General features: G+C 31.0%; 55 protein-coding genes (2 of these 55 cut by a window edge). All 55 read right to left on the bottom strand.

The window, feature by feature from the left end; translation table 11 throughout:
- Positions 1-685 carry the 5' portion of a glycosyltransferase gene (locus KKQ79_RS00555; protein ID WP_213188513.1) on the bottom strand. 455 nt of this gene lie to the left of the window's left edge, so 685 of the gene's 1,140 nt are visible here — the first part of the coding sequence; the start codon lies at positions 683-685; its stop codon lies beyond the left edge, outside the window.
- An 8-nt stretch (positions 686-693) separates the two neighbouring features.
- On the bottom strand, positions 694-1,824 hold the full coding sequence (locus KKQ79_RS00550; protein WP_213188512.1) for a glycosyltransferase family protein: 1,131 nt from the start codon (positions 1,822-1,824) through the stop codon (positions 694-696).
- A gap of 12 nt (positions 1,825-1,836) precedes the next feature.
- A complete protein-coding gene (locus KKQ79_RS00545) occupies positions 1,837-3,189 on the bottom strand; it encodes a hypothetical protein (protein WP_213188511.1) in 1,353 nt (450 codons plus the stop codon).
- A gap of 18 nt (positions 3,190-3,207) precedes the next feature.
- Positions 3,208-4,515, bottom strand: a complete 1,308-nt coding sequence (locus tag KKQ79_RS00540) for an oligosaccharide flippase family protein (protein ID WP_250131157.1) — start codon at positions 4,513-4,515, stop codon at positions 3,208-3,210.
- Between the two features lie 6 nt (positions 4,516-4,521).
- On the bottom strand, positions 4,522-5,637 hold the full coding sequence (gene wecB, locus KKQ79_RS00535; RefSeq protein ID WP_104794458.1) for a non-hydrolyzing UDP-N-acetylglucosamine 2-epimerase: 1,116 nt from the start codon (positions 5,635-5,637) through the stop codon (positions 4,522-4,524).
- Positions 5,638-5,643: 6 nt separating this feature from the next.
- Positions 5,644-7,992 (bottom strand): GumC family protein, encoded by a 2,349-nt coding sequence (locus KKQ79_RS00530; RefSeq protein WP_213188509.1) that lies wholly within the window; start codon positions 7,990-7,992, stop codon positions 5,644-5,646.
- A 3-nt stretch (positions 7,993-7,995) separates the two neighbouring features.
- A complete protein-coding gene (locus KKQ79_RS00525; RefSeq protein ID WP_213188508.1) occupies positions 7,996-8,799 on the bottom strand; it encodes a polysaccharide biosynthesis/export family protein in 804 nt (267 codons plus the stop codon).
- A 526-nt stretch (positions 8,800-9,325) separates the two neighbouring features.
- Positions 9,326-11,260 carry a polysaccharide biosynthesis protein gene (locus KKQ79_RS00520; RefSeq protein ID WP_213190648.1) on the bottom strand — a complete coding sequence of 645 codons (1,935 nt, stop codon included), beginning with the start codon at positions 11,258-11,260 and terminating at the stop codon, positions 9,326-9,328.
- A 402-nt stretch (positions 11,261-11,662) separates the two neighbouring features.
- A complete protein-coding gene (locus KKQ79_RS00515; protein WP_213188507.1) occupies positions 11,663-12,421 on the bottom strand; it encodes a YdcF family protein in 759 nt (252 codons plus the stop codon).
- A gap of 333 nt (positions 12,422-12,754) precedes the next feature.
- Entirely contained in the window at positions 12,755-13,018 is a 264-nt protein-coding gene (locus tag KKQ79_RS00510; RefSeq protein WP_213188506.1) for a hypothetical protein, read from the bottom strand.
- Positions 13,019-13,879, bottom strand: a complete 861-nt coding sequence (rfbA, locus tag KKQ79_RS00505) for a glucose-1-phosphate thymidylyltransferase RfbA (RefSeq protein WP_213188505.1) — start codon at positions 13,877-13,879, stop codon at positions 13,019-13,021.
- Between the two features lie 132 nt (positions 13,880-14,011).
- Positions 14,012-14,566: a dTDP-4-dehydrorhamnose 3,5-epimerase gene (gene rfbC / locus KKQ79_RS00500; protein ID WP_213188504.1), complete on the bottom strand. Its 555-nt coding sequence runs from the start codon at positions 14,564-14,566 to the stop codon at positions 14,012-14,014.
- 1 nt (position 14,567) lies between these two features.
- Entirely contained in the window at positions 14,568-15,617 is a 1,050-nt protein-coding gene (gene rfbB, locus KKQ79_RS00495) for a dTDP-glucose 4,6-dehydratase (RefSeq protein WP_213188503.1), read from the bottom strand.
- A gap of 121 nt (positions 15,618-15,738) precedes the next feature.
- The gene (locus KKQ79_RS00490; RefSeq protein ID WP_213188502.1) at positions 15,739-16,905 is read right to left on the bottom strand and encodes a nucleotide sugar dehydrogenase; all 1,167 of its coding nucleotides are present in this window, start codon (positions 16,903-16,905) and stop codon (positions 15,739-15,741) included.
- Positions 16,906-16,979: 74 nt separating this feature from the next.
- Positions 16,980-17,627: an acetyltransferase gene (locus KKQ79_RS00485; protein ID WP_213188501.1), complete on the bottom strand. Its 648-nt coding sequence runs from the start codon at positions 17,625-17,627 to the stop codon at positions 16,980-16,982.
- 6 nt (positions 17,628-17,633) lie between these two features.
- Positions 17,634-18,398: an SDR family NAD(P)-dependent oxidoreductase gene (locus KKQ79_RS00480; RefSeq protein ID WP_213188500.1), complete on the bottom strand. Its 765-nt coding sequence runs from the start codon at positions 18,396-18,398 to the stop codon at positions 17,634-17,636.
- Positions 18,395-19,456 (bottom strand): ketoacyl-ACP synthase III, encoded by a 1,062-nt coding sequence (locus tag KKQ79_RS00475; RefSeq protein ID WP_213188499.1) that lies wholly within the window; start codon positions 19,454-19,456, stop codon positions 18,395-18,397. The genes KKQ79_RS00480 and KKQ79_RS00475 overlap by 4 nt, the downstream gene beginning before the upstream one ends.
- Positions 19,457-19,465: 9 nt before the next feature.
- The gene (locus tag KKQ79_RS00470) at positions 19,466-19,696 is read right to left on the bottom strand and encodes an acyl carrier protein (RefSeq protein WP_213188498.1); all 231 of its coding nucleotides are present in this window, start codon (positions 19,694-19,696) and stop codon (positions 19,466-19,468) included.
- A gap of 16 nt (positions 19,697-19,712) precedes the next feature.
- Positions 19,713-20,315, bottom strand: coding sequence for a sugar transferase (locus KKQ79_RS00465; protein WP_213188497.1), 603 nt, complete (start codon positions 20,313-20,315; stop codon positions 19,713-19,715).
- Positions 20,315-21,448, bottom strand: a complete 1,134-nt coding sequence (locus KKQ79_RS00460; RefSeq protein ID WP_213188496.1) for a glycosyltransferase family 4 protein — start codon at positions 21,446-21,448, stop codon at positions 20,315-20,317. Before KKQ79_RS00460 ends, KKQ79_RS00465 begins: the two co-directional genes overlap by 1 nt.
- Positions 21,441-22,463: an NAD-dependent epimerase/dehydratase family protein gene (locus KKQ79_RS00455; protein WP_213188495.1), complete on the bottom strand. Its 1,023-nt coding sequence runs from the start codon at positions 22,461-22,463 to the stop codon at positions 21,441-21,443. The genes KKQ79_RS00460 and KKQ79_RS00455 overlap by 8 nt, the downstream gene beginning before the upstream one ends.
- Positions 22,464-22,789: 326 nt before the next feature.
- Positions 22,790-23,755 carry a GDP-L-fucose synthase family protein gene (locus KKQ79_RS00450; protein WP_284070065.1) on the bottom strand — a complete coding sequence of 322 codons (966 nt, stop codon included), beginning with the start codon at positions 23,753-23,755 and terminating at the stop codon, positions 22,790-22,792.
- Positions 23,752-24,897, bottom strand: coding sequence for a polysaccharide (de)acetylase (locus KKQ79_RS00445; protein WP_250131156.1), 1,146 nt, complete (start codon positions 24,895-24,897; stop codon positions 23,752-23,754). The genes KKQ79_RS00450 and KKQ79_RS00445 overlap by 4 nt, the downstream gene beginning before the upstream one ends.
- Before the next feature lie 11 nt (positions 24,898-24,908).
- Entirely contained in the window at positions 24,909-26,129 is a 1,221-nt protein-coding gene (locus KKQ79_RS00440) for a glycosyltransferase family 4 protein (RefSeq protein ID WP_250131155.1), read from the bottom strand.
- Complete coding sequence (locus KKQ79_RS00435) at positions 26,129-27,202, bottom strand: glycosyltransferase (protein WP_213188493.1); 1,074 nt, start codon at positions 27,200-27,202, stop codon at positions 26,129-26,131. The genes KKQ79_RS00440 and KKQ79_RS00435 overlap by 1 nt, the downstream gene beginning before the upstream one ends.
- A gap of 3 nt (positions 27,203-27,205) precedes the next feature.
- The gene (locus tag KKQ79_RS00430; RefSeq protein WP_213188492.1) at positions 27,206-28,222 is read right to left on the bottom strand and encodes an NAD-dependent epimerase/dehydratase family protein; all 1,017 of its coding nucleotides are present in this window, start codon (positions 28,220-28,222) and stop codon (positions 27,206-27,208) included.
- 77 nt (positions 28,223-28,299) lie between these two features.
- A complete protein-coding gene (locus KKQ79_RS00425) occupies positions 28,300-29,439 on the bottom strand; it encodes a polysaccharide (de)acetylase (protein WP_213188491.1) in 1,140 nt (379 codons plus the stop codon).
- A 149-nt stretch (positions 29,440-29,588) separates the two neighbouring features.
- On the bottom strand, positions 29,589-30,497 hold the full coding sequence (locus tag KKQ79_RS00420; protein ID WP_213188490.1) for a glycosyltransferase family 2 protein: 909 nt from the start codon (positions 30,495-30,497) through the stop codon (positions 29,589-29,591).
- The gene (locus KKQ79_RS00415; protein ID WP_213188489.1) at positions 30,484-31,599 is read right to left on the bottom strand and encodes a DegT/DnrJ/EryC1/StrS family aminotransferase; all 1,116 of its coding nucleotides are present in this window, start codon (positions 31,597-31,599) and stop codon (positions 30,484-30,486) included. Before KKQ79_RS00415 ends, KKQ79_RS00420 begins: the two co-directional genes overlap by 14 nt.
- Complete coding sequence (locus KKQ79_RS00410) at positions 31,596-32,147, bottom strand: acyltransferase (protein ID WP_213188488.1); 552 nt, start codon at positions 32,145-32,147, stop codon at positions 31,596-31,598. Before KKQ79_RS00410 ends, KKQ79_RS00415 begins: the two co-directional genes overlap by 4 nt.
- A complete protein-coding gene (locus KKQ79_RS00405) occupies positions 32,144-32,560 on the bottom strand; it encodes a sugar 3,4-ketoisomerase (protein WP_213188487.1) in 417 nt (138 codons plus the stop codon). The genes KKQ79_RS00410 and KKQ79_RS00405 overlap by 4 nt, the downstream gene beginning before the upstream one ends.
- A complete protein-coding gene (locus tag KKQ79_RS00400) occupies positions 32,550-32,954 on the bottom strand; it encodes a sugar 3,4-ketoisomerase (protein WP_213188486.1) in 405 nt (134 codons plus the stop codon). The genes KKQ79_RS00405 and KKQ79_RS00400 overlap by 11 nt, the downstream gene beginning before the upstream one ends.
- 169 nt (positions 32,955-33,123) lie before the next feature.
- Positions 33,124-34,281: a glycosyltransferase gene (locus tag KKQ79_RS00395; protein ID WP_213188485.1), complete on the bottom strand. Its 1,158-nt coding sequence runs from the start codon at positions 34,279-34,281 to the stop codon at positions 33,124-33,126.
- 12 nt (positions 34,282-34,293) lie between these two features.
- Positions 34,294-35,586 carry an EpsG family protein gene (locus KKQ79_RS00390; RefSeq protein ID WP_213188484.1) on the bottom strand — a complete coding sequence of 431 codons (1,293 nt, stop codon included), beginning with the start codon at positions 35,584-35,586 and terminating at the stop codon, positions 34,294-34,296.
- A 32-nt stretch (positions 35,587-35,618) separates the two neighbouring features.
- Entirely contained in the window at positions 35,619-36,680 is a 1,062-nt protein-coding gene (locus KKQ79_RS00385) for a polysialyltransferase family glycosyltransferase (RefSeq protein WP_213188483.1), read from the bottom strand.
- A 2-nt stretch (positions 36,681-36,682) separates the two neighbouring features.
- Complete coding sequence (locus KKQ79_RS00380; RefSeq protein ID WP_213188482.1) at positions 36,683-37,369, bottom strand: acylneuraminate cytidylyltransferase family protein; 687 nt, start codon at positions 37,367-37,369, stop codon at positions 36,683-36,685.
- The gene (locus KKQ79_RS00375) at positions 37,370-38,416 is read right to left on the bottom strand and encodes a nucleotidyltransferase family protein (RefSeq protein WP_213188481.1); all 1,047 of its coding nucleotides are present in this window, start codon (positions 38,414-38,416) and stop codon (positions 37,370-37,372) included. It abuts the gene before it with no gap.
- On the bottom strand, positions 38,400-39,539 hold the full coding sequence (gene neuC / locus KKQ79_RS00370) for a UDP-N-acetylglucosamine 2-epimerase (protein WP_250131154.1): 1,140 nt from the start codon (positions 39,537-39,539) through the stop codon (positions 38,400-38,402). Before neuC ends, KKQ79_RS00375 begins: the two co-directional genes overlap by 17 nt.
- Positions 39,521-40,549, bottom strand: a complete 1,029-nt coding sequence (gene neuB, locus KKQ79_RS00365; RefSeq protein ID WP_213188480.1) for an N-acetylneuraminate synthase — start codon at positions 40,547-40,549, stop codon at positions 39,521-39,523. Before neuB ends, neuC begins: the two co-directional genes overlap by 19 nt.
- Complete coding sequence (locus KKQ79_RS00360) at positions 40,536-41,171, bottom strand: acetyltransferase (protein ID WP_213188479.1); 636 nt, start codon at positions 41,169-41,171, stop codon at positions 40,536-40,538. Before KKQ79_RS00360 ends, neuB begins: the two co-directional genes overlap by 14 nt.
- A complete protein-coding gene (locus tag KKQ79_RS00355) occupies positions 41,158-42,303 on the bottom strand; it encodes a LegC family aminotransferase (RefSeq protein ID WP_213188478.1) in 1,146 nt (381 codons plus the stop codon). Before KKQ79_RS00355 ends, KKQ79_RS00360 begins: the two co-directional genes overlap by 14 nt.
- A 78-nt stretch (positions 42,304-42,381) precedes the next feature.
- The gene (locus tag KKQ79_RS00350) at positions 42,382-42,741 is read right to left on the bottom strand and encodes a four helix bundle protein (RefSeq protein ID WP_213188477.1); all 360 of its coding nucleotides are present in this window, start codon (positions 42,739-42,741) and stop codon (positions 42,382-42,384) included.
- A 57-nt stretch (positions 42,742-42,798) separates the two neighbouring features.
- Positions 42,799-43,986, bottom strand: coding sequence for a UDP-N-acetylglucosamine 4,6-dehydratase (locus KKQ79_RS00345; protein ID WP_213188476.1), 1,188 nt, complete (start codon positions 43,984-43,986; stop codon positions 42,799-42,801).
- Between the two features lie 10 nt (positions 43,987-43,996).
- Positions 43,997-45,223 carry a hypothetical protein gene (locus KKQ79_RS00340; RefSeq protein ID WP_213188475.1) on the bottom strand — a complete coding sequence of 409 codons (1,227 nt, stop codon included), beginning with the start codon at positions 45,221-45,223 and terminating at the stop codon, positions 43,997-43,999.
- 55 nt (positions 45,224-45,278) lie between these two features.
- Positions 45,279-47,075 carry an ABC transporter ATP-binding protein gene (locus KKQ79_RS00335; protein WP_250131153.1) on the bottom strand — a complete coding sequence of 599 codons (1,797 nt, stop codon included), beginning with the start codon at positions 47,073-47,075 and terminating at the stop codon, positions 45,279-45,281.
- 29 nt (positions 47,076-47,104) lie between these two features.
- A complete protein-coding gene (pseI, locus tag KKQ79_RS00330) occupies positions 47,105-48,145 on the bottom strand; it encodes a pseudaminic acid synthase (protein ID WP_213188474.1) in 1,041 nt (346 codons plus the stop codon).
- Entirely contained in the window at positions 48,132-49,148 is a 1,017-nt protein-coding gene (locus tag KKQ79_RS00325) for a GNAT family N-acetyltransferase (RefSeq protein WP_213188473.1), read from the bottom strand. The genes pseI and KKQ79_RS00325 overlap by 14 nt, the downstream gene beginning before the upstream one ends.
- A 1-nt stretch (position 49,149) precedes the next feature.
- On the bottom strand, positions 49,150-49,596 hold the full coding sequence (locus tag KKQ79_RS00320) for a YhcH/YjgK/YiaL family protein (protein WP_213188472.1): 447 nt from the start codon (positions 49,594-49,596) through the stop codon (positions 49,150-49,152).
- Positions 49,597-49,599: 3 nt separating this feature from the next.
- On the bottom strand, positions 49,600-51,372 hold the full coding sequence (locus KKQ79_RS00315) for a cytidylyltransferase domain-containing protein (RefSeq protein ID WP_213188471.1): 1,773 nt from the start codon (positions 51,370-51,372) through the stop codon (positions 49,600-49,602).
- A 1-nt stretch (position 51,373) separates the two neighbouring features.
- Positions 51,374-52,561, bottom strand: coding sequence for a UDP-4-amino-4,6-dideoxy-N-acetyl-beta-L-altrosamine transaminase (gene pseC, locus KKQ79_RS00310; RefSeq protein WP_250131152.1), 1,188 nt, complete (start codon positions 52,559-52,561; stop codon positions 51,374-51,376).
- Positions 52,558-53,568 carry a UDP-N-acetylglucosamine 4,6-dehydratase (inverting) gene (gene pseB, locus KKQ79_RS00305; RefSeq protein WP_213188470.1) on the bottom strand — a complete coding sequence of 337 codons (1,011 nt, stop codon included), beginning with the start codon at positions 53,566-53,568 and terminating at the stop codon, positions 52,558-52,560. The genes pseC and pseB overlap by 4 nt, the downstream gene beginning before the upstream one ends.
- Before the next feature lie 24 nt (positions 53,569-53,592).
- Positions 53,593-54,876, bottom strand: a complete 1,284-nt coding sequence (locus KKQ79_RS00300; protein WP_213188469.1) for a nucleotide sugar dehydrogenase — start codon at positions 54,874-54,876, stop codon at positions 53,593-53,595.
- Between the two features lie 168 nt (positions 54,877-55,044).
- Positions 55,045-55,551, bottom strand: coding sequence for an ArsR family transcriptional regulator (locus tag KKQ79_RS00295; RefSeq protein WP_213188468.1), 507 nt, complete (start codon positions 55,549-55,551; stop codon positions 55,045-55,047).
- A gap of 471 nt (positions 55,552-56,022) precedes the next feature.
- On the bottom strand, positions 56,023-56,835 hold the full coding sequence (locus KKQ79_RS00290) for a hypothetical protein (RefSeq protein WP_213188467.1): 813 nt from the start codon (positions 56,833-56,835) through the stop codon (positions 56,023-56,025).
- 105 nt (positions 56,836-56,940) lie between these two features.
- Positions 56,941-57,671: the 3' portion of an MBOAT family O-acyltransferase gene (locus KKQ79_RS00285; protein WP_213188466.1), read on the bottom strand. The gene runs 730 nt beyond the window's last position; the window shows 731 of its 1,461 coding nt (coding positions 731-1,461); the start codon falls outside the window, past its right edge — the gene reads right to left on this strand; the stop codon is at positions 56,941-56,943.

The raw sequence follows: 57,671 nt of genomic DNA, 5'->3' as shown, positions 1-57,671 counted from the left end.
TTTCTAGAATAGGAACCACATCATTAATCACAGTAAGATTCTTGTGAATATCAAGTGATGCTAAGGATACTATTCTAAATTCTCCTTCTCCTCTTTTTGGCAATAGAACTGGTAAATTTTCGGTATTAGGATTTTCAAAAAAATGATTAAATGTATTACTTACTGTAAAAACATTATTTCTATTTATTTTCAAAAATTTCACTAAGCGCTGCGACATATCTTGGGTCTCACAGATAAAATATTGTCCGTTTCTTTTTAAAAAAAATCTATGTGCCCATTTCATCAGTTGTATTCTCATTTTCTCCTTCCAAGGAATGACTTTATAGAATGGAGATTCTGGATATACATAATATGAATTCGCAAATCCAGTAATGTGAGGAGATCTCGGGGTCCAACAAGCTGGACCAAAAACAGTGAAAACAACATCTGGATTTATTTTTTTTTCTAAATTCTTAAGTTTTTTTCTAATAAAAAAACCTTTTAATCCATAAAGAGGATGCCCCTTAAAATCATAAAAATAAAAATTAGAGGGGAAGCTCGTTTTATCAATCTCTTTAGAAAGAGTAGGACTAAGAAATATATGATAAGTATTATGCAGATGTGATTTGCATTCTTGAATAAAAGAAAATGCAACTTGAGTAACTCCCGTCCCACTTAAAGTTGTAGTATTGATTATTAGTTTCATATATTAATTTAGGAATAGTCTAGCTCTTCTAAAACACTTTTTAAGAATGCTTTATTATCTACTGAATTATATAATCTGATTGCATTTTTAGAAAATTGTTCATGGTTTTCATTTATTTCTAAAATATTTTGACACAATTCATCAATATTACCATTATCAAAAATTCTACCACAATTATACTTTTCGAAAGGAATTTTGAGACCAGGAATATTATTTCCTATCATGGGGATACCATACCCTGAATACTCAAATATCTTATTGGGAGCGCAAAATATCTGATTAAGTGATATAGGGTCATACATTAATATCCCAATATTTGCTAAAGAGGTAATATAGAGATGCTGAGGAGAAGGAATAAAAGAAATATGTATAAGTGATGGACATTGTTTTTTATATTTTTCAATCATTCCATAATCTCGTCCCATAATTACTGGTACATACTCTTCTCCTAATTTATTTACTGCTTTTAAAATAAAAGACAAGTCTCTTTCTGGAGAAACTAATCCTTGATAAAGGATTACTTTTCTTTTGAGATTAACTATTTGGTGGTAAAGTTCTGGCTGGTGGTTTTTCAAAAAGTTCAAAGCCAGAGAATTCTCTTCTAAACTGTAGGGTTTATTAGGTAAAACTAATGGAATTTTTTTGGGTTGAAACCAAACATTAAAAATTGCTGCTCGGATTTCCTCACACACTATAAGTCTTTTCGCTTTTTTCACATATTTATTAATAACATATCTGTAAAACTTAGAATGATCATACATTTCTAAAATATGCATTACATATGATAATTTATTAGGCAATGAAGAAAATAATAATGGTGCTAGACTATCTGCATCTACAAACCATATTAGAGCATTAGTATTTTCTTTATTCCATAAATGAGCCAGAACTGCTTTTCTATATTTGTACCAAGTTTTTAGTTTTACAAAAAGAGATCTTTTTTCTAGATCTACGAAACTCCCTAAATTTAATTCAATATAGTTAACATTTATTTTTCTAAAACGGTCTTTCCAAAATTCGTTAAGTCCTAATGTAATTACGGTAACCTCTACTCCTAAATCTCTTAGATGCTGGATGACCATCTGAGTTGGAGGTTCTTTTTCAATTGTATTTTTATGAATAATAATTACTTTCCTCATAAATAAAAAAGTTTAATTAAAACTCCACTTATACCTTATAAATGGTTCAATAAAAAAAATAATAAGTAAAAAAAATATCATTGGGTAAAGACCTTGAGTTATTCCTGATAAAATATCACCTCTTACAGTGAGTAAGGTTGCCAAAAATGAAAGAAGACTAATAAGTAGTGTGAAGTAATTATCAGATAAAAGAAAAGCATCTACTAATCTTAATAAAATTCCGGCATAAAATCCCATAAGAAATGAGTATAGTATAACTCCATATATACCATTATTTGCCCATCCTTCTCCAGCTATACCAGCTGCATTAGACCATTTAAGATCAGCTAGATACTGAGGATTAAAGTTCTGCCCCCCCCATTTCACTTCGGTTAAAGCTACGCCAAATCCTACTGGCTTTTCTTTCCATACACTTCTGGGAATAGGATTAAGTAATACTGCTTTTAAAGTATAATTTAGAGGCAAATAAGGAACTGTATTTCCAAATTTATTTACTGATAGTTCATAATCTTTGAGTAAAAGGTCTCCTTCTGTAGAACTATAATCTTTTTGAGATTGTGAAAAATCCATTTCGGTTATCGTCTTCTGTAACATGTCCAAATTATCAATCTCTTTATTTCGAATAGATGAAAGAGCTAAAAACATTAATAACACAATTAAACCAGGATACAAAACTTTAGGAGAAAATAAAATTCCTTTCAATGGTGATAATCCACTTGAAAAATTAGAAATAATTTTGGCTAAAATAATAATAATCAATAGCACAATTATAGCTCCTCTGGTTCCTCTTGGAAAAGCGACAAGTGCTAGAGCAAGAAAAGATAGATTGGTATAAAAAGAAGAAGTGTTAAATTTCGAGTTATTATAGCTTAAAACAAATAAAATTAATGAAGAAACTGAATAAAGTGAAAACTGAATAATACTTAAATAAGTAGGAGCATCTTCTATTTCGGGCAACCTAAAATAAAATCTAGTGACCGCTTTTTCAAAAGAACCATACAACCATATATTCAATGACAAATCAAAAGTTATATAAGTAAGTACAATTAAAAAAAGGAAAAATTGTTGACTTCCGGTTAATGGTTTAATGTCCAAGGATTTAAGCACAGTGCTTTTTCTTTGAAAATAATTTACCAAAAATGTTAATTCTCTATTTCGGATAAAATATGTGGTTCCAAAGAAAATAAAAAAAGATAATGTTAAAATTAGTTCAGATTTTTCGGAGAGCACAATTTCTTTTGTCTGTCCAAAAAAAAGGATAAAAATCATTAACATGTAAAACATAGGATCAATAATGAAATTATATTTTTTTTTAATAATTATCATTATTGCAAAAAAGATAGCAAAAAATCCAGGAAACGTCATTACTCTTAAGATTACATGTTAATTTAAATATCTTCTAATATACAAAAACTGAATGATTGCATGACAAAAATAGCTTATAAGATAAGCTAATGATAATCCTATAGCACCTAGAGCTTCTTTTTCAACTAAAAAATGAGTACTTACAGTAAGTATAATTGCCCACATGAGATTAGCATAAAAACCTAACCACATTTTCCCTTGGCTTGCAATAGCCTGACCAATTACATTATTTATAGAAATTAATCCTGTTGTAATGAACATAATTATTATTGGCCATAATAAATCATTATATTTTGCTCCATAAAAATCTACAATTAATGGAGAAAGTATCACAAAAACGATTACTAAAAAAAAAGCTAGAACAATATTTATTTTAAGATTTTTATTATAAACCATTCTGTATTGCGCCTTGTCTTCTACTCTTGAAGATAAAAGAGGAAGTGCTATTTGCGATAAAGCGGCAGGAATGAATAAAATGGTATTTCTCCATTGGCTAGCAATATCAAAATTAGCCATTTGTAAATATCCACTGGGTTGATTTACTAAAACATAATTAGCATACCAAACCACTGGTGCAACCATTAATCCCGCTAAAAAAGCTGGAAAGCTAAAATCCCATAGTATTTTAATTTCTTTAAAATTCTCTTTGCTCCAAAATTCAATTTTAAATTCTGAATAGAATTTTTTTCTTAAAGTGATAAAATTGAAAATAAAAAATAAAACGTAATTAGTTCCAAATGCGATGATTACAATATCTAAAGTATAAAATCTTGCCGCTAATATCAAAAGAACAGAAGAAATAATTCCGCTCATCGCACTATTGATAGATAATTCTTTAAATTTTTCTATTCCTGCTAAAATTCCATTCTGTATACCATTCACCGAAGAAAAGAATAAAATAAAAGCACTTATTTTAATTTCTGTATTTAAATTCGGAGCATTTATTTGATGCGCTATAGGTATAGCAAACAGATAAATTAGAAAGGAAATGAGAATGCTAATTACTACTGCAAAAAAAGTAGACATCCCTACAATTCTCTCTAATTTTCTTTTTTGAGAAAAACGATATTGTGCAATAAACTTAGTTGCGGTCATTCCTAGCTCCATACCAGCAAACATGGCAAACATTAAAATTGTAGATTTTATGATTCCAAATTGCCCATACTCTTCTTTATCTAAATATTTAGCCATAAAGATAGTAGCAATTAACAATGTAAACTTAGAGATTACATTCCCTAAAACAATCCAAAAACTCTGACTAAAAATTTTTCTGTTTAAATCTGAAGATAGTGTTTTTACTATTTTTTCACGTATAATTCTTCGCATAAACCACTATAGATTTGCAATAAAATCTACTATTCTTTCACTTGCTTTTCCGTCTCCATAAGGATTATGTAATTCACTCATCAAAGAATATTTCTCAGTATTTTCTAATAAAATATTAGTTTCTTTTACAATTTTTTGTTTATCTGTACCTACAAGAATTACTGTTCCAGAATCTACTGCTTCAGGGCGTTCTGTAGTATCTCTCATTACTAATACTGGTTTCCCTAAACTAGGAGCTTCTTCTTGAATTCCTCCCGAATCTGTAATAATTAAATATGCATTTTTCATTAACCAAACAAATGCGGGATATGATAATGGGGAAACTAATTTTATATTTTCTATTCCAGAAAGTAATTCATAAACAGGACCTTTAATATTAGGATTTAAATGTACGGGATAAATAATCTGTACATTCTTATTATTTAAGGCTACCTCTTTTAGTGCTTCACAAATATTAATAAAGCCTAAACCATGATTCTCTCTTCTATGACCAGTTATTAAAATAATTTTCTTCTCCGTATCTATTATTTTTTTAAGCTCTAAAATTTCGGAATTTTCAAAATTTTGGACTCTCTTGGAACTAAAAAGTAATGCATCAATAACTGTATTTCCTGTAATTACAATACTATTCTCTTTAATATTTTCCTTCCTTAAGTTTTGTTCAGAGTTTTCCGTAGGCACGAAATGATAATCAGCTACGCGACCTGCTATTTGTCTATTCATTTCCTCTGGGAAAGGAGATTTTTTATTATTAGTTCTTAATCCTGCCTCTACATGACAAACTTTAGCACCTGCATAGAAAGAAGCTATACTTGCTGCCATAGTAGTAGTAGTATCTCCGTGAACATAGACATAATCGGGCTTATATTCTTCAAGTATGGGCTGAAGTCCTGTAATAATATCAGAAGTTAGGGAATATAAATTTTGATTAGGCTTCATAAGATTTAAATCATAATCAGGAGTAATTTCAAAAAAATCTAGTACTTGATCTAGCATTTCTCTATGCTGAGCGGTGACACATACTTTTGTTTGAAATTGGTCTCGTTTTTGAAACTCCTTAATTAAAGGAGCCATTTTTATTGCTTCTGGACGAGTTCCAAATATGATTAAATTTTTTTTCATAGATGATTAGTTATTTAGTTTTTCTTTTATTCTCTCAAAAAATGTTTTTTCTTTAGCGCCGTATCCATAGCCATATTTATTACCATACCCGAAATAATCACTATTTACATCATTTATGACAAAAGCTGTGTTTTTAATTTTATGAGATTCTATATTCTTGTTTGCAAACTCTACTAAAAGTTTTTCTGTGTATTGTGATCTTACCACATATAATGTTACATCTGCCCATTCTGAGATTAAGAATGAATCTGTAACCAACATCAATGGAGCTGTATCAAGAATTATGTAGTCATAACTTTGAGATAGAATATTGATTAGGGCTTCAAATTTTCCATTAGAAAGTAAATCAGTAGGATTTGGGGGGATACTTCCAGAATACATTACATCAAGATGAGGATTAAAAATACTTTTATGTATTAACGTTTCAATATCCATACTTTCATTATGTAAATACTCTGTAAGCCCGCTTAGACCTTTTCTTTCTGTATTATATCTCTGAAGTTGAGGATTTCTAATATCTGCTCCAATAATAATAGTCTTTTTGGTAGGGCTCGCTATGGTTAATGAAAGATTTACAGAAATAAATGTTTTTCCTTCTCCCTTTACACTTGAAGTAACCATTACCACCTTTCCTTTCTTTTTCTTTGTCATAAAATTCATATTGGTAATTAGAATTCTAAATGACTCTGCTAAAGGAGAGTTATCATTTACCTTCACTAGATCATGGTCTCCTTTTTCTAGACGAGGAATTTCGCCTATGATAGGTTTCCCATTAGAAATTTTTTCAATGTCATGTTTTGATTTTACTTTATTATTAAATCTTTCTAACAATGAAATAAAAATGTAAGGAATTAATAATCCTAAAAACAAACCTGCTAATAGAATAATTGAAGATTTAGGTGCTACCTGAGCATTTTTAAATGCTTTATCTACAATTCTTGCTTTGGGAGCTGTAACCGCTAGGGATATCTGAGTCTCTTCTCTTTTTTGTAATAACAATAAATAGAGCGACTCTTTAATTTGTTGCTCACGTTCTATGCTTCTAAACAATTTTTCTTGCGCAGGTATTTTTGCAATTTTACCAGACACTAAATTCTGCTCTTGTTCATAAGTACTTACAGCCAGCTGCAATCCGTTTTTGTTTTTTTGAAGATTTTGTAAAATAGTTGGTTTTAAATTATTAATTTGAGACGTAAGTTCTATCACTAATGGGTTTTGAGGTGTTGCGTTCTCTAGTAACCTATTTCTTTCTAGAATTAATTGATTATAAGCTGTAATATTAGCTACTGCTCCTGGATTATCTAATCCAATATTATTAGGAATTACTTGATAGTTTCCTTGTCTGGAAACAAAAGAGATTAAGCTATTAGTTAACTCTAATTGTGAGGCCAGCTCTAGTTCTTTGGCTCTAGCTTCTGCAGAGGTTTTAAGACCTAGTTCTCCTTCAACAGCTAAATCAGTAATTTGATTTTTTCTTTTAAATAGTTCTTTTTGACTTTCTACATTTCCTAAATCTTTACCTACGTTTGCTATTCTTTCTTCAATAAATTCTGCTGTTTTCTTGGACTCTTCATTTTTATCATTAATAGCATCTGCATTGTAGACTTCAACTAAGTGATTAATTATATCCTTTGCTTTATCAATATTGGGATAATTCATTGATAATTTAATCACGGTAACATCTTTATTTACTAATGAGGCATTAATTAGCTTTTGATAGTCTATGGTTTTGTTTTCAATATTAGAAACATTAATGATAAGTTCATCTAACTTTTCTTTACTAGGTTCATAAATTTTGTTTTTAAAAAAAATAACATTAGCATTCGGCAATGATACAACCTTATTATAAGTAGTCACTGTAGTAAAACCTTCTTTATTGGTTATGGTAATTTTTTCTCCTTTTAATGAAAGAAATAATGGTTCTGGTTTCTTTTCAGTACTTTTTTCATTTACTATTTTTACAATAATAGGAGAAGTTTTACCAAATACTTCAGCGTCTTTAAATAATCCTGGTTTATAAATATCTGTCTCTAAACCTAAATCTTTAATTACAGTTGTAATGAGTTTTTTAGACTTTAAAACTTCAATTTCATTATTTACTCCATCAGAACTCATTTTACCAAGTCCAGACAAATCTCTAAGCATTTCAAAGTCTTGACCACCCATTGATTTTTTAGAATCTCTAATCAATACCGTAGATACTACTTCATAAATTGGGTTTTGTATTTTTATAGAAAAATAAGCAATTAGTAATGTAAAAATTCCACTCAACGCAAACCATTTCCATCGTTTAATAAATGGTCTGATGAGTTCATTTATGTGAATTTCTTCTTTTTGGAAACTATTATTGTTCATTTTCTAATTTTTAAAAATCAAGGCTAAAATTGTTACAACGATTGAGGCTACTGAAATGTAAATACCTGTATTAGGGTCTAATCTAGACGTTTTTTGTTTTGTTTCATTAGGAGATACAATAATTACATCATTTTGTTTCAAATAGAAATATGGAGAATTTATAAAATCTGCCTTTGTAAGATCTAATCTTTGCTTCGTTATTACGCCATCTACATTTCTAATGACCAAAACATCATTTCTATTTCCGTAAATTGTTAAATCACCAGCTAAACCCATTACTTCTAACAAAGTAGTCTGTGCTTCGGGAATATTATATGTTCCAGGACGATTTACTTCTCCTAAGACTGTAATTTTATAATTGGTGTTTTTAACAGAAACTTGTGGATTTACCACATATTTTGAGATTTCTTTTTTCAATATATCTCTTAATTCTTCCGTGGTTTTATTTTCTGTATTGACCTTTCCAATAACGGGAAATTCTATATTTCCTTGAGAATCTACCATATATGTAGGTCCAGAGGTAGAGGTCTGATTTTGAGTAGGCATATTATTGCTAGCTGTAGAATATTGTAAGATCTGCCCAGAAGAAAAATTTTGGTTAAAAGGTCTCACTACGTCCATATCTTTTGCCGTTACCAAAATAACCAGTTGATCATTAGGCTGGATGGTAGATTTAGCATTTTTTATCGATGTTTCTAATGCTACATTTTCGATGTTTTGCAGGTAATCTAGTTTTTTTTGACTAGTACAAGAATTTAGAAAAATAAATACTAGATTTATTAATAAAATAAAAATATTTTTCTTCATTTATTAAATTTATAATTAAAAATATACAGTACTGCTGTAACAGTGTCTTTTTTAGGATGCAAATATAGGTTTTATTTTATAAAATAATAGATGTTTAATACTGTCAAAAACCTTTGATAATACAATTTTGCATGATAATTTTTATATTTTTTTTACAGCTTCGCTACGTGAGTCCCATATTTTAACACCCACTTTATTTTATTGTAATTTATTATCATTCTTTTCATTTATACCAACGTAAAAATAGTAAATTTTGTATGCCCCATCTCTATTTTTAATTGGTGAAATGTTATTTTCTATACTATAAAGACTTAAAGCCTTTATTTCATTATTTTTTATATTCTCTAACATGTAAAAAAATCTCATGATTTTGTCATGAAATTTATTACTGATTTAAAAAACATAGCTTTTATAATAGTTTGCAATAATATTCCTCAGCATTGTTATATTCATTCAAATGAAGGATTTTATAAGGTGTTTATTAATTTTAAAGAAGAACCTTATTTAAAGTAATCTTAGTGTTATTTTAACGATCTAATTTTTCGAAAATCGAATTATTGCTGATGAATTCTGGCACCATGTTTTTAAGGATTCTCACAATTTGATTATTATCGTGAGATAGTGCAGCGTTTTCTATTTGTTCTATTAAATCTTTTATTTCACTATATTCTTTATACGGGTCCATAGAAACCATAATTTTATGATGAGGTGTTGGAAGATTCTTTGCATCATCACTTAATAACTCCTCATATAATTTTTCTCCAGGTCTTAAACCTGTATATTTTAATAGAATATCTTTTTCAGGTTCTTTTCCTGAAAGCTTAATCATTTTTATTGCTAAATCTTTTATTTTCACCGGCTTACCCATATCAAAGACAAAAATTTCGCCTCCTTTTCCCATAGTAGAAGCTTGCAGCACTAATTCGCATGCTTCAGAAATGGTCATAAAATATCTAACAATATCTGGGTGGGTAATGGTAATGGGCCCTCCTGCTTCAATTTGTTTTTTGAAAAGTGGAATTACAGAACCGTTACTCCCTAAAACATTTCCGAATCTGGTGGTAATAAATTTGGTTTTATTTTCAGGTAAAAATTGTAAAGATTGTACTAATAATTCTGCAGATCTCTTAGAGGCTCCCATTACATTGGTAGGATTTACCGCTTTATCTGTAGAAACCATTACAAATGTTTTCACCTTATTTTGCACAGAGAGTTTAGCCAGATTTTTTGTTCCCAATATATTTACCCAAACTGCTTCGTGAGGGTTATTTTCGATCATGGGAACGTGTTTATAGGCCGCTGCATGATATACCAAATCAAAATTGAATTTTGTAAAGATGCTTTCGAGTCTTTTTTTATTGGTAATATCTGCTAAAATGAATTCAAAATCTATATCTGGAAATTTTTCGTTCATTTCCAACTGGATTTCGTGCAGCGGTGTTTCCGCTTGGTCTACTACTACTACTTTAGAGGGTTTATATGAAGCTACTTTTCTCACAATTTCGCTCCCAATAGAACCTGCACCTCCAGTTACTAGAACTGATTTATTTTCATGAATTAATCTTACTTCTTCGTTTTCAATACAAATAGGTTCTCTATTGAGTAAATCTTCTATTTGAAAGCTACGAATATTGGTATGAATTTTTTCAGGATTGAATTCTTCCACCAAAGGAGCTTGAAAAATTTCCATTTCTTTTTCTAAAAACAAATTCACCCATTCTGTTAATTCATTGGCAGATAAATTTTCTTTAAGAATTAAGATTCCATCTATTTCTAGCTCTTCTTTTGGGGTTTTAATAAATTTTTCTTGAGTCATGATATCTAGTCCAAAAATTTTGGCATTTCTAGAATCGTTTCTCTTGGTTAAAAAACCTTTTAATTTATATTGTAAATTATGACTTTCTATGATAGAATTTGCGATTGCTACTGAATAATCAGAAATTCCTAAAATTAAAATTCTTTTTTTAAGAGAATTGTCTTTGTACTCCTTTATCCAGCGAAACATTTCTTTTACAAAAAGACGAAACATAAATAACGTACTGAATGAAAAGAAGAAAAAAACGATAAAAAAAGATACATTTACAGGAACCGAATGGTCATACATCATATTATAAGCTCCAGAAAGCGCCCAAAGCGTAAATGAAGTGGCTACAATAGACCATAAAAGATTCAATAAATCATAAAAAGTAGAGTGTCTTATAATACCTGCGTATGTTTTAAAAACATACATATAGAAAAGACTTACTGCTATTATTAAAGCATAACCTGCAAAACTTTCTGCTATAAAATCTGATTGATTTAAAACTTTTTCTAGTATTTTGAATGAAAAAAAAGTAGAAATTCCAATTAAAAAAACATCTATTGCGATGATGATATATCTTGGTAAATATCTTATATTAGCTAAAGTAAGTAAAACATTTACCTCATTCATCTTGTTTTCTGGTTCATTTTTCTGAGTCATCATGGGTGCTTTTAATCTTTGTGTATTTGTCTACTGAAAAGTAGACATGCAAATTTACATAAATCTGAATGATTTTCAAATTTGTTTTGTAGTTATTTGTATTAACGAATTGTGAATTGAATGTTAAATAGAGAATATAGAACCGAGAGCCAAGAGCCAAGAATCAAGAATCAAGAACCAAGAATCAAGAACCAAGAACCAAGAACCAAGAATAGAGAATTAAGAATTAAGAATGGAAACTTGAGATTGTAGATATAAGGATATAAGGTAAAGTTGGAAAGTTATAAAACTGTAAAATTTTAAAAGTAAGAAAGGGGAAATTTTAGAACGGAGAATAGGGGAAGGATGTAAATGCTTGGAATTATAGGAATATCTTTTCAGATTGTGCAGTTAATAAGAAGTCTATTTCAGAAAATACACTTTTGCTTTATCTTTTGCGAATTTCAGTCTCTCTTTTATGATTTCGTTTACCATCTCTATGGAATTTACACTGGGAAAATCTACACCTACACTCCCATTTTGACCTTCTTTTATTTGATAATTAGTAGGAGCATAATACGTTTTCAGGTGAGGATATTGATGGTATAAAAAATGAATCCTTGGTAGATGTAAAGCATCCGAAACCGCAATTACAGAAACATCATTTCCTATTTTTTGAGTAAAAGACTGAATTTCTGTAAAGGTATTATCAGGAGTAGTCAATACTTTTATTCTATTGTAAGGAACTCCTAAAGAAATAGCCGCATCTCTAGCCACTTCTGCTTGAGATTTTACGCCATATCTCGAGTGTCCTGAAGTTACTAAAACAGCGTTGGGATAAGATTTCATTAATCTAACCGCTTCAACCAAACGAGTAAGAGATGTAGGAGATAACTGCTGTGATGGATTCAAACGTTTATCTAAAATATATCCTGCCCCAAAAACATGAATGTAGACCTGATCTTTATGATTGGCTGGCAAAATTCTCTTTTGACGGCTCTCTTCATATTTCATCCATTTTGCTGGTAAGTAATAGGTAGAAGTGGCTAGCCAAAGCACTCCAATAGCTAAGGTTAGTCCCCAATATATTTTACGAGTTCTGCTGTATTTATATATCAAAAAAGCTCCTGACAATAAAAATAAGTTATGAATGGTAAATATGGTTAAAAGCCAATCTTTCATTGTAATTATATTGCAATTCCCTATTTAAATGAATGAAATATTGAATCTAAATAAGATTTGAAAGTATCAAATAATTAAGAGCCTGTTTAAATTTTACCGAAAAATAATTTTTGATCTTTATAATTTGTCTTTGCTGAATTTTTATGTTCTTTTGAGCGCCTTTTTCACTTCCTTTTTTCGATTTAGCCCGCTAAATCTTCAAACATGATGCAAAAAATTCATCTCAAAATTCCTATAAAAATTTTCAGCAGTAAAATTTAAACAGGCTCTTAATTTCTATTAAAATTTTAACTGTCCAAAAAATGGCTCCCATTATTGTTCCTTCCCTTTAGTTTAAGCCGTTCTTATTTTTAAAATATTCATTAAAACATTTCCTAACCCAATATCGAAGGTGTTAATCCACATTAAAATAGAGCTAAGAGTAAGCCACACCCCATATTCGGCTGTATTTAAACATTTTAGAGTAACCGGCACTAATAACAAATAGATCAAAACACTAACCGCTTTGATTCCTAATGAATAAAAAATATTTATTTTTGCTTTTTGAGTTCTTTCGTGCTCAGAATGAAGGAATTTATCTAGTTTTTTTTTTATCATTTATTTAAATAAATTTAACAAATATTCTCCATATCCACTTTTACGTAAAGGTTCTGCTATTTGTTTTAGTTCTTCTTTTGAGATATAGCCCATACGATAAGCTACTTCTTCTATTGCCCCTATTTTAAGACCTTGTCTCTCCTCAATCACTTGTACAAACTGAGCTGCCTGCATAAGAGATTGAATGGTACCAGTATCCAGCCATGCCGTTCCTCTATCAAAAACACCAACTTTCAATTTTCCTTGTTTCAGATATTCTGCATTAATATCTGTAATTTCTAATTCTCCACGGGGAGAAGGTTTGATATTTTTTGCAATTTCTACTACAGAATTATCATAGAAATATAGCCCTGGAACAGCAAAATTAGATTTAGGGTTTTGTGGTTTTTCCTCAATTGAAATTGCATTATTCTGTTCATCAAACTCTACCACGCCATATCTTTCTGGGTCTGCCACTTGATAGGCAAATATTACGCCTCCTTCAGTCTGAGCCGCATTTTGTAACAACTGAGACATTCCAGAGCCATAAAAAATGTTATCTCCTAGGATTAGGGCAACTTTATCATCTCCAATAAATTCTTCTCCTAGAATAAATGCCTGTGCCAATCCATCTGGACTTGGCTGTTCTTTATAAGAAAACTTACATCCTATCTGAGCGCCATCTCCGAGTAATTTTTCGAAATGGGGCAGATCATGAGGAGTAGAAATGATTAAAATCTCATTAATTCCAGCCAACATTAGTGTTGATAAGGGATAATAAATCATCGGTTTATCATAAACTGGCATTAATTGTTTACTCACTGCTAAAGTTAATGGATGCAAACGTGTACCAGAACCTCCGGCTAAAATAATTCCTTTCATTTTTTTTAATTTTTCAATATGATTTTTAGTTCTCTTTCTATAAACTTTTTTCCCATATCCAATTTCGTAAAAGGCTTGTCCTAACTGTCCATTTTGCCTCTGTAAACTATATTTTTTTTATCTTTTGAATATTTATATCAGTTTGTTTTTAAAATTTTCAAAAGATTGCAATTCTTTATCTTTCTGTGAGAGTATCATTTTTTCTTCTGGAATTTGCCAATTTATTCCAATAGTTTTATCTAATGGATGAAGCCCCTCTTCTGATAATTTATGATAGTAATTATCACATTTATAAAAAAAAGTAGCTGATTCTGATATTACGGAGAAACCATGCAAAAATCCGCGAGGCACATACAATTGACGTTTATTTTCTGCAGATAATTCTACCATTACAAATTGTCCGAAAGTCTCAGACTCTGGACGAGCATCTACTGCTACATCAAGAACAGTGCCTTCTAAAACTCTCACTAATTTCGCCTGAGCAAATTCTCCTTTTTGTAGATGCAGACCACGAATAACTCCATAAGAAGATTTCGACTGATTGTCTTGAACAAATCCAGGGTCAAAGCCTAAAATCTCTTCAAGTTTTTTATCATTAAATGCTTCGAAAAAGTAACCTCTTTCATCTGTAATTATTATTGGTTCTAGAATAAAACATCCTTTCAGTTTTGTTTCTATAGCATTCATATTAGTGACTGTATTGATTATTGTAATAGTTTTGATAATCTCCAGAAGTTACGTTATCTAACCATTTCTGATTGGCTAAAAACCAGTCTATGGTTATAGATAAACCTTCTTCGAAAGTTACAGAAGGTTTCCAGCCTAATTCTTTATTCATTTTAGTGGCATCAATAGCATAACGCAAATCGTGACCTGGACGATCTTTTACAAATGTAACTAACTGTTCTGACGTACCTGTGGGTCTTCCCAATTTTTCATCCATTTGTTTACACAACTCTTTTACTAAATCTATGTTTTTCCATTCATTAAATCCTCCTACATTATACGAGTCTCCATTTTTACCTTCGTGGAAAACCAAATCAATAGCTTTGGCGTGGTCTATAACAAATAACCAATCTCGAGTATACTTACCATCTCCATATATAGGTAATGGTTTATTATTTAGAATGTTATGAATGCACAGTGGAATCAATTTTTCTGGAAAATGGTTGGGTCCATAATTGTTAGAGCAGTTGGTTAAGACTATGGGTAAGCCATATGTATCATGATAAGCTCTTACAAAATGGTCTGATGATGCTTTGGAAGCAGAGTAAGGAGAATGTGGATCATACTTAGTGGTCTCTGTAAAAAAACCTTCATCTCCTAGTGCTCCAAAGACTTCATCTGTAGACACATGATGGAAACGTTTTCCTTCGTAATTGTCTTTCCAGATGTGTTTTGCTGCATTTAATAAATTAACCGTCCCAATTACATTAGTCATTACAAATTCTAAGGGATTGGTAATAGAACGGTCTACATGTGATTCTGCAGCAAGATGAATTACTCCCTCTGGCTGATGTTTTTCGAAAATATCTAATACTTGTATAGCATCTACAATATCTGCTTTTATAAAATGATAGTTGGGTAAATCTTCGATATCTTTTAAATTTTCTAGATTTCCGGCATAGGTTAAAGCATCTAGATTGATAATTTTATATTCTGGATATTTTAAAACGAATTCGCGAACGACATGAGAACCAATAAATCCGGCTCCTCCAGTGATTAAGATTGTTTTCATGGATTAAATATATTTATTTTACTCATTTCTAACAACGAGTTTTAATTGATTATTAGCAATAAAAACTGATTATAAAAAAAATCTTTATATTTTAAATATTAATCTACTTGGTACATAAATTTTAATCATTACCAAATAAATCTCGGGTGTAGACTTTAGCCGCTACGTCTTCTAATTCTGGAGTCATTCTATTAGAGATGATGACATCACAATCTTTTTTAAAAGCTTCTACATCGTGCATAACTTTTGAACCAAAAAATGTTTCTTCTTTGAGAACGGGTTCATAAACTACTACTTCAATTCCTTTAGCTTTTATTCTCTTCATCACCCCTTGAACGGCAGACGCTCGGAAATTATCTGAACCTGCCTTCATTATTAAGCGATATACTCCTACTTTTTTCGGTGCTCTTTCTATTATAGAATCTGCTATAAAATCTTTACGTGTTCTATTGGCATCTACGATGGCTTTGATAATATTATTAGGCACAGCATCATAATTGGCCAATAGTTGTTTCGTGTCTTTTGGCAAGCAATAGCCTCCATATCCAAATGATGGATTATTGTAATGCGAACCGATACGAGGGTCTAAACTTACTCCTTCTATAATCTGTTTGCTATCTAAATGATGAACTTGAGCATAACTGTCTAATTCATTAAAATAAGCCACACGCAATGCTAAATAGGTATTTGAAAATAGTTTTATCGCTTCTGCTTCTGTAGAATCGGCAAAAAGTACTGGAATATCTTTCTTGATGGCTCCTTCTTTCAATAAACCCGCAAAAATTTCTGCACGCTCACTTCTCTCTCCCACAATAATGCGAGAAGGATATAAATTGTCATACAATGCTCTACCTTCTCTTAAAAATTCTGGAGAAAACATTACATTCTCTATTCCTAAATCTTCTTTTATCTTTTTCGTAAATCCTACTGGAACCGTAGACTTTATCACCCCTACTGCTGCAGGATTGTATTGATTCATTTCTATAAGAACGCTCTCTACACTTTTTGTATTGAAATAGTTGGTTTGCGGATCGTAATCTGTAGGTGTAGCTATAATAACAAAATCCGCATCTTTATAAGCCTCTTCTTTATCCAAAGTTGCTTTGAAATTCAAATTTTTTGTAGATAGAAATTCCGTTATTTCTTTATCTTCAATGGGTGATTTTTTACTGTTTAGAAGTTCTACTTTCTCCGGAACAATATCTAATGCTACCACTTGATGATTCTGCGCTAATAGCATCGCATTAGACAAACCTACATATCCTGTACCAACAACTGTTATTTTCATTTTATTGTTTTTACTTTTTGATTTTTCAATCAATTATCATTTTAATTTTATAAATTATATTCTACATTTATTTGCTAAGTTATCACTACTTTTTCTTTAAAACGATAAAAGTGAGTTTCATTATCTTTTACTGTTTTTGTGATAATCATCCCTGCTGCAATGGTATTATTATCTCCGATTTCAATGGAGGGAATAGTAGCACTATTCACCCCAAACATATTGTTATTTCCTACTTTTGTAAAACCACTTAATACCACCTGAGGTCCAATAAAATTAAATTCTCCTAGAATAGAGTCATGCCCTACAGTACAACGAGAGTTTAACATATTGAAATTACCAACCCTTGCTTTTGCACCAATCGAAGCGTTGTGAGCTACCAAGCATCCTTCTCCTACTATAGCAGAGGGAGAAATTATTGCTGTAGGATGAATGAGGGTAGCAAATCTCGCACCTTTCTCTAGGAAATTTTGAATAATTGTTCTTCTAAATTGTATATTGGCTATTCCCATAATGTATTCTGCATCTTGGGATACCTCATGGTCTTTTATGGTTCCTATGTAAGGACCTAGGAGACTGTAATTATTATAACTTTCTTTGTTATCATCAATATATCCTACTACATCAAAACAGAGTTCTCGTGCTACCGAATTATTATAATGGGTGATATAGTCTGTGATTTCAGCGGAATGGCCGCCTGCTCCAATGATTATTACTTTTTTCATATTAAATTATCTTGCTGTATATCCTCCGTCTATCACTAATGTAGTCCCCGTGATCCAACATGCCCCGTCTGATAACAAGAAAGCGCAAGCGTTGGCTACATCTTCTGGCTTACCAAGTCCTAACGGATGATAACTTTTTATTTTTTCATAAGCTGAAGAATCTTGAGCATAGACTGCATTAGAACTCATTGGAGTTACTACAACTCCTGGAGCTACGCAATTTACTCTTATTTTTTTTGATGCTAATTCTAAAGCTAAAGATTTTGTTCCTGAAACGAGAGCCCCTTTCGTTAAACTATAAGTTGTTTTCCCTAATTCCCCTACCATTCCCATTACTGAGGCTAAAAACACAATGCTCATCCCATCTGGATTGGCATATTTTAATTTAGTAAGAAGCTTAGTGATGGCAATAGGAGCAAAAACATTGGTTTCAAAAAAAGGTTGTAATTTTTCTGGCGTAATGTTACGAAGTGGCAATGTAGTAGAAATTCCCGCTGCATGAACAATTCCGTCTACTTTCCCTACCGTTTTAAGAGCATCTTCTAACTTTCCAGCAGTTTGCTCATAATCTGTAACATCCGCCACTAGGATTTGGTAATTTTCGTTCTCGAAATTCCCTACTGTTTCTAACAATCTTTCCTCTGATCGCCCCAATAAAATTACAAAAGCTCCCATTTGGTTTAGGGTAATAGCGCATTGTCTTCCGATTCCAGAAGATGCTCCCGTAACCACGATGGTTTTATTTAGTAGGGTAAAAGGGTTTATACTCATTCTAATTCTACTAAGTTACTGATAAAACAATCTTGCACATTAATTTGAGCGGTAGCCCAAGACATCCCCACACCAAAACCGCATAACATTAATTTTTTATTGCCTTGAAGCTTATTCTGCAATTGAGATGCTATAGTTAAAGGTATAGAAACAGAAGATGTATTTCCGAAACTTTCAATACATGAAGGCACTTTTTCTTTCTCTAACTTTAATTTTTTGGCTAAATAAGCATTCATATAGTCATTGGCTTGATGAAACAAATTAAAGTCTATTGTATCATTGGTATTTCCTGATTTCTCGAGTACCGATTTGAAATTTTTTGGAATTTCGCTCAAGACAAAATTAAAAACTTCTGCACCATTCATGTACCCATGTTCATCTGTTCTTATGTTGCCATACTCATCTACCACTTTTTCTGTTAATGTGTCTGGTGAACTAGGATTTCTATAGCCCCCTGCATCCATTTTAATTAAATCTGAGAGAGCGCCATTAGAATTCAGTGAGAAAAAACTTTCTCCAAATTTTTCATCTCTTTCAATTAGGGCTGCAATTCCTCCATCTCCGAATAAAAAGGCTGTTTTTCTATCTTTAGGAGAATATATTCTAGAACGGGTCTCGCCATCTAATAAAAGTGCTTTTCTAAAGCCTCCCGACTGCATTAAGCCATAGACAACTGATAGTCCATACACAAAAGCTGAACACCCTAAACTGATGTCAAATGCAGCAGTATGTTTTCCTAGCCCCAAACGGTTCTGTAAGAGAATAGATGTTGCGGGCATTCTGTAGTCAGGAGTTTGAGAGATAAAGATTAGCAAATCAATTTCTGATTTATCTATATTCATATCCGAAATTAATTTAACTGCAGCTGCGAAGCATAAGTCTGATGCGCACATTCCTTCTGGGGCAAATCTGCGTTCTTTAATCCCTACTTTGTCTACAATATCTTTTACATCTTCTTTATTAAAAAATTGGGTGTAATTGTAATTATCAATAGTATTCTTTGGTACTGCTGCTGCTAAACCCGTAATCCCAACGTTTTTAAAAGATAAATCTGCCATAAAAATGGATTAAGCTTGCGTTCTTTTTATAATTTCGTTGAGTAAATCTCCTAAAGTGATTGCATTTTTAAATGCTTCTTCTTCGATTACCATGTTATACTTATCGTCTATTTCTGCGATTAATGTTAATCTTGCTAATGAGTCCCACTCATCATAGTCTCTGAAAGCATCTGCCAATTGAATCTCTCTGTCTTCAATTTCTAATACTTCTGTAATCATTTCTAAAAATTCTGCTTCCATAATTTTATGTTTTTATTTAGTTATTCCCTTTAAAAGGTTCCATTGTTACACTTGTATCACTTGAGATTCCCTCTCTTATGATCACTTTTTTTATCGTTTTCCATACGATTTTGCAATCCAATAAAAAACTTAAATGGTCTACATACCATACATCATATTCAAATTTTTTATCCCATGAAATGGCATTTCTGCCATTTACTTGTGCCCATCCTGTTATTCCAGGTCTTACTTCATGTCTGCGTTTTTGGGTTTCTGAATACAAAGGTAAATATTTAATTAATAAGGGACGAGGTCCTATTAAACTCATATCCCCTTTTAATACATTAATCAATTGTGGCAATTCATCTAATGAAGTACTTCTTACCCATTTCCCAACCTTCGTTATGCGTTCTGCGTCTGGCAATAAATTTCCTTGTGCATCTCGCTTGTCGCTCATGGTTTTAAATTTAATTAATTTAAAAATTTTTCCGTTCTTCCCTGGTCTATCCTGTGTAAAGAATGCTGAATTCTGACTCAGTATCAATAATAGGTAAACCCCTATAAATAGGGGTGAAAAAAATATTAAAACCAGCACTGCAGCTGTTACATCTATTAGTCTTTTAAAGCCTTTCTTATACATTATAAAAATTGCATTGCGTTTTCTTTTGTAAAATTATTAGAAGCTTTTTTTGCATTTTCGCTGTATGCTTTATAAGTCTCTGGTTCGTTTTGAAGCTGATAAATAAAACTTTTAATTTCATTTACTTCGTTGGCTTCAAATGCGCGCCCACAATTGCTTCTTTCTAACAAATTTGCCAGTGCAGACCTTTTAGAACAAATGGCTAAAATGGGCTTCCCTACTGACAACAAATTAAACGTTTTACTCGGTATACTTAAATCTGCTGCTCCTTCATCTAGCGTTACCACGTTTAGATTTCCTACCTGCATGTTGTGCGGGAGTAGTTCAATAGGTTGCCAAGGCAATAATTGAATATTGGTTAATTTTTGCTCTTCAATCAATTTATGAATCAGTTCGTATTTATGACCTCCTCCAATTACGAGAAAATAAAAATTAGGCTCATTCTTAAATGCATGCGCTAGGTCAACTAATTTTTCAATAGGGTGTGTTTTTCCTAAATTTCCTGAGTAACAAATTACAAAGGTATCTTTTGCGATTCCTAATTTTTTGAAAATTAGATTTTCATTTCTATCAATCTGAGGGAAAAATTCATTATTGGTCCATATCGGTACTATTTTTATTTCTTTTCCCTCTGCATATTTAGAAGTTTCTTTAGCTAATTCTGGTGTTAAGGTGTAAAGCGTATTTGCCTTTTTAAACATTTTTTTGGTAAAATGGGTAAACACTTTATTTGCCCAACCGTCTTTGGTAATATAATTAAAATTTACCAATGCATCTGGATACAAATCATAAACTAATATATCATAATTTGCTCTTAAGAGGTAAGGAACCAAAGGTGCACTTGGCGGATTAGTAATCGCGATTATTCTAGCGTTTCTGTACTTCCATAATACAATAAAAAACATCTGAATGGTAGCTGCGAGCCAAGTGTAAATTCTTTTGAATGCCGTAGATTTATTGTATTTCGTAATTTTATGCCACTTGTATTTCTCAGAGAGTTTCGTTTCTCTTTCTACAATTGTACCCGCAATGATTACGCACTTATCATATTTTGTAGATAAAGCATCCAGCATATCTATTTGAAGATAGCCAGATGCTTGATCTAGAATGACTACTGTTTTATTTTTAGCCATTATTTTTTTGAAGTTTTACTTGCTCATTAATCCAATCAAAGGTAGTTTTCATTCCTTCGATTAATGGGATGCTTACTTCCCAACCGATTTTTTCTCTGTATAATTTATTATCACTATTACGTCCTTTTACTCCCACTGGGCAAGAGAATCCGTATTTATCTTTGAATTCTTGTCCTCCGATATTGTGAATTTTAATGTTTTTACCAGACAGTTTAATTGCCATTTCTGCCAATTGATTGATGGTTACCATTTCTTCTGAACCGATGTTTACAGGCCCTAAGAAATCATCTTGTCTCATCAATCTAAGTACTGCTTCTACACATTCATTTACATGCAAGAAAGAACGTGTTTGCTGTCCATCTCCCCAAACTTCTATTGTACCACCATCTTCTGTTTCTGCAGCTTTTCTACACATTGCTGCTGGTGCTTTTTCTTTACCACCCATCCATGTTCCAAACTCACCGAAAATATTATGGAATCTTGCTACTCTTACGTTTAACTTATAGTTTCTATTGAAAGCTAAATAAAGACGTTCTGAAAAAAGTTTTTCCCAACCATATTCAGAATCCGGATTTGCAGGGTAAGCAGAACTTTCTTCACAGTTTGGATTATTAGGATCTTGCTGATTATGCTCTGGATACATACAAGCAGATGAAGAATAAAATACTCTTCCTACGTTATTTTTTGCACATTCATGTACTACGTTTAGGTTAATGAGCGCGGAGTTATGCATAACATTTGCATCATTATCTCCTGTAAAAATATATCCTGCACCTCCCATATCAGCGGCTAATTGATATACCTCATCGTAAACTCTACCTTCAAAAGCTTTTTCTACAATTCTTGGATCTCTTAAATCCCCTTGTACATATTCATTACAAATTAGATTGTGATCCCAAAATTCGTGATTTGGCTTAATGTCTACAATTTTCACATAAAACCCCTCTTCTTTTAATCTTTTAGCTAGATGACCGCCAATAAAACCACCACCACCTAAAACTAGTGCATTTTTCATATTGTTATTTTTAACTATTATTTTTTATTCATTAATTGGATACAAATTTATAAAATTTGAAAGAATTTAGCTTTAACATTCGTTAATTAATTCTTGATTTTTTTGAAATTTAATTCATATTATCTTCATATTTAATAAATATTTTTTTATTTATTTGAATGATTATTTTACTCTTTAGTCTTGTTTATCATCTCTTTATTATTCTACTCACTATTTTGAGTCACTAGAAATTTATTTTTAAAAAAATAATCATCTGCTTCCTTAAATTGCTAATAGCGCCACATTCATTTTTTTTTGAAATTTGGCATTCTATTGCTTCATTTATTCTACAGTTTCATCTCTTTTATTTTCTCTCTATTTTCAAGAAACCATTGATATGTTTCTTCAATTCCCTGTTCCAATGTTATTTTAGGAGACCAACCCATTTTTTTCAATTTACTCACCTCCATCACTTTTCTGGGTGTTCCATCTGGCTTTGAGGTATCCCAAATAACTTCTCCTTGATGGCCTATAACTTTTTGTACTAATAAAGCTAGTTCTTTTAAAGATAAATCTTCCCCAGATCCTACATTGTATAAACTCTCTTCGAGTTTATTTTCCATAACAAAAATTATAGCTTCTGCCAAATCATCTACAAATAAAAATTCTCTTTTAGGATTTCCTGTTCCCCACAATTCTACGGGTTCATTTATGCCTTTTTTTTCTGACTTTTCTTTAGCTTCATGAAATTTTCGAATCATGGCAGGTAATACATGAGAGGTTTGCAAGTCAAAATTATCTCTTATCCCATACAAGTTTGTGGGCATTAAGCTCACAAAGTCTTTGTTGTATTGTTTCCTTATTGCTTCTATTGTTTTTACTCCTGCAATTTTAGCAATTGCGTACCACTCATTGGTAGGTTCTAAGGGAGCAGTAAGCAAATACTCTTCTTTCAAAGGTTGAGGTGCATGTTTAGGGTATATGCAAGAGGAACCTAAGAAAATAAATTTCTCTACATTATTTTGGTGTGCAGCATCCATTAAGTTCATTTGGATTTGTAAATTATCCATAATGAAAGGATATGGATTATTTTTATTTGCCATTATCCCGCCTACTAATGCTGCGGCATCTATTACGATTTCGGGTTGTTCGTTTTGAAAAAAATGATTCACTTGGTGTTGGTTTCTCAAATCAAGATCTTGTTTTGAACATCCCAATACGTTTTTATAACCTCTAGCTTCTAGTGCCCTCCAAACTGCAGAGCCTACCATTCCTTTATGACCTGCAATGTAAATCTTTTTAGATTTCATTATTTTTCTTGGGTTTTCCCTGTAATGATATCGCCTAGCTCCATAGAAGTTATAAATTCTACTTCAGGCCATTTTTTAATTATTTGCACGAGTAAATTATCAAGTTTTTTCAATCCTCTTTCTCTATTTTCGGGATTAATGCTTCCCATATAATTCACTCTATGAGAACTAATGGTAGCAGGTTTACGACAGTTGAAAGCAACTTCTATTTCTTTCAAACAAGAGGATACCCAATCTCTTTCTATGGGAAATCCTTCACTGTTTGGTTCAAAAAAACAATTCCTAGTCAAGTACATTTGTCCCAATCTATTCTTTTTCCCTAAGTAACGAAAATGCTTTTTATATTTACCCTCTCCTAATGGTTCGCTTTGTATTTTTCCTGTTCCGATGTATTTCACCCCTTTTTTGCTTAACAATTCTTCTAAATTATTATTAAAAGGACCATTCGTTGGAATAAAAAAAGTAGATTTATAACCAAATAAAGCTTCAAATTCATCTAATCCTGTATCAATTACCTTTTCCAAATATTTTAAATCATTTTGGGTATCAATATCAAATGCTGCTCGTAAATCAGGGAGCTCATCTCCATTCATTTCTCTTGGTAATGTACTTACTCCATATTCAAAGGCTATTCTTACCGTTTCGTTTCCTTCTTGAAGGAGTTTCATCCAACGTTGTACATTAAGATGTTCTCTACCGTGAAATACTGGAACTAAAAGTCTTTCTTCAATTCCTTGTTTCCATAATGTGTGGATTTTATTACTCTGCGGGAATCTTTTAGCGGTTTCAGTAAACAATTCATATTCATATTTCGTAAAGCCATTGGCTTTTATTTTTTCAAAATTAGGATTGGCTACCACATTTACACCAGTCATAACTACATGACGACCAGAAGAATCTTTATGTTTTCTAAGAACCTCCATCAACATTTCCATATCTTCATTAGACTCTAAAGTGTCATTTTTCAGATAATGAGAATGTAAAGGAATTCCTTTGGTCTTCATTTCCTCTAATGCCCTTTTGTCTGACATATAAACAGAGCCCCAATCGTCGCTTTCTATTACGATTAATTTTCTATTGGTTCGCCATCCAAAAAGATTGCTTACATATATTCTTAGTTCTGATTTTTTGTTACCTGTGTACATTCTATTTTATATTAGCTCTCTTTCACTAGAGTTTTAAACAATTGTAAATAATCTTGATACCTTTCGTTCTTATCGAAGTGCTTTTCCGCTCTTTTTCTGCATTTTTCTTTCTCATAATATTCCGTTTTAGCACTTGTCACTCTTTCAATAGCGTCTCTTAATTCATCTACATTTCCCTTTTCTACTACTATCCCTGTTTCTTTATCAATTGCTTCGGGGCTTCCTCCTGTATTATAAGTAACTACGGGAGTACCACATGCTAAAGCTTCAATATTTGTAGTAGGGAAATTATCTTGATAAGTAGGATTTACAAATACCTTTGCCAAACTATAATATTCTGCTAATTCCTCAATACTTTCTGTTCTTTCAATACCTATTATATTTTTAGGTAATTGTGCTATTTGCTTTTTAGTTAAACCTATTAAAATTATCTGGTATGTATCTGATAATTTATTTGATAAAGAGATAAAATCATCCAATCCTTTTCGGCGATCCCAAATGCTGGCTACTCCCAAAACAATTATTTTATCCTTTAGATTCCATTTTTGAATTAATTTTTCTACATTTTCTACAGGACTAAATTTCGAAAGATCTATCCCATTGTGAATACAACTTACTGGAAATTTCGATAAAAATGATTGTTTTACTAGATTTTTCAGCCAATTTGATGGTGTAATAATATGAAGATTATCTAACTGATTAAAAATCTGCTTTTTATCAGAAAAATTTTTAAAGGAATTATCTATTAATAAAGATTTAGGATAGAAACTTTTCTTTGGACAATTCTGGCAATGGGTTTTCCATTTTTCACATGCTACAGAGTCAAAGTAACTACAATGCCCTGTAAAAGGCCAACAGTCGTGAAAAGTCCACACTACTGGGATATTTATTTTTTTCAGATAATCAAATAGTATTTCAATATTTACATAATACCCATGGATATTATGTAAATTAATAACATCTGGTTTTAATTCTTCAATTTTATTAATCAACTGTTTAGTTGCTTTTCTAGAAGCAAAACCGTGTCTATCCAATAAAAGTGAAACTACACCATGCCAATTGGCATCCCATTGATTTCCTATTATGATTTTATTAGATTTACTCGGCTGATTGCCTCTTCCGTAAGCAATATAACTTTTGTGCCCAACATTAATTAAAACTAGGCCTATATCTTCAGCAATTCTTCCTGTTGACCCTGAATTTACAGTTGCGTTAATTTGTAAAACTCTCATTATTCTAGAATCATTTTTTTGTACTTTTTAGAGATTTCATCAATCTTAAACTCTTGAATGCTTTCTGCAGCATTTAATCCCAATTTCAATCTTAAAGATTCATCAGACATTAAAATTTGTAAGTGTTTCTTAAAAGACTCATAATTAAACAATTCTATTAAATATCCATTTTTTTCGTTGGCTATCATATCAGAAGGGCCCGACATGCAATCAAAAGCTACAACAGGTAAACCTGCTGACATGGCTTCACCAATTACATTTGGAAAGCCTTCAGAACTAGATGTAAAAGCAAAAACTTTACTTTTTAAATAATAGGGTTCCACTTCTTTTTGACTACCTACTAAAACCACTTTATCTTCTGCTCTTAATTCTTTTATTAACCTTTCTAGTTTACTTCTATTTTTTTGTTTTAAAGCATCATCACCTACAATTATTAGTTTCCAATTAGGGTCATTAATTTCTACAAATAAACGAATTAACTCGTCATGGTGCTTTGTATCAATCAATCTACCAACTGTTAAAACAATATTTTCTTTATCTATTTTCTTTTCTGATGTTATTTGTCTAATAGGATTCCCAATCACCTGAATATTAGTATGCTTATACATTTTTTCGAATATTGCTTTACCTTTTTCAGTCTGTGCAATTACTCCTTTTGCCTTTGGATAAAGTTTATTTCTAAGCCAATTATGCAACTTTCCTAATGATTTATTTGGCTGACACCTATCTGATACATAAATAGGATATTTCAACCCCCAACACGCTATAAGGACAAAACTATTCCATCTTTCCCCAAAACTTAGAATGCTTTTAGGAGCAATTTTTATTATTTGTCTTCTTAAAAATATTAAAGTTTTTAGTGTATAAAATAACCGATATTTATTTTTAAATTCGAAGGAAGGTTTATGAATTGTAACATTTTCGGGTACAGAATAAAAAATTTCCCTAGTTATACCATAAAGTATTAAATGTATTTCTAAAGTTTTATCTTTAGAAAATTCATTTAACAATTCAGACATCACCCGTTCCATGCCTCCTGCATGCAGTGAGGGAATAACAATCGCAACTTTCATGATTTATTTTTTAAAATAGGCTTTATACCAATTGACAAATTCTTGTATTCCTTCATTAATTTTTACTTTGGGAATATATCCTGTTACTGCCTTTAAATCCTCTATATCTGCAAAGGTTTGGTATACATCTCCATCTTGCATTGGGTAAAAATCCAATTGGGCTTTTTTGTTACATGCCCCTTCTACAGCTTGTATAAAATCTAATAGTTTTACAGGAGTATTATTTCCAATATTATAAATATTATAATTCTCTTGAATTTTATCTGTAATCAATACTTCTATAATTCCTTTTACAATATCCTCTATATAGGTAAAATCTCGCATTAAATCTCCATTATTAAACACCTTAATTGGCGTTTCACTCAAAATGGCTTTTGTAAATAAAAATGGTGCCATATCTGGTCTTCCCCAAGGTCCATAAACGGTAAAGAAACGGAGTCCTGTAGTTTTTAGTCCATATAAATGGCTGTAAACATGTGCCATTAATTCATTACTCTTCTTGGTTGCCGCATATAAACTTATAGGATGATCTACTCTATCTTTCTCAGAAAATGGTACTTTTTGCTGATTGCCATACACCGAAGAACTAGAGGCATAGATTAAATGCTTAATCTGATTGCTTCTACAGGCTTCTAATATATTCATAAAGCCTACTACATTTGCTTGAATATATGCTTTAGGGTTTTCTATGGAGTATCTTACTCCCGCTTGTGCTGCTAAATTGATAACCGCATCAAATTTTTCTTTAAGAAAAAGGTGGTCTAATCTGTGTTCATCTACCAAATCCATTTGAGAAAAACGAAAACTTTCATTGCTTCCGCTTTTCACCTCCTGTTGTCTCATGAATAATTCAGACTGTATATCTATACCTAATTCTTTTAATCTATCTAGTTTTAATCTTACATCATAATAGGCATTCAAATTATCAATACCATAAACTTCAAAACCTAAATCAATTAATTTCTTACTAACATGAAATCCTATAAAGCCTGCTGCGCCTGTTACTAAAATTTTACTCATTCTTTATCATTTGCTGACAAGTTTTATTATCTTATTTTCTCGTCAAAGTTGTTTTATTTGTGATTATGTATAAAATACTATAAAAGAGAATTTTCTTGTTCTATAATATCTAATAATTCATTTGATGTCATAAACTCTACATCATGCCATTTTTTTAAAATTTTTTTCAACAAAATTCTCAATTTATTTAAACTTATATCTCTATTTTTTTCATCATAACTTCCTATATAATTTAAACGATGTGTATCAATAATTGCTGGTTTGTTCCAAAAAAAAGCATTATCTATATTTTGCAAACACATTGATACATCATCATAATTATCTGACGTTTGAGAGGGTTCAAAGACGCAATTTCTTACCAAATAGAATAAGCCTGCTTCATTTTTATCACCTACATATCTTCTAATCATTTCTCTTTTACCATTTGAAGAATTTCCTAAAGGTAATTTTTGGTATTTCATACCCTGCACACCTTTAATACCATTTTCCTTCAATATAGTATTGAGATTAGGATCAAAAATATAATTATTTGGTATAATTGTTTTTGAGCAAAAACCAAAAACTGTTTGAAATTCTTTTAATCCTTCTTCTAAAAAATCTTTTTGATATGTAAAAGGTTGCTCTTTAATCCAATCTAGTGAAGCTTGAAGATTAATTATTGAGCTTTTATTTTCTGGAACACTCCACGTCCCTAGATCAAAGGCATCTAGGAGTTCTTGATTTCCATTTCTTAGTTCTTCTAACCATAATGGTACATTTACATGCTCTCTCCCGTGAAACTGAGGATACATTAACTTTTCATCAATTGCATTCTTCCATAGATTAAAGGATTGAGAATGGTTAGAAAATCTTTTTAACGTTTCTGTAAAAGGTTCATAATAATATTGTTTAAAACCCGATTCTTTAATTTTTTTAAAATCTGGGTTAGCTACTACCGTGTTAAAAGTCAATTTTGGATGATTTCCAAAATTATCTTTGCAATCACTTATCAATGAAAACAATACATTTAAGTCTTCTTCCGAAGCTAAAGAATCATATTTAAGATAAGGATTCTTAGGATAAGGATATCGTTTTCTGTATTCCTCAATTTTTGTAATATCTGGAAGTCGGATAGCACCCCAATCATCGCTTTCAAAAACGACAATCTTTCTTTTGGTACTCCAGCCTTTATAATTGATTAAATGAGCTCTTACTCTATTTTTAAGATTAGATAGCATAGTTTAAGTGTAAAAAATAAAAACCTATTTAAGTGTTTCGAAAACCTTTTTTAATGATAGATTTATAGAAATTAAGACCTATTATTTATAACTTCTTATTGTTAAAAATTAGATAAAATGTAAATTAAAACTGGGCTCTCTAATTTTGTTTAATCATTATTTTTTTTAGCAACTAAGAAGGCTATTGGATATAAAAAAGAGCAAAATATTTTAGAAAATAACATTTTTATATCTTTTATTACACCATAAAAAGGTTTATCACTTATAATTCCATAATAAACAGTAGCAAAATGAAACCTAGCTTTAAGAAAATAAGCGTTTGGCACTTTTGTAATATATCTATTTAGAAACTCTATATAGTAGAGATAAGTTTCTAAAGCAACTTTTTTTCGTCCTCTTTTGGTTAAAGCATTTGAATTTTCTGGTTCAATATAATATGTTCTTAAAACATCATTCATATATATTGTTTTGTATTTCATCCCAATATCTGACCACAAAAATACTTCCCCAGTTCTGTAACCTGTTAAGTCAAATTTGTTTTCTCTTAATATTTTGGTCTGAGTAACAACGAATCTTTCTTGAGAACCATAAATGTGCTTTTCAAACATTTCGTGATAACTAGATATTATCAAATCATTCGGAAAAGAAGAACCAATTATATTCCCATGTTGGTCTCTACACCTACACCAAATTCCTGCAATCTCGTCTGAGCCATATTCCTCCCATACTTTATTAAATCTCTCGAGAGTGATTTCATCAAAGGCATCATCATGTCCTGCAAAAATCATCAATTCACCTTGAGCTTCATCAAATGCCGTATTGAAATTATAATAAAGCATTTTGTTTTCTGGATTATTAATTACTCGTATAGGAAAATCAGAAAGTTTTTCATACTTTTTTATCAATTCAGCTGTCCCGTCTGTAGAAGCATCATTAATTATAAGCCATTCAAAATTTCTATATGTCTGATTTTTTACACTCCTGTAAACTCTTTCCAAAAATTTTTCTGAGTTGTAGCATGGAGTAAAAATAGTAAAGCGATACTTAAATTTGTTCATTGAAAAAGGCTTTTATATTTTCTGAAATTAATTCTACATGTTCTACCCCCATTCCAGGCCAAACAGGTAAACTTAAGCAAGTTTCTGCCAATTCTTCGGCAATAGGAAAATCTCCTTTTTTTAATCCTAAGCTTTCATATGCTTCTTGTAAATGAGGTGGTATAGGATAATGGATTAATGTTCCTATGCCCTTTTCAGTTAAATAAGATTGCAACTCATCTCTTTTTTTAGTGCGAATAACATACAAGTGGTAAACATGAGTTGCGCCTTCGGCGATCTTTGGCAATATTAATCCTTCGATCTCTTTTAAAGCTTCATCATACCAAGCGCCTATTTCTTGACGTTTTAAAGTCCATTCTTTTAGATATTTCAACTTTACACTCAAAAAAGAGGCTTGCAACTCATCTAGACGCATATTATGACCAATAAATTCATTGTAATATTTTTTTTGTGACCCGTAATTGCGTAAAATTTTAACTTTTTCCGCTAAATTTTCATCATTTGTTGTTACAGCTCCTGCATCTCCAATTGCGCCTAAATTTTTCCCAGGATAAAAACTTGTTCCGTTAATATCGCCCCAAGATCCAGTGATTTTTTCCTTATAAGTGGCTCCCTGCGATTGCGCATTGTCTTCTATAACAAATAAATTATATTTTTTTGCAATATCCATTATTGGTTGCATTTCGCAGGCCTGACCATACAGGTGTACTGGCATTATTGCTTTAGTATTAGGAGTAACTGCTTCTTCAATCTTTGAAAAATCAATATTGTAAGTTTCAATATTAGGTTCCACAAAAACAGGTTTTGCTCCAACATAAGAAACAGCCAAAACTGTAGCAATATATGTATTAGAAGGCACTATCACTTCATCTCCTTTGCCAATACCTAAGGCTTTAAGAGACAAATGCAATGCATCTAAACCGTTGCTTACACCCACACATGCTTTTGTATGATTAAAGCTTGCATATTCTTCTTCAAATTGCTTCACTTTATTTCCTAATACGTACCAATAACTATCATACACTTCCTCAAAAGCCTTTAACATTTCTACTTTAATCTCAGAATGTATGGGTTCGAAATTTAAAAATGGAACTTTATTCATAATTTTAATATTAATTCGTTATTAATTACTTGCCACTTATTACCTTTATTATCTTCATAAAAACCATTCTTATATTCCATTTTTGTACCGTCATCATTTAACCATGCAGAAACTATAGCAGGACTTCCTTTTACTAAGGCTTTTTCAGGTACATTCTTTGTAACTAAAGAACCCGCAGCAATCATTGCATTAGCTCCTATTTCTATTCCTCCTAAAATAATAGCTCCTGCTCCTATTGAGGCATTTTCTTTTATGATGGTTTTTTGAAAAGAATCAGGATATTTTTTAGAACGAGGCCTTTTATCGTTAGTAAACGTAACATTTGGGCCAATAAAAACGTTATCTTTTACTGTTATACCATCCCATAAATAAACACCTGATTTTACTGTTACATTATCTCCAAGAACAACATCATTTTCAATGAATGTATGACAATTAATATTGCAATTTTTTCCAATAGTAGCTCCTTTTAGAATTATAGCATACTGCCAAACATTTGTTCCTTCTCCAACTTTATCTGTCTGAACGTCTGATAATGGGTGTATCATTTTTTATAATTTAAAAAGTCTGAGTATTGTCTTATATAATCATCTTCACTGTATTCATGTGAAGCCAAAACCAAACAAATTGATCCAGATGAAAAATTGATTTCAGAAGCCCAAATTCCAGGTGGAATATGCAAGCCTATATAAGGTCTGTTTAGTTGTACTAATCTTTTTGACTTTCCATCATCTAACAATATTTCATAAGCCCCACTTGCAGCTACTAGAAATTGATGACATTCTTTATGAGCATGAGCTCCTCTTGATTCTCCTCCTGGGATATCGTATAAATAAAAAATTCGTTTTATCTGAAAAGGAATCTCAATATTATTATGAATTGGAGTTATATTTCCTGCTCTATTTTCAATTTTAGGTAAATAAATAAGATTACAATCGAAAACAGTGATATTATTTTCCATTTTTTATTGTTTTAAAATTATCAAAATTTCTAATATAATCATCTTCATTATAATCATTATCTGCCAAAATTAAAGCTAGCGAGTTAGTTGAAAAATTTTCCAATTCTCTCCAATACATTTTAGGAACATAAAGTCCATAATAAGAACGATTTAGATGAAATCTAAATTCTTTTTCTCCATCATGTAATACAACGTCAAAACTGCCGCTTAACGCAACAATAAATTCTTGCAAATGATAGTATGCATGACCACCTCTTTTTTCTCCTCCTGGAACATCATAAATCCAATAAGTTCTTTTAATTTCAAAAGGTATATTTTTTTCATTCTCAATGAATGAGAGATTTCCTCTAGGATCAAATATTTTCGGTAAATCAATTATTCTTGGTTTATCCATATTATTTTGTATTAATTTAATAAAAATTACTGTTTTATATTGCTCATTTCATGATAAGAACTACATTAATTGGTCTATACATGTCTAGCAGGATTATCATAATTTATTGTGTTTACACTATTTTTATTCTTTGAAAATTAAAAAAACTAAATAATTCTAATTTTAAAACCTATTTAATCGTTTCAAAAACCTTCTCCCATTTTTTATAGGTTTCTTCATAAGAAAATCTTAATACATTTTCGTAGGCATTGAGTGCGAGTTCAGAAGTCTTTTCTGGATTATCCATGAGTTTTTTTGTTTCTGCCGCATATTCATTACAATCAAATGGTTGAACTAATATTCCATTTTCATTATGATAAACGATGTCTGAGGCAGCAGAATAAGAATCAAAAAGCATCGGTACACAGCCATAACTCTGGGCTTCTATCAATACATTCCCGAAACCTTCAAAAGCAGAGGTCATGTGGAAAATTTTCGCTTTTTTATAATAATCATTAGGGTTTACATTACCAAAAAAATGTATTCTATCTAGATTATTTTTTTTGCAAAATTCTTCCATATTTTTTTTCTCAGGACCCTCTCCTAATACCCAAAATTTCCAGTCTGGAGACTGAGCATGTAGTTTTTCCCAAATTTCTAATAGTAAATCTACTCTTTTTTGTCTAATATTAAGACTTCCTACATAAACTACTATATTTTCTTTTGGGAGCGTCTTAATATCTAATTCAGGTCTCAGAAATGGATTTCCGATTCCGTGTATTTTATGTAAGTATTTTTTAAGTTTTGGTACTAAAAATAATAATTCTGGTTTAAATTTTTCTGACAACATCACAAATGCATCTGTATTTTTTACGATAAAACCCAGCTCTACATTTTGTCTAAATATATGATACGCCAAAATTATTTTTCTTGTAATATAGGTATTTAGAAATCCTATTTTCTTTCTTTCAAAAAAATCTTTGAGTGTATTCTTATGATTATCATAAAAATTGAGTGGATTTATTCTTAGGGTATTAATGATTTTGGTATCTCTAGGCTTTACTTTCAATAATAGTTTTGTTAATTCTAAAGAAGCGCCCATCTGATTAATGATACAATCTATTTGTTCCTCCTGAAAAATTTTCTTTAATGCTGAGGGTTCTCTTTCATTGACTTGAAACAACTTAATCCCCTCATAATCCTTTACAGAGTTTGTATCATTTATATAAGAAACAATAATTACTTTATGTTTCTGTGCTTCAAAAATTTTAGCCAGTTTAGAAGTAGTTCTTTGCACTCCTCCTGCATTGGGGTCTAATTCTCGAGTTAAAAATAACGCTATATTCATAATTTTTCTTAATTAAAATAAGTGACTTATCCCCTCTCTAATAGAAAAATCGGCATTTCCTAGGAACCACGATACTGGTGGCAATACTAATGTAAAGAAACTTAATATTTGGATGAGATAAGACATTTGGAAAAGTACCATGGGAATGGATGCAATAAGAAATATCACCAGAATCCTATTTAGTAATGTTATATTCTTTTTTGAAAGCTGATATTTCTTTAGGGTAAAAAGCAAATGGATAGTAGCTGCTATAATAAAAAGTCCCGCAATTATTTTTACTCGACCAGAAATGGTAGGTGAAAAAGTAACTACATTTGAAAAAGAAAATAACCCTATCCCTGATGCCATTAAAAAATTAAAACGATCATCAGCATACTTACTATTAAAGAAAAATAATAAAACTAAAGTTAATCCTGGAATTAAAATTGAAGTAAAAAATACTTCACCATAGGTAACATAAAAATTTCGATTAATTTTTGATTGGATTTCGTTACGGCTTTCCATACGCGCTACATCCTCTTCAGAATCAACCACATAGGCATCCTGCTGGCTTTCGATTAAACTAGTTTTAGGGATGTAATTCTCAATATTTGCAAAATTTAAAGTAAGTCCAAAAGATAATAAATAAAATATTGTTAAAATGTGAGTTCGTCGTCTAAAAATATAGGCTCCAATAAATGGAATCAAAACAACGAGATAGGAAAAATGAACAACTATTGATAATAATAAAATCAAAAGATATTTCTTTTTTTTTGTAGTAGCATAGCTTAAAGCACCATAGAAAAAAATCCACATACCCGTCCACATTCTAATAGAATTCATAGCACCTAAACTTTTGTATAACAATAATACAATTATAAACCCAATTAGAATTCGATTTTTTTTAACACTTAATTTATTCTGTAATATAAGAAGAACTGATTTAGAAAAAAAGTATCCTAAAACCAATCCTGCAAAAACATGTATAAGCTCTGGGATTCCAAAAACAGAAGCTGCTAAATAGGATATGCAATGTAAATAAAGGTCTTTAGCCCCTGAATTAGCACTATTTAATGTAGCTAATTCAAAAAATTCATTAAAAAAAACCTTAACTGACATATCTGTGTAATGTAATATTGCATTTGCCAAATGACTTTCGCCGTCTGAACCTGGTCTATATACATAACAGCTTCCCGCAATTCCAAAAAATAGAATTCCAAAAAATATCAGAACACGATCATCTTTACTTTTAAGAAGATTTATCAAACCTAATATAGGAGAGAAAAACATTAATAAAATTAAATATCCTTTATCCGTTTTAAACATAGTATTAATATAAATAGTGTTTTGGGGATTATCTAATTAAAGTTTACATCAATTAAATGATTTACTTCGTCCCAGTAAAATTTCATCTTTTCGAATGGGTTATCCGGTTTTTCTTTTATATCTTCGAAAAATGACCATGATTGCTGTCCAAAAATAGAAGCGTAAAAGAGTAAAGATGAGACAATACCTATTACTTGTAAATTCTTTGCCTGAATAAATAACCATTCTGCAATAATAGTATTTGGCATGACTTCTACTTTTATATTATTTTTCTTCAAAATATCTATTAAGTAAGAATTTGATGCTTTACTTTTAGGTCTTAGTTTTACCAAAATTTTTGTTATGCCTTTTTGTTTTAAATGAGCAATTGTTTTAAGAATTGCAGTTTCATAATTTCCCTCAGCCACTTTATATACTCTAGGGAAAGATTCTTCAATCCATATCACTTCATCCTTAATCTGAGTATAATAATCTTCATTACTCCATATTGTAGGATCAATTTCATGAGGATTTAATATTATTTTTTTTTCTCTTTCTATTCCTGGAAATCCGTGTTCCGAAAAAGTATAGAATTTTATCTCATTTATCCCTGCATAAGATTGCGGATTAAAAGGAAGGCTTAACACTCTAATATTTACCCCTCTCATCACACGAAAAAGAGAAATTGCCAATTGTTTATTATTTTTATTCCTAAAAGTTACTTGATTCGCTCCATTGGTTATAAAAAGTAAATTATCTGGCACTACATAACTTGCTGTTCCTTCTTCAATGAAATTAAATTTTACACAGTTAGGATGGGTGATCAATAATCTTTGGTAAGCATGCATTAAATCAATATAAGCTATGAATTGCTGACCATGGGTTAATTCCTTGATGTATTGATCATACGCTTTTACTAAGTTAAAATTTTTAATTTTTCGCCAGATTCCTTTTTCTTGTTGCTGATAAGAGTCTACTATTGTGCCTATTTTAAAAGGAACTTTATATCCATCATTAATTATAATTACATCTTCATGAGCTAACTTTTCTTGAAATATTACTGCACATGCAGAAAAAAAAGTAATCGGAGAATGAATGGTAAAGATATGCTTCATGATTATTTTTTAAAATCTTGTAAAATAATTTCGGCTATTTTCCAATCCAAAAGTGTATCAATATCGTGAGATGATGTTTCATCCATTTCAAATTTACAAACTTTAGTAAATTGGCTAATTGCGCGCTCTTTTAATGCTTTTACATTGATGATATAAATAGCACCATTGTATTCCCAAACTTTCGGACAATCTTGTCTTCTCGTAAAATTAGCTTCTTTAGTCTTTTTTAAGTAGCCATTACGATCTTCCTCAAAAAGGATATAATAGGGATTAGCCTTTGTTTCCTTTACACTTACCACCATGTCTATTGATTCATGGTATAATTTTAGTGCCTCTTTAATATGTGCACTCGTTCTAAACGGTGAGGTAGGTTGTAAAAGAATGAGTGTATCTGGAAAATACCCTTTAGATTCATAGTACGAAATAGCATGAAGCAATACCTCGTAAGTACCCGCCGTGTCTGATGCTAATTCATTAGGTCGCAAAAATGGAACTTTCAACCCTAATTGCTCTACTACAGATTTAATTTCGAAATCGTCAGTAGATACACAAATGAATTCGTCATCAAAAACACCTTTTGCTGCATCAATGGTATATTGTATTAAAGGCTTATCTCCTAATACTTTTATATTTTTTCTAGGAACTCCTTTAGAACCTCCCCTTGCAGGAATTACAATTAGTGGCTTCATTTAGAATTTCAGTTGCTTAATATCATGTTGTGCTTTCTCATAATCCTCATGCTTACCAATGTCTAACCAATAACCTACCAATGGATAAGCTACTACTTTTTTACCTCCCTGAATCAACTTTTCCATTAAATCTGTAGCATTGAAAGTTTCATTTTTAGGCACTTTATGGATTACTTCTTTCTTCATTAAATAAATTCCTGCATTAGAATAATGGGTATAAGTAGGTTTTTCTTTAAAGCCCGTAACTGTTTTATCTTTAGTTTCCATTACGGCATAAGGAACATTTACTTGATAAGGGATACAAGCTACCGCCAAATCTGCTTCGTGCTCTTCGAAAAACAAAAATAAATCTTCAAAATCAATGTTGGTCAATAAATCAGAATTCATCATCAATACATGATCATGTATAAAACCATCTACTAATGCTAATGCACCAGCCGTTCCCAAAGCATTTTCTTCCCAAACATAATTGATACGCAAAGCTTTTTCGCTTCCATCTTTAAAATAATCAACAAGCTGATTTCCTAGATAACGAACAGAAATCCAAATATCATCTATGCCATAGGTGTTCAAACGATCTATATTATGCTCAATAATAGGCTTATCTCCCACTTTTAATAATGGTTTTGGGGTGTTGTCTGTGAGAGGCTTTAAACGCTCTCCTCTCCCACCTGCCATGATTAATGCATCTACAGGAAGATACGATTTTTGATGCCTAAAATTAACTACATTGATAATTTTCATCTGTGCATCTACCACTGGAAATATGGTAAAAAACTTCTCTCGTAATGCAATAATCTCCTTTAAATTATATTTCCCTTGTTGAATGAACTTAGGATTAGGCTGAATGAATTTTGACAAATGATCCTCAAAAGCTAAACCTTTTATAAATCCTCTTCTTAAATCGCCGTCTGTTAAGGAACCTAACAACTTGTTTTCATCATCCACCAAAAAAAGTATGGCGTCTGAAGCCAGTTTATCTAATATTTCAAGTGCTTGACGAATAGACGTGTCAATATGTGCAAGATGTTTATGATATGGATGCATATTCCTTCTTTAAAATTTGAATTATTGTTTCCGATGGATTGGACTTAAAGTAAATATTCTCCCCGTTGTATACTTTTGCTGTATACTCCAGTGTGTTTTTTACAATTAAATCGTGGTTAAAAGGTACATGTATTACATTTTCACCACATAACCTATCTTTTTGTCTATCTCCTAGATTAAGTACATATTTTTGGAAACTCGCTGCTTCTACTATTCCACTTGATGTATTGCCTACCATTAGTTTGGCATACTTCATACAGGTGAAATACGATTGGGTACCAAAATTTTCAATTATTTTAATAGATTGCTGTTTCTTGGCTAGTGTTTCAAAAGCTTCTCTAAATACCATACCCGCCGTATCTGCATTTGGCATGGTGATTACGATTTGGAATTCATTTGCTAATTGTTCCAGCGCTTTTATGGTTTCTTCACAATATGCTAAATTCTTTTGATAAGCTACCGTTTCAGGATGCACAGTAACCAATATTGTTTTTATATTTAAATCAATTTGCCACTTGTTTTTAAACGCTTCTACGGATAAAAAATCAATGTTCTTTAAATTCTCTAAACTCAAGGAACCCACATTGTATATGGATGCTTTTTCATCATCTAAGAGTTGTTTTAATCTTTTAGCGAATGGCTCCGCTGCCACAAAGTGTAATTGACTTGCTAAACTAATACTATGCCTGTAAATATTGTCAATGGCTCCTAACGTTGTTTCTCCACCGTGCAAATGCGCTATTTTTATACCAAACGGAATACTTGCAGTCACCGCAGCAGCCATTTCAAATCGATCGCCTAATGCAAAAACAACATCAAAACTTTGTTCATTTTCCTGCCAATACTCAGCAAACTTAAGTGCCGTAAGTCCATAGGCGGAAGCTATGGCACTTGGTGTATCTCCTAAGAGAAGAGATTCTATTCTTTTTGCTATTTTAAATCCTTCTCTTTCAATTTGCTCCACCGTGTAACCATGAAACTTGGAAAGGTGCGTTCCAAAAACAATTAATTCAAGATGGAATGCTTCCTCTTTTTGTAACGCCTTAAGTAAAGGTAAATAAATACCAAAATCTGCTCGGGAACTTGTTAAAACACCAACTCTAATCATCTTATATCCTCCCATGTTAATTTTACACCTTGGGGTTTATCTTCAATTATTTTTTTGCCAATTACTTGATCTATATCCATTGGCGAAATTCCATCACCGGGTCTCAATGCCATTAAATGATGCGCTTGCAAAACCGTATCTTTCTTTAAATCTTCTCTTAAATGAAGACTCTTACGGGCAATAGCTCGGTTTTTATTTTCGCTCGCACTAGGTTCCTTTATTCCACTACCCGAAATCGCTAATTCAATATTACGAATCGTTTTCACCATTTCCTTTAATTCAGCTGGTTCTAAAGAAGCGGCATGGTCAGGACCTGGAAGATTTCTATCTAATGTAAAATGCTTTTCGATTACTTTTGCGCCCAATGCAACTGCGGCAATAGGCACTTCAATACCTAGGGTATGGTCTGAATAACCTATTTGTACGCCCAATTTTTCAGCCATTTGATTCATAGCTAGCAAATTGACATCTTGCATTGGCGTAGGATATTCTGTATTACAGTGAAGTACGGTAATTCTATTTCTTGTTATTCCTTCTGCTTCTATTACTTCGATAGCTTCTTTTACCTCTTTTAAATCTGCCATTCCTGTTGAAAGAATGATATCTTTCCCTTTTCTAGCGATATGTTGTAAATAGGGTTTATTGGTGATTTCGCCTGAAGGAATTTTATAAAAGGGAATTTCGAAATCGTTCAAAAAATCAATACTATCCTGATCAAATCCTGTGGATAAAAAATGTATTCCTTTTTCTTGACATCTTTGTATTAAAATAGGATACCAATCGTCTCCCATTTCTAGTTTTTTAAGCATTTCAAATTGTGTATCTCCTTCTCCTTGCATATTAGTCACTTGATATTGTGCCTTTTTAGCAGTTGGATTTACAATTTTTTCGGCTTTAAAAGTTTGAAATTTGACATAATCTGCTTTAGCATGAGCTGCTGCATCAATTAATTCGATGGCTTTTTGCAATTCACCATTGTGATTTACACCTGCTTCTGCAATTATTAAAACGTTATTTAATTTCATTTTTTCTAGTGGGATTTCCTACCCATATTCCTTTTTCAACAATTGATTTTACTACTACTGCACCAGCGCCAATAGTTACCTCTTCATGAATGCTAATATTGTTTTTAACTACAGTGTTAGCACCAATAAAAACATTTTTATTTACAGTGACATTTCCACACAAAACACTAGCTGGGGCTACATGTACAAAATCATTAACATGGCACTCATGCTCTATAATGGCACCTGTATTCACTATAACTCCATTTCCAATTTTAGCTTGTGCATTAATTGCTGTATTTTTTCCAATGTAAGTAGAATATCCTATTTGGGCTGTTTTTGAAACATTTGCGCTTTTATCAATCACTGTAAATTGATTGAGCCTTAATTCTTCAAAAAAATGTACTAACTTTTTTCTAATTACATTATCCCCAACGGTTGGAAAAACCAAGCTATTTTTAACAATTTCTTGAACCGCTACTTTTTTTTCAAAACCATAATAAGTAAGCCCGTAAGGATTAACGGTCGCTTCTTCAAAATCAAAATACCCTTCAATAGAATAGCCCATTTCTATCAAAGATTCGATGATGACATACGCATGACCGGAATAGCCAAAAATAAATACTTTTTTATCCTCTAACACTACTTGGTATATTTACAATTCTTTCTTCTAAATACTCCGCATTTTTTTGTGCATCTCTATAACAGTGTTGATACATAGACAAACGATACATCAGTTGCCAAATGGGTCTAGTCATTACTTTATTTTCATTAGATAACTTCAAAAATGCATTGCGTTCTTTACTATTCTCTAATTCTATACACATGAGCCAATAATTGGCTTTTGTATGTTCTAATTCCTTTCTAAATTTCATTCCTTGCCCTTCAAAAAAAGTGGCATATTCTATTGCTAATGCTCTTTTATTGGCTAAGAACATTTCTAATTGTTCCAATTGAGCACAAATTAAAGCTGCATTCAAATTAGGCATTCTAAAATTATATCCTACCTGATCATGTACATATTCGTACGGATGGGGCACTTTAGCCGTTGTTGTCAAGTGTTTTCCTAGTTGCCCTAATTCTTCGTCTTGGGTAACAATCATACCACCACCACCGCAAGTAACTATTTTGTTTCCATTAAATGAAAACACCCCTAATTTACCGAATGAACCGGTGTGCTTTCCTTTGTAATAACTTCCTAAAGATTCTGCTGCGTCTTCAACGATTGGGATATTCCACTCCTCACATACGCGAAGTAACGCTTCCAGATGAACAGGAAAACCAAAAGTATGCATGGGAACGCAAGCCGCTATTCTCTTACCTGTTTTTTTATTATAAGTTCCATTTTCTCTTTTTTCCCCGAATTCCTGTAAAAATTCTTCTACTGCCTTAGGAGATAACCCCATTGTATCAAGGTCTACATCAATAAATATAGGTTCTGCACCCGTATAATGAATGGCGTTTGCAGTGGCTACAAAAGTTAGGGCTTGAGTAATCACTTCATCGCCTCTTTGTACTCCTGCTAATTGTAATGCTATTTGCAAACCTGAGGTTCCATTTACTACGGCTACTGCTTTTTGTGTTTGACTTATTTGAGCCATTACTTGTTCTGCTTGATCTACATAAGCACCTACTGATGAAACAAAAGTAGAATCTAATGTATCTAAAACATATTTTTTCTCGTTTCCTGAAAACACAGGAGCGTGCAAGGGAATAAACTCGTTGGAGGCAAATTTTTCTCGAATGAAATCTATACTGTTTTGAAAGTAACTCACTTTATTTTTTTTGTTTATTTGTCGAGATGTTGAGTCGTTAATTCGAATCTACAACATACCTATCGGCAAAATGGTTAATTATAAATTTAAAGAATTTCTCAGTGCATTTAATTTATTAGTCACTTTTTCAATCTCTTGTCTCACTTCAACTAATTTAGATTTACTTACATACCCCAATTCATAAGAAATAAGGAGTTGACTTAAAACTTCTATCATACTGCTGTAAGCCATTGTGTAAAAATGAGCCTGATCTTTTTTTGTACTTCTTGAAGATCCCTCAGCAATATTAGATGAAACAGAAATAATGGCTCGTCTAATTTGATTGACTAGACCAAATTTTTCTGTATTGGGCAATGAATCAGTCATTTGATAAACTAAAACAGCTAGATTTTTAGCATCGTGCCATACTTCAAGTTTTTCAAAACCATATATTCTCATTCTAAATATCTATTAAGGCTTTAAGACGACTAAACAAATCGACGCATCCACAATCCATTACATTTTAGCATCTAAATATTTACCTGTTTCTTTATGATTAAAATCTGGAATCATTTGATGAAATAAATCTACTATTTCTGATTTTTCCCATTTTTGTTCCGCCATCATTTGACTTATCTTCTGTAAAAAATGATCTAAATTTTCATCTTCATAAGAAAGACTGCTTTTTACAATTCCTAAGTTTTGGAAACGAGACATATCCAATACCTCTCCATCCATGAAAAACTCTTCAAAGTCTTTCTCCCCCGTTGTATCACTATTTGTAAAAAAACAAGGCCATTTCCCTTCTTGTGGTAGGGTTTTAATTAATGTTCTTGCTTCTTCTTCACTACTGCATTCATGTGCTTCGAAACCTAACTCTTTCAAATATTTTACTGCAATTTCTGCAAAGGTAATGAGGTGTAATTCTTCACTTAATTTTGGAAAAAAGATATCTTTATTTTCCCCCAACAAACAAGACATTAAGCATAATTCCCCAGATTCTTGAGGGGTTACAAAATATCTTTTAATATCATTGGGTGCCACTATGGGCTGTCTTTTTTGAATTCTTTGATTGAATCCATGCAATAAGGAACCATCAGAAAAAGCAACATTGGCAAAACGAGCGGTTGAAATGGGTATGGTTTTACTTTCTCTCATTAAAAACAATTCCATTATTCGTTTGGATGCTCCCATCATGTTTACAGGATTTGCCGCTTTATCTGTAGAAACACAAAAATATTTTTTTACGCCTTTATCTTTAGCTTGTTGAATGGTTTTTAAAGTGTTCAAGATATTTACTTCAATCATTCTCATTAATGTAAATGGATCTTTTTCACTTCGAACGTGCTTCAAAGCCGATAAATTCAATACATAATCATAAGCACCATCAGCTTTGATGAAGGCATCATAAATAGGTGAAGCAATATCTAAAGCAAAGGTTCTAAAATCACCATCAATATAACCTAGAGAACTTCTAATATCACGCACCAACTCAACCAAATTATTTTCACTGATATCTACCACATGCAGTTTTTTCGGATTGCGCTTAAATATTTCTTTCGTAACAGCTTGTCCAATTGAACCAGCACCTCCAATAACTAAAAATCTATTATTTTGAACTAAATCTTTTAACTCATTATCAAAAGAGGCAATGTCGTTTGTGAGTAATGGTTTTACTCTCCCAATTAAATTTAAAATTTCCAAAACAATTAAATTAGTGATTTAACAAAAAGATAGGGTAGGTTTTTTTCATCTTTCTCGAATATTCAAGTAAGCCTAATTTTAATACTTCTTCAAATACATCATCTCCATTAATTAAACCTAAATTATATAGATTATGCATAAATGAATACTGAGAAAAAATATCATGGACTGTAAAATTTAGTGTTATAGTTTTTAGGTTATCTGGTGGTTCATTCCCATAAGATTTATCATAATTAAAACTAGTATAAAGATTAACTCCGTAAATTTTAATTTCTTTTGGTTTAAATAACAATACATCTGCAACTACATTTTCCATCATAGAAAAAGACCCATTCCAGTTTAGCATAGTGGTAGATGGCATAACCCTTGTTTTACATTTTTTAATCAATTTGTGATAATACTTTTCATTTTTGATTACTACAAATTTCACAGAATCAATAACATCATCAAAATCAATTTTATTTTGTTCTTCTAATTGACTATTGTTATAATATATAATATCAGGGAAACCATGATATTTTTTAACAATATTATCTCTTTTAGATTTTAATCCATTTAACTCAATAATTACATCATATTTTTCAATTTCGGAACTATAATCTCGATTAAACTCCAACGGACCAATTATTGCAATTCTTTTATTATGAATTAAATTCTTAAACTCAGAATCAACCAAAGATTGCTTGGAATCTTTAAAATCATAAAAAAGTTTTTTCCAAAAATCAGTTTTTGAAGTATTTTTCAATTTTGCTTTAAAAAAATTAATATCACAAGAATCAAATAATAAGGCAAGAAATAATTTGTTGAAATTTAATTGATAAACAATACGATTTTTTAAAGATTTAAAGAATTTGTAAGAAATTTGTCTTGATTTATAAGCACTTTCAAACAATCCCATACTTAAAAAATACATCGATAGTTCTAGCCATTGTCCATTAGTAAGTTTAATATTGTATTCCTGATGTTTTTCTAATAAAAGTATTAAATTTTCTTCAGAATCTTCCTCCTTAAATATTGCTTTAACTAATAATAAAATTTTCTTAATAAATAAATTATTAGGGAAATCTAATTTTTTTAAATGGTTAAACGAATAATAAAATTCATCTGTTTTAATATCTTTTAAAAATGCTTCTTGAAATTTAATCGCTCTCGGATTTCTATTTCTGTAATCAAAAAGAAGTAATTCATATTTTAACCCAAACAATGATGTTATTTTTTTCCCTATACCTATTCTCATAATTTTCTCAATTAAATTATAACTTTATTCCAGTTAATTTTTTTTTATATGTGTTTTAAAATTTTTGCATCTCAATCATTTTCTTGAATATTTGAGATGTTTCGATAAGTTCTTGAAAAGAGCCTGTTTGCTGGATTTCGCCTTTATTCATCACCACTATTCTATCGGCATTTCGGATAGTTGATAATCTATGTGCCACCATAAAAATTGTATAGTTCCCTTTAAGAGCATCTATACTCTCCTGAATAGCTCTTTCCGTTTCACTATCTAATGCAGAAGTAGCTTCATCCATTATTAATACATTAATGTTTTTAAAGAGTTCTCTTGCTATTGAAATACGTTGTTTTTGACCTCCACTCAAATTTACACCATCATTACCGAGAATTGTTTGAGCTCCTAAAGGTTGCTCTTTTACAAAAGTAGCAATAGCCGCTTTTTCTAAAACAGAATTAAATCTTTTTAAATTAAATTCATTCTGTTCCGCCCAAAGAGTGACATTATTAAAAATAGTATCATTAAAAATTACAGGGTCTTGCGTAATATAACCAATTTTAGACTGATACGACTTAATATCAAGAGTCTTAGAATCTATTCCATTTATATAAAAAGTTCCCTCATCAACTGGTATTAATCCGGCCAAAATATTTACCAGGGATGTTTTCCCACTTCCGCTTTCTCCAACAAAAGCAATTGTTTCATTGGTATTTATATTAAGATTAATATTTTTTAGAACTATAGAGTTATCATATTTTAGAAATACCGAATTCAGCTCAAAACCAGCATTTAAACTTTCTAATAAAAAAGAACCATTTGGTTGCTTTGCTAAGTTAATTTCTTGTTGGAAGTTCATCAAATTATCTAAAGAGCCAGACAATTCCAAAAATCTGTTATATGAATTTTGCAGATTCATTAAAGATGATAATGCTCGATAAAAAAACAATAAACTAATTAATATTGGACCTAGAGAAGATTTCAGAAGGGTTGTTTGAATTAAAATAACCGTAGCAACTACTATAATTAAAATGGGTTCACGAACTGATTCAAGTATTGCATTTAATTTTCCAATATGAAATCTACTTTTTTCAATCGATATAATATTTTTTTGTAGACGACTCCCATATAAATCTAATAATGCTGTAGCTTTCAAATATTTAAAGTTACTAACATATTGAATTATTTGCCCCTGATAAGAATGAGAATCTTTAGTAAACTTTCTAGAGGTTCCTTTTGTTCTTTTATAAATGGTCTTATACAAAAAATTGGATAAAAATCCTCCAATTGTTACTAACATTGCAAATTTAATATCAACAAAAAAAGCAAAACCTACATATACAACAACCATTACAGCATTTTGCAAGGTGTTTGCATAATTATAAAATGCTGCTGCAGCTCTTTCTATTTCAACAGACATTGTATTTTGAATTCGACCAATATCAGAAGTAACAAAATATTTGAATGAAATTTTGTTAAAAGCATAAAGTAAATGATTACGTAATTTACTTATAAAAAATTTACGAAGAGTAGCATTATAAATACTTGCAAAAAATTTTATTAATCCTTTAAATATAAAAAAGAATATCATTACTAATAATACTGAAACAAGATTTAAAGATAAACCAACACTTTCCATGCCAAGAACTAAAAATCTAAGCTTTCCTAGTGACGATCCTGTAGCCTTATTTACATTATTTACCATTTCTAACAAAGGCATAAACATAGCTAAACCAAGACCGTCCAAAACCCCTACAATAACACCTAAAAATATCATTATAAATAATCGATAATGTAAGTGTTTATAAAAATAAACTAGATTTTCAAAATATTTTAATAAAAGTTTCTTGACTAATTTCATTTAATTGTTTTTAGAGTTGTATTAAAATTTTAAGATTCAATCAATTGAAAAACAAATCGACTTCCTTTTTCAATGTCAACAATTGCTTTTTTTCCTAAAATCTCATTATAATATTTCGGATGAAGACCAAAACCAGGTCTAATGGAACGCACATTCTCTTTTGTAATAATTTCACCAGCTTTAATATCTTGTACTACATAAAGTGATCTTGAAAAATCTTTACCTTTAGCTTGTTTTTCTGTTAAGGTATAATCTACCACTCCTATTGCTTTTTCTGCCTCACGAATAGCCTTAACCATAGCAGTAAATTCTTCTTCATTCATAGAAAAGGAAGCATCTGGTCCTCCTATTTCACGATCTAAAATAAAATGTTTTTCAATAATTTTGGCTCCAAAACAAGTAGCCACTACTGGAACTGTTGCTCCCATAGTATGGTCAGACAAACCTGAAATTACTCCAAAACGAGTTGCTAAATCTTGTACCATAATCATATTAGCTTCTTCAATAGGGGCTGGATAGCTAGAGGTACATTTTAACAAAGCAATATCAAGATTTCCCATTCTTTTACAAGCATCTATAGCTAATTCAATATCTTCAATTTCCGCTATCCCAGTAGATAATATTATAGGTTTTCCTTTAGAGGCTACATATTCAATCAAAGGAATATCTGTGATCTCAAAGGATGCAATTTTGTAAGCAGGAACATTTAAACTTTCAAGAAAGTCTACTGCTGTAGTGTCAAAGGGTGATGAAAAACAAATCAACCCTTGATTTTTCGCTTCTTCAAACAAAGCTTGGTGCCACTCCCAAGGCGTATATGCCTCTTGGTATAATTCGTGCAAATTACGACCTTCCCAAATGGTCCCTTTAATTAAAAAATCATCTTTTCTTGAATCAATTGTAATAGTTTCTGCAGTGTAGGTTTGTAATTTTATACAATCGGCACCAGCACGTTTGGCAGCTCTAATAGTTTCTAAAGCTGTGTCTAAACTACCATTGTGATTCGCCGAAAGTTCGGCAATAATAAAAATCTTTGAGTCACTATTTATTTCAAGATTACCTATTTTCATATTTATATTTTTTTTCAAATGTAATGAAGGAATCAATTTCAGATATTTGATTAAATCCCAATGATTTAAAAGTTTTTAATGAGGAAATATTATCAATATGTACAACACCTGTTATTTTAGAAACTTCAATGTGCTTTATTAGTTCATTACAACCATTTTCTAATATTTTTTTACCCAAACCTTTACCATGATACTTTGGGTCTAATAAAAAACTTAATAATGCTTCGTTATTTTTATTTATATCAAATCGAATTGAACCAATTGGAGTTTTATTCAATTCTGCGATAAAATAAATACAATCTTTAGCACTTATTTTATTTAAGAACCATCTTTTATGTGGTTCATACAGAATTTCCCCTTTTTGAATAGCATATTTACGAACAACTTTATTTGAAGCCCATTCAAAAGTAATATTTACATCTCCATCAACAGCTCTTCTAAGTTCAATATGATTATTAAACTTTGAATGAATTAAAACATCTATAAACTTACCGTTAAAAAAACAATGTTCTTTTAACCTAGCTTCCTCAATAAATTTTGAATGTAATAAAACTTCGTATAAATGAGGTCTAAGATCAAAAGCATATGTAAATATTTTGTGTAATTTCAATTCATGAAATGCAACTTTTTCTATCAAACTCAAATAAGCAGTCCATATCTCATTAAATCGATTTTCTTCTAAAACAGTATTCATAATAAATGAAATCTCTGCATTTTGGTCAATCCAATTAATATGCACTAAACCTCCGTATCCAATACAAATTTCATTTTCTAAAAAAGAAAATAATATTTGGTTAGGTTGCGTTTGTTCAAATAATTTAGAAACTACATTTTCAAAGTAGTAGTCTTGATCTTCAATGGTTAACGGTTTATTTTGACGCAAGTGATAAATTTGTTCATTACGCCATTGCATTATAGCATAACTGTCTTCAAATCGGATAGGAATTAAAGAATATTTTCCTGATGTAAAAATTTGATTGTTTAGTGCTTTATAAAAATTCATTTTACGAGGCAGGTATTTTGATTACTATTTTTTTAACTGAATTAGAAATACCATACATTGCCATATGAGCAAAATGATTAGGTATTATGCAAAAATAACCCTCTGGAATAATTATAGTTTTAATTTGGTTTGACTTATATAAGGCATAATCGTTATCCACATCATAATCTTTATGCAAATAACACTCATCATCAATATTTGAAAAAGCAATTATATCAGAACCAGCGATGGTAATATGAATATCAAAATTTTTAATGTGAGCCTCTAAAATGTTTCTCTCAAAGTCTAAATTAGGTTCTCCCTGAATAGGTATTATTTTGAAATCATGCAATTCAGTATTTTTATCAATCTTAACTATATCGTCTACACCGCATAAGTCGATTAGATTCTTTATAGAAGAAAATTGAACTCCATAAAGTGACAAATTATATAGTTTATCAAAAATCATTGCCTAGCTATTTTTTGTAATTTTTGTAACCCTATTTAATGTAGCAATCAACTCCGCATCTGTTTTATATTTTAGAGTAATATGACTGTTTAATGAAGCAATATCTGGATTTGCGTCTAAATAGGCAAATATATTTTCAATAGTTTCTGGAAGTTTTTTTTCATCTAGATAACATTGTATCTTATTAAAAAGATCTAAATCTTCTTGATAATCTAGAGTGAGTCTATAATTTCGAATTAAATCTTTAGGCAAATCGACCAATTTAACTCTAAAATGCTCTTTGTTATTTTGAAAATACCACGTCATATATTCTGAATAATCTGCATTTGGAAAATGTTGCTTGACTTCACGTAGTGCTTGTACATTTATTACTTCGGGCGCCGTACCAACCGCTGCTTCTACTGCAGATGTATAATCAGCACCTTGCAAGAAGTGTTTTCTTAATAAAATTTCAGCGACTTTTTCAGAAACATATGGCATATCAGCGGTTACTCTATAAATAATATCAATATTTAATTTATTTACAATATCTAAGTATCTTTGGATAACATCATCTGGATGTCCAGTGTGAAATATCACTTGTGGCGAATATGTAAAATGTTCTAATTCGGAATCCTCTTCATCTATACTAGTTGCTAGTATGGTATAAGATGTGTCAGGTAATTTTAGACAACTTTGAATACACTTTTCAACCGAGGTGATTTCCCCTATGGGTAGTAATGCTTTTCTTTTTAAACGAGAAGATTTTAATCGTCCTGCTATAACAACAGCAATAACAGCCTTTTTAAAGTCTTCTCTCTTAAATGTTTCGCCTTTTTTAACATTTCTAGCTAAAATATATCCATTTGAAATTAAATTTTTAATTTCAAGAGCTGACAGTCCTGTTTGATTACTCCTTCTATATTCTAAATCAGAAATCATACAAATCCCTTTCCCTTTCGAAATATTTCGAGCAGCAATAGGCTTCTGAATACTATTTATAAGATATGTTTGTTCCTTTTTATTAATAAATGATTTTCCTTCTAACTCTTTATAATTTTTAATTTTTTCAACGAGTTTAGTATATATGTCAATGGTTATAGAAGAAAAATAATCATATTTAGTCTCAAGTGAACTATGCATAACATGTTTTTCTATATAACTAGCTCCATTAAGACTAGCTATTAATGGCAAAATAATTGCATCATCAAGTTTACCATCAATATGGTCTGCAAAAACAATAGGATTAGAAAAATGTTCTTTTAGATAACCCAATTTAACCAATCCACTATCTACCAACTCAGTAGGATAAGACTGAAAACCTACCTCTATCAAAATTTCTTCAGGATTAATATTATTCTGAAGATAATCTAATCGTTCTTGGATTTCATCTTTTTCTATTGCACTAATATTTACAATTAACTTTTTATCTGAGCAATCAATTTTGGTTAATTCTTGAATAACGTGTTCATTGTAAAGTACAGAAGCTTGAAGTTTAATTCCAAAAATCAGTTGTAAGTTTTCTTCTAAAATTTGTGTTCCATAAGTATCAAACAAATCTAACCAAACTTTTTTAGTTATTGCAGCTTTTTTAATAATCTCATTCCATTCTTTAGGAGAAAACATAAGTTCCTGATAAACTGGATACCATGTAAAATCAGATGTAGCAATTTTATCTGGATGTAATGGTTGAAATTTCATCCCGTGCCCCTCAAAAAGACTAAATTCATCAATAAGACTCATTACATAGTCTTTATTTCCTCCATGAGTATTAGCTACTTCTATTATGTAATTCATTTTATGAGTAAAATTTAATTATATTTTCAATTACGAACTCTTGTTCTTGTTTAGTTAAGTTTGGGTACATAGGCAAACTAATGCAATGCTTATAATATTTTTCAGCTTTAGGCATATCCCCTTCTTTCCATCCAAATTCTCTATAATAAGGCATCAAATGACATGGAATATAATGTATTTGAGCAAAAATATTTTTTGTTCTTAAATAATTATACAACTCTAATCTATTTTCTACTTCTATTATATACAAGTGATAAGCATGTCCTTCAACTACACCTGATTGTCCTTTTATAAATGATTTATTTTTAAAAGCTTCATAATAGGTTTTAGCAATTTCCCGTCTTCTTTGAAGACCTTCATCAGCTCTTTTTAACTGACTTAAACCTAAAGCAGCTTGAAAATCAGTTAATCTATAATTGAAACCCAATTCTTGCATTTCCATATACCATAAGGGATAAGTGTCTTTTCCCCCTGCAAACTCAATACTATTTGTATATAACTCATTCGATTTAACAATGCCATGAGTTCTTAACATCAATAACTTCTGATATAAGACCTCATTATTGGTAGTAATCATCCCCCCTTCTCCTGATGCGATGTGCTTTACAGGATGAAATGAAAAAATGGCTAAATCTGCAAAATTACCATTCCCACAATTTTGTTCATTACCTTTTTCATCAATAAAACAACCACCTGGAGCATGGCATGAATCTTCAATAATCCAAAGGTTATATTCATCTGCTAACTTTCTAAACTTTTCTAAATCAACAGCCCTCCCTGCAAAATCAACAGGTATTATCCCTTGATAAGTCCCCATTGGAGAAGCTTCTAATATACTTTTAACCGAATCAAAATCAAGCAAATATGTTTCTGGATCTATATCAGCAAAAATTACCTCCCCATCACAATAACGTACACAATTTGCAGAAGCTGCAAAAGTGATTGGGGTTGTTATTACTTTTTGTCCTTTTTTAACATCTAAAGCTAATGTACATAAATGCAATGCAGCTGTACCATTAGCTACAGCAACTGCATATTTACTTCCTACATATTTTGCAAAAGCATTTTCAAATTCCAGAATTTTTGGACCTTGAGTTAAATAATCAGATTTTAATGCTTCTACTACTATATCAATATCCTCTTGTGTGATATTTTGACGACCGTAAGGAATTACTTTATTTTCCATCATGCTTTAAAATTAGAGTCTACGTGTTCTTTTATTAATTGTCGCAAAGTTGTTACGGTTTCCCACTCTGTATTATCTCCTGAATTATAGTTAAATCCTGCTGGTACTAATTTTGCATTAAAATGTTTTATAAATTCTTGAACATTAAAATTTGGTACTGAAGGCAGTATCGTGTAATATTTACCTAGATCATAGGTGTAAAAAGAGTCTGAAGATGTAATCATTTCCTCATGAATTTTTTCACCAGGACGAATCCCTATAATTTCTAATTCACATTCTGGAGCTATTGCAGTCGCAACATCTGTAATTTTGTAAGAAGGTATTTTAGGAATAAAGATTTCACCTCCCCAAGCATGTTCCATGGCATGCATCACCATATCTACTCCTCCTTGTAATGAAATATTAAAACGTGTCATTGTTGGATCAGTTATTGGCAATTTTCCCTCTTTTCTTTTTTTAATAAAAAAAGGAATTACAGAACCATTAGATCCCATAACGTTTCCATATCTTACAACACTAAACCGTATAGGATTCCAACCTTTAATATTATTTGCTGCTACAAATAATTTATCCGATGTCAATTTTGTTGCTCCATATAAATTTATTGGTGCGCAAGCTTTATCTGTTGATAGTGCTACTACGTTTTGTACACCTGTTTCTAAAGCAGCATGAATAACATTTTGAGCACCACCTATATTTGTTTTAATGCATTCATCTGGGTTATACTCAGCCAAATGAACATGTTTCATTGCTGCAGCATGAATTACATAATCTACCCCTCTAAAAGCTCTTACCATTCGTTCTTTATCTCTTACATCTCCTAAAAAAAAACGAATTTGAGGATATTTATCAGAAGGATATTCTTGCGCCATAACAAATTGCTTTTGTTCGTCTCGCGATAGAATAATCAATTTTTTAATTCTTGGATACTCCTTAAATATATGAGCAGTTAAAGCTTTACCTAAAGAACCTGTACCACCAGTAATTAAAACAGTTTTATTGTTTAACATATATATAAATTTGATTTGTTTTTATTATAATTTTCCATCTGTATTTGTTAAAATCCCTTTCACATCATACACCACTGCATTTTCTCTTTTTAGCAGTTCTAAATCTAAGTTTAAAAATTCTTTGTGTGCCACTCCTAGGACAATAGCATCATATTTAGCACCTGCAATGAGCTCAGGATGACAAGGAAGGTTATATTCGTGTTTTACTTCTGCAGGATTTGCCCATGGGTCAAAAATAGTTACTTGAATGCCGTAATCTTCTAATGCTTTTACCACATCTACTATTTTGGTATTTCTTACATCTGGGCAATTTTCTTTGAAAGTAATTCCCAATAATAATAATTGAGCTCCTTTTACGGTAATCCCTTTTTTAATCATTAGTTTTACTACTTGAGCAGCTACATATTCTCCCATAGAATCATTCAGTCTTCTTCCTGCCAAAATAATTTCTGGATGGTAACCATGCTCTTGTGCTTTTTGGGCTAAGTAATAAGGATCTACCCCAATACAATGTCCGCCAACCAAACCTGGTCTAAAAGGTAAAAAGTTCCATTTTGTCCCCGCCGCTTCCAAAACAGCGTGAGTGTCTATATCTAAAATATTAAAAATTTTAGCCAACTCATTTACAAAAGCAATATTAATATCTCGTTGTGAGTTTTCAATCACTTTCGCTGCTTCCGCTACCTTAATCGTTGGTGCCAAATGCGTGCCTGCTGTAATTACTGTTTTATATAATTCATTTACTTTTACGCCTATTTCTGGAGTAGAACCAGAGGTCACTTTAAGGATTTTTTCTACTGTATGCTCTTTATCACCTGGATTAATGCGCTCTGGAGAATAACCTGCAAAAAAATCTACATTAAATTTCAATCCCGATACTTTTTCCAAAACAGGAATACATTCTTCCTCGGTCGCTCCAGGATATACTGTAGATTCATAAATTACCACATCGCCTTTTTTCAGGACTTTTCCTACTGTTTCTGAGGCTTTGTACAAAGGGGTTAAATCTGGTTTATTGTGTTTATCTACAGGAGTAGGCACCGTTACGATATAATAATTGGCTTCTCTAATTTCTTCCAGATGAGCCGTACAAAATAAACCGCTTGTGTGACCTTTGAAAGGATTAGAATCTACTAATACCTGTTTTAATAGAGCATCTTCTACTTCTAGGGTTACATCTCTACCTTCATTTAATTCTTCTATTCGCTTTTGGTTAATATCAAAACCTACTACTGGAAATTTGGTTGCAAATAATCTTGCTAAAGGAAGCCCAACATAGCCTAGTCCGATGATGGCAATCTTGTTCATTTGTATTTTATTTGTTGTTAATCTTGTTTGAATTTAGAATTTTTTAAGAGGATCTTCTTTACTCCTTTTTTATGGCTTCGCCCTGTGAGTCCCATTTAAAATGAGTTCACCTCGGTATGAGTAATTTTCAACAGCTATTTTTCAGAACATTGAAAAAAACAGTATCTCTTATTTATTTTCAAAAACCAACAGTCCATCTCCTACATATTCTGTAGTACTATAAACGATGACTTCTTTTTTTATTTCTTTTTTAATCCTTTGTATTATATTTTCGATATAGTTTTGGTTCAAGGCAGGACCTTCTATAATCACCTCGATTACTCCCGAATCTATTCCTTTAGCATAATCTCCCACTAAAAAAATACGAGAAACATCTCCCATTCTTTCGAGAATTTGACTAATAATAAAATCTATACCGACGTATTTTTGGATTAATTGCTGTAAAGTAGTAAACAAAGGATGGTCTGTATTGGCATGATACATTACCTTTTTATCTGTATCTTCTCTGATAATAAAGCCTGCTTCACTCAGATTGTTTAATTCTTTTCTGATCGCGTTTGTATTCTCATTCATCTCCTGAGCAAGACCTCTCAGGTAGCCTGTATTAGCAGCATTGATAAAGAATTTTACCAATAGTCGCAATCGTGTTTTTGATGTTATAATACTGTCTAACATATTATTGAATGAACAACAAAAGTACTCAAATGTTTTTAAATAACAAAAAATTTTGAAGAAAAGATGTGAGATATAAGATGTGAGGATGTGAGGATGTGAGGATGTGAGGATGTGAATCGTGAATTTGCGAATTTGTGAAGGTGTAAAGTCGTAGAGTAGTAAAGATGCGAATTTGTGGGGTCGTGAATGTGTGAGCCGAGATTCGAGACGCAATCATTAAAAGATAAAAAAAATTAAAATTATTCTTTTAACGGTGGATTTTAGGAAACGGTATGGAGTAGTAAAAACACTAAACTATAAAATCATGAAGAAATGCTATAAACATACAAATGGTAAATATAATTAAACACCAACCTTTCATTTTTTTAAAATTCAAAATCAAAATTTTTATTAATTTCTACTAAAATATTAAAAAATAAAAAAAATTGAGCTGTATGATTCTTTAAGTTTGCATTCAGTGACAACTAATTTCTATTTTTTATTTAAATGTAAAGATTTCAAAAAAACAGAAACCTGTTTAGCAGCTTCAGAATGCCCATGACAACTCCAGTGAGAATCATGTTCCATTTTCCATTCTTTGTAATTTGATGATTGTAATTTCATCACTTTAAATCCATTGTTCTTTAATAAGTCAATTAATTTATCATCAGAATCTGGACTAAAAATTAAATAAACATTTTTAATCTCATAATTCTTTTTTACAAATAAAATTAATTTCATCAAATAGCCATAATCTAAGTCTTTTGACTTAAGAGAGTCTCTATTATTAACTGAATTATTTGATTTAACTATGTAATTTCTATATATATAGTATGCAAATTTAAAATTATATAATAAATCCTTTAACTTGCTAGAACTAAGCTCTGGAAAATATTTCTTTCCGTTTATTAAGTTTACTTGTGTTGTATTTTGTTTAGCTTTGATATCTCTTATACTTTCAACAAAATCACCATGGTGCACATACAATAAATGTCCATTAGGATTTAATGAATCTAACTCAGTCTTCATTTCCATCATCTCCATAAAAGATGCTCCATCTCTAGAACAAGGAAAAAAATCAAAATCTTTATTAATTTTTGACAAATAGTTAGCTTGATGACATTCTGGAGGATTCATTATATTCGAAATATAAGAATCTCCAATTACTGTGAATATATTATCTAGTCTTTTAGGTTCATATCCAAATTGTCCATATTTATTAACAACCCATTTATGACTTCCTTTCAGCCAATATCCTTTTTGATTTGGATAAAATTTAATGAGTTCTGATTGACTTTTATACATTTTTGGGACATCCGTATTCAAATGGAATATTCTGACTACAAGTTCACCTATCAATAGTCCTATCAATAGGAATATTGAACACTTAATTAAAAATTTCTTCATTATTTAAAATTGAAAATAAATAAACTCTTGTTCTTTACCACCAAACCAGAAAATTAAAATAATAATAGTGTAATAAAGCAAATAACGAAACGTTTTATTCACCTTTAATTCTAGCTTTGCAATTGCATATTGATTTTCCCTACCTAACCATTCTATGACAAAGAAGAAGAAAATTAAACCTAAAAGTACATATACATTAATTCCCCCATTTAGTATAGAATTACCTAAAGGCAATGAAAAAAGTGATCTAGAAAAAATTCCTGAAATATATGATATTGCATGAGTAATATCTTCGGCTCTAAAAAATATCCAAGCGAAAACCGTTAATCCAAAAGTTATAACCATTTGAAATAACTCTTTTAAAGTTGGTAATAATTTTCCTTGCGCTACTATTTCCAAATTATTTCTATTAGTTTTCATTATGATGGACGGCATAATAAAAAGAGCATTCAAAGCGCCCCAAACTATAAAAGTCCAATTAGCACCGTGCCAAAAACCGCTAACTATAAATATGATAAATGTATTTCGAATACGCATCCCATTCCCGCCTTTACTTCCTCCTAATGGTATATATAAATAGTCTTTGAACCATGATGAGAGTGATATATGCCATCTTCTCCAGAATTCTGCAATATCTCTAGAAAAATATGGAAATGCAAAATTTCTTAATAATTCTATTCCGAAAAGCCTTGCAGTTCCTAATGCTATATCAGAATAACCTGAAAAGTCTCCGT

Origin of the sequence: Cloacibacterium caeni (assembly GCF_907163125.1) — a bacterium.
Taxonomy (GTDB): domain Bacteria; phylum Bacteroidota; class Bacteroidia; order Flavobacteriales; family Weeksellaceae; genus Cloacibacterium; species Cloacibacterium caeni_B.
The sequence above is the reverse complement of the archived record's forward strand: the minus strand, read 5'-3'. Positions and strand labels throughout refer to the sequence as shown.

Bases quoted from the DNA above. Each gene is read 5' to 3' on its own strand.
- KKQ79_RS00395 (WP_213188485.1), bottom strand. From the start codon at position 34,281: ATGAATATAGCGTTATTTTTAACTCGAGAATTAGACCCCAATGCAGGA.
- KKQ79_RS00485 (WP_213188501.1), bottom strand. From the start codon at position 17,627: ATGAAAAAAGTAATAATCATTGGAGCAGGCGGCCATTCCGCTGAAATC.
- rfbA (WP_213188505.1), bottom strand. From the start codon at position 13,879: ATGAAAGGAATTATTTTAGCCGGAGGTTCTGGTACACGTTTGCATCCA.
- KKQ79_RS00400 (WP_213188486.1), bottom strand. From the start codon at position 32,954: ATGGATAAACCAAGAATAATTGATTTACCGAAAATATTTGATCCTAGA.
- KKQ79_RS00415 (WP_213188489.1), bottom strand. From the start codon at position 31,599: ATGAATAAAGTTCCATTTTTAAATTTCGAACCCATACATTCTGAGATT.
- KKQ79_RS00425 (WP_213188491.1), bottom strand. From the start codon at position 29,439: ATGCTATCTAATCTTAAAAATAGAGTAAGAGCTCATTTAATCAATTAT.
- KKQ79_RS00515 (WP_213188507.1), bottom strand. From the start codon at position 12,421: ATGAAAGATTGGCTTTTAACCATATTTACCATTCATAACTTATTTTTA.
- KKQ79_RS00420 (WP_213188490.1), bottom strand. From the start codon at position 30,497: ATGAACAAATTTAAGTATCGCTTTACTATTTTTACTCCATGCTACAAC.
- KKQ79_RS00525 (WP_213188508.1), bottom strand. From the start codon at position 8,799: ATGAAGAAAAATATTTTTATTTTATTAATAAATCTAGTATTTATTTTT.
- KKQ79_RS00540 (WP_250131157.1), bottom strand. From the start codon at position 4,515: ATGCGAAGAATTATACGTGAAAAAATAGTAAAAACACTATCTTCAGAT.
- KKQ79_RS00325 (WP_213188473.1), bottom strand. From the start codon at position 49,148: ATGAATTTTTATAAAGCACTAAACAATCAAATTTTTACATCAGGAAAA.
- KKQ79_RS00315 (WP_213188471.1), bottom strand. From the start codon at position 51,372: ATGAATTACATAATAGAAGTAGCTAATACTCATGGAGGAAATAAAGAC.
- KKQ79_RS00475 (WP_213188499.1), bottom strand. From the start codon at position 19,456: ATGGCAGATTTATCTTTTAAAAACGTTGGGATTACGGGTTTAGCAGCA.
- KKQ79_RS00520 (WP_213190648.1), bottom strand. From the start codon at position 11,260: ATGACTCAGAAAAATGAACCAGAAAACAAGATGAATGAGGTAAATGTT.
- KKQ79_RS00440 (WP_250131155.1), bottom strand. From the start codon at position 26,129: ATGAGAGTTTTACAAATTAACGCAACTGTAAATTCAGGGTCAACAGGA.
- KKQ79_RS00385 (WP_213188483.1), bottom strand. From the start codon at position 36,680: ATGAAGCATATCTTTACCATTCATTCTCCGATTACTTTTTTTTCTGCA.
- neuB (WP_213188480.1), bottom strand. From the start codon at position 40,549: ATGAAATTAAATAACGTTTTAATAATTGCAGAAGCAGGTGTAAATCAC.
- KKQ79_RS00445 (WP_250131156.1), bottom strand. From the start codon at position 24,897: ATGTACACAGGTAACAAAAAATCAGAACTAAGAATATATGTAAGCAAT.
- KKQ79_RS00295 (WP_213188468.1), bottom strand. From the start codon at position 55,551: ATGTTAGACAGTATTATAACATCAAAAACACGATTGCGACTATTGGTA.
- KKQ79_RS00390 (WP_213188484.1), bottom strand. From the start codon at position 35,586: ATGTTTAAAACGGATAAAGGATATTTAATTTTATTAATGTTTTTCTCT.
- neuC (WP_250131154.1), bottom strand. From the start codon at position 39,539: ATGGGAGGATATAAGATGATTAGAGTTGGTGTTTTAACAAGTTCCCGA.
- KKQ79_RS00380 (WP_213188482.1), bottom strand. From the start codon at position 37,369: ATGAAGCCACTAATTGTAATTCCTGCAAGGGGAGGTTCTAAAGGAGTT.
- pseC (WP_250131152.1), bottom strand. From the start codon at position 52,561: ATGATGGAAAATAAAGTAATTCCTTACGGTCGTCAAAATATCACACAA.
- wecB (WP_104794458.1), bottom strand. From the start codon at position 5,637: ATGAAAAAAAATTTAATCATATTTGGAACTCGTCCAGAAGCAATAAAA.
- KKQ79_RS00490 (WP_213188502.1), bottom strand. From the start codon at position 16,905: ATGAAAATAACAGTTGTTGGTACAGGATATGTAGGTTTGTCTAATGCG.
- KKQ79_RS00300 (WP_213188469.1), bottom strand. From the start codon at position 54,876: ATGAACAAGATTGCCATCATCGGACTAGGCTATGTTGGGCTTCCTTTA.
- pseB (WP_213188470.1), bottom strand. From the start codon at position 53,568: ATGTTAAACAATAAAACTGTTTTAATTACTGGTGGTACAGGTTCTTTA.
- KKQ79_RS00405 (WP_213188487.1), bottom strand. From the start codon at position 32,560: ATGGAAAATAATATCACTGTTTTCGATTGTAATCTTATTTATTTACCT.
- KKQ79_RS00335 (WP_250131153.1), bottom strand. From the start codon at position 47,075: ATGAAATTAGTCAAGAAACTTTTATTAAAATATTTTGAAAATCTAGTT.
- KKQ79_RS00350 (WP_213188477.1), bottom strand. From the start codon at position 42,741: ATGAGAATATATGGTTTTGAAAAACTTGAAGTATGGCACGATGCTAAA.
- KKQ79_RS00340 (WP_213188475.1), bottom strand. From the start codon at position 45,223: ATGAGAATAGGTATAGGGAAAAAAATAACATCATTGTTTGGGTTAAAA.
- rfbB (WP_213188503.1), bottom strand. From the start codon at position 15,617: ATGAAAACAATCTTAATCACTGGAGGAGCCGGATTTATTGGTTCTCAT.
- KKQ79_RS00455 (WP_213188495.1), bottom strand. From the start codon at position 22,463: ATGAAAAATGCACTAGTTTTAGGTGGTGGTGGTTTTATTGGCGGTCAT.
- KKQ79_RS00375 (WP_213188481.1), bottom strand. From the start codon at position 38,416: ATGCATCCATATCATAAACATCTTGCACATATTGACACGTCTATTCGT.
- KKQ79_RS00550 (WP_213188512.1), bottom strand. From the start codon at position 1,824: ATGAGGAAAGTAATTATTATTCATAAAAATACAATTGAAAAAGAACCT.
- KKQ79_RS00470 (WP_213188498.1), bottom strand. From the start codon at position 19,696: ATGGAAGCAGAATTTTTAGAAATGATTACAGAAGTATTAGAAATTGAA.
- pseI (WP_213188474.1), bottom strand. From the start codon at position 48,145: ATGAAAATAGGTAATCTTGAAATAAATAGTGACTCAAAGATTTTTATT.
- KKQ79_RS00465 (WP_213188497.1), bottom strand. From the start codon at position 20,315: ATGTATAAGAAAGGCTTTAAAAGACTAATAGATGTAACAGCTGCAGTG.
- KKQ79_RS00435 (WP_213188493.1), bottom strand. From the start codon at position 27,202: ATGAAAGTTGCGATTGTTATTCCCTCACTGCATGCAGGAGGCATGGAA.
- KKQ79_RS00510 (WP_213188506.1), bottom strand. From the start codon at position 13,018: ATGATAAAAAAAAAACTAGATAAATTCCTTCATTCTGAGCACGAAAGA.
- KKQ79_RS00480 (WP_213188500.1), bottom strand. From the start codon at position 18,398: ATGAGTATAAACCCTTTTACCCTACTAAATAAAACCATCGTGGTTACG.
- KKQ79_RS00290 (WP_213188467.1), bottom strand. From the start codon at position 56,835: ATGTATAAAAGTCAATCAGAACTCATTAAATTTTATCCAAATCAAAAA.
- KKQ79_RS00410 (WP_213188488.1), bottom strand. From the start codon at position 32,147: ATGATACACCCATTATCAGACGTTCAGACAGATAAAGTTGGAGAAGGA.
- rfbC (WP_213188504.1), bottom strand. From the start codon at position 14,566: ATGAATGCTATAGAAACAAAACTGAAAGGATGTTTTATTCTAGAACCA.
- KKQ79_RS00530 (WP_213188509.1), bottom strand. From the start codon at position 7,992: ATGAACAATAATAGTTTCCAAAAAGAAGAAATTCACATAAATGAACTC.
- KKQ79_RS00320 (WP_213188472.1), bottom strand. From the start codon at position 49,596: ATGATTTTTGATAAACTATATAATTTGTCACTTTATGGAGTTCAATTT.
- KKQ79_RS00545 (WP_213188511.1), bottom strand. From the start codon at position 3,189: ATGACGTTTCCTGGATTTTTTGCTATCTTTTTTGCAATAATGATAATT.
- KKQ79_RS00460 (WP_213188496.1), bottom strand. From the start codon at position 21,448: ATGGCTAAAAATAAAACAGTAGTCATTCTAGATCAAGCATCTGGCTAT.
- KKQ79_RS00430 (WP_213188492.1), bottom strand. From the start codon at position 28,222: ATGAGTAAAATTTTAGTAACAGGCGCAGCAGGCTTTATAGGATTTCAT.